The organism is Terriglobia bacterium (genome assembly GCA_020072565.1).
Taxonomy (GTDB): Bacteria; Acidobacteriota; UBA6911; order UBA6911; family UBA6911; genus JAFNAG01.
Window position 1 is genome coordinate 1 of sequence record JAIQGI010000027.1, and the last position, 57,671, is coordinate 57,671.

The 57,671-nt window shown below is 60.2% G+C and carries 41 protein-coding genes (1 of these 41 running past the window's edge); 17 read left to right on the forward strand and 24 right to left on the reverse strand.

The genetic code is table 11. The features are described from left to right. The first annotated feature begins 516 nt into the window (after positions 1 to 516). From LAP85_17200 to LAP85_17215, 4 genes are all read left to right on the forward strand, one after another. Positions 517 to 1,611, forward strand: a complete 1,095-nt coding sequence (locus LAP85_17200) for a cytochrome b/b6 domain-containing protein (protein ID MBZ5498139.1) — start codon at positions 517 to 519, stop codon at positions 1,609 to 1,611. Positions 1,612 to 1,789: 178 nt separating this feature from the next. Further along, complete coding sequence (locus LAP85_17205) at positions 1,790 to 5,203, forward strand: PDZ domain-containing protein (protein MBZ5498140.1); 3,414 nt, start codon at positions 1,790 to 1,792, stop codon at positions 5,201 to 5,203. 117 nt (positions 5,204 to 5,320) lie between these two features. Continuing rightward, positions 5,321 to 5,827, forward strand: coding sequence for a PaaI family thioesterase (locus LAP85_17210; GenBank protein ID MBZ5498141.1), 507 nt, complete (start codon positions 5,321 to 5,323; stop codon positions 5,825 to 5,827). A gap of 3 nt (positions 5,828 to 5,830) precedes the next feature. After that, positions 5,831 to 6,538: an NADP-dependent phosphogluconate dehydrogenase gene (locus LAP85_17215; GenBank protein MBZ5498142.1), complete on the forward strand. Its 708-nt coding sequence runs from the start codon at positions 5,831 to 5,833 to the stop codon at positions 6,536 to 6,538. Positions 6,539 to 6,712: 174 nt separating this feature from the next. On the opposite strand, the gene LAP85_17220 is transcribed toward LAP85_17215, so the two are convergent. The 3 genes from LAP85_17220 to LAP85_17230 all read right to left on the reverse strand — a co-directional run bounded on the left by LAP85_17220 (position 6,713) and on the right by LAP85_17230 (position 11,232). Next, complete coding sequence (locus LAP85_17220) at positions 6,713 to 9,013, reverse strand: carbohydrate binding family 9 domain-containing protein (GenBank protein ID MBZ5498143.1); 2,301 nt, start codon at positions 9,011 to 9,013, stop codon at positions 6,713 to 6,715. 100 nt (positions 9,014 to 9,113) lie between these two features. Next, positions 9,114 to 9,686, reverse strand: coding sequence for a hypothetical protein (locus tag LAP85_17225; protein MBZ5498144.1), 573 nt, complete (start codon positions 9,684 to 9,686; stop codon positions 9,114 to 9,116). 283 nt (positions 9,687 to 9,969) lie between these two features. After that, positions 9,970 to 11,232 carry an aminotransferase class V-fold PLP-dependent enzyme gene (locus LAP85_17230; protein MBZ5498145.1) on the reverse strand — a complete coding sequence of 421 codons (1,263 nt, stop codon included), beginning with the start codon at positions 11,230 to 11,232 and terminating at the stop codon, positions 9,970 to 9,972. A gap of 219 nt (positions 11,233 to 11,451) precedes the next feature. On the opposite strand from LAP85_17230, the gene LAP85_17235 reads away from it, so the two are divergent. Together LAP85_17235 and LAP85_17240 are read left to right on the forward strand one after the other, a co-directional pair. Then, entirely contained in the window at positions 11,452 to 13,896 is a 2,445-nt protein-coding gene (locus LAP85_17235) for a DUF4982 domain-containing protein (GenBank protein ID MBZ5498146.1), read from the forward strand. Continuing rightward, positions 13,856 to 14,341, forward strand: a complete 486-nt coding sequence (locus LAP85_17240; GenBank protein ID MBZ5498147.1) for a metallophosphoesterase — start codon at positions 13,856 to 13,858, stop codon at positions 14,339 to 14,341. The genes LAP85_17235 and LAP85_17240 overlap by 41 nt, the downstream gene beginning before the upstream one ends. Here LAP85_17240 and LAP85_17245 read toward each other — a convergent pair. The 6 genes from LAP85_17245 to LAP85_17270 form a co-directional block, all read right to left on the reverse strand. After that, complete coding sequence (locus LAP85_17245) at positions 14,285 to 15,841, reverse strand: L-serine ammonia-lyase, iron-sulfur-dependent, subunit alpha (protein ID MBZ5498148.1); 1,557 nt, start codon at positions 15,839 to 15,841, stop codon at positions 14,285 to 14,287. The two genes, LAP85_17240 and LAP85_17245, sit on opposite strands and share 57 nt — an antisense overlap. A gap of 157 nt (positions 15,842 to 15,998) precedes the next feature. Continuing rightward, a complete protein-coding gene (locus LAP85_17250; protein MBZ5498149.1) occupies positions 15,999 to 17,090 on the reverse strand; it encodes a 6-phosphofructokinase in 1,092 nt (363 codons plus the stop codon). Between the two features lie 90 nt (positions 17,091 to 17,180). Further along, the gene (locus LAP85_17255; GenBank protein ID MBZ5498150.1) at positions 17,181 to 17,336 is read right to left on the reverse strand and encodes a hypothetical protein; all 156 of its coding nucleotides are present in this window, start codon (positions 17,334 to 17,336) and stop codon (positions 17,181 to 17,183) included. A 25-nt stretch (positions 17,337 to 17,361) separates the two neighbouring features. Next, positions 17,362 to 18,660, reverse strand: a complete 1,299-nt coding sequence (locus LAP85_17260; protein MBZ5498151.1) for a hypothetical protein — start codon at positions 18,658 to 18,660, stop codon at positions 17,362 to 17,364. 36 nt (positions 18,661 to 18,696) lie between these two features. Continuing rightward, positions 18,697 to 19,710: an NADH:flavin oxidoreductase gene (locus LAP85_17265; protein MBZ5498152.1), complete on the reverse strand. Its 1,014-nt coding sequence runs from the start codon at positions 19,708 to 19,710 to the stop codon at positions 18,697 to 18,699. 185 nt (positions 19,711 to 19,895) lie between these two features. After that, a complete protein-coding gene (locus tag LAP85_17270; protein MBZ5498153.1) occupies positions 19,896 to 20,309 on the reverse strand; it encodes a hypothetical protein in 414 nt (137 codons plus the stop codon). Between the two features lie 187 nt (positions 20,310 to 20,496). Between LAP85_17270 and LAP85_17275 the strand changes: the two genes are divergently transcribed. The 4 genes from LAP85_17275 to LAP85_17290 all read left to right on the forward strand — a co-directional run bounded on the left by LAP85_17275 (position 20,497) and on the right by LAP85_17290 (position 33,284). Continuing rightward, the gene (locus tag LAP85_17275) at positions 20,497 to 21,405 is read left to right on the forward strand and encodes a nuclear transport factor 2 family protein (protein MBZ5498154.1); all 909 of its coding nucleotides are present in this window, start codon (positions 20,497 to 20,499) and stop codon (positions 21,403 to 21,405) included. Between the two features lie 491 nt (positions 21,406 to 21,896). Continuing rightward, complete coding sequence (locus LAP85_17280; GenBank protein ID MBZ5498155.1) at positions 21,897 to 23,558, forward strand: acyl-CoA dehydrogenase family protein; 1,662 nt, start codon at positions 21,897 to 21,899, stop codon at positions 23,556 to 23,558. A gap of 199 nt (positions 23,559 to 23,757) precedes the next feature. After that, positions 23,758 to 32,505, forward strand: a complete 8,748-nt coding sequence (locus tag LAP85_17285; GenBank protein MBZ5498156.1) for an SDR family oxidoreductase — start codon at positions 23,758 to 23,760, stop codon at positions 32,503 to 32,505. 80 nt (positions 32,506 to 32,585) lie between these two features. Next, positions 32,586 to 33,284 (forward strand): 4'-phosphopantetheinyl transferase superfamily protein, encoded by a 699-nt coding sequence (locus tag LAP85_17290; protein MBZ5498157.1) that lies wholly within the window; start codon positions 32,586 to 32,588, stop codon positions 33,282 to 33,284. Positions 33,285 to 33,506: 222 nt separating this feature from the next. On the opposite strand, the gene LAP85_17295 is transcribed toward LAP85_17290, so the two are convergent. The 6 genes from LAP85_17295 to LAP85_17320 all read right to left on the reverse strand — a co-directional run bounded on the left by LAP85_17295 (position 33,507) and on the right by LAP85_17320 (position 41,325). Further along, entirely contained in the window at positions 33,507 to 34,799 is a 1,293-nt protein-coding gene (locus tag LAP85_17295) for a CBS domain-containing protein (protein MBZ5498158.1), read from the reverse strand. A gap of 9 nt (positions 34,800 to 34,808) precedes the next feature. Then, positions 34,809 to 36,128 (reverse strand): divalent metal cation transporter, encoded by a 1,320-nt coding sequence (locus tag LAP85_17300; protein MBZ5498159.1) that lies wholly within the window; start codon positions 36,126 to 36,128, stop codon positions 34,809 to 34,811. 565 nt (positions 36,129 to 36,693) lie between these two features. Then, on the reverse strand, positions 36,694 to 36,879 hold the full coding sequence (locus LAP85_17305; protein MBZ5498160.1) for a hypothetical protein: 186 nt from the start codon (positions 36,877 to 36,879) through the stop codon (positions 36,694 to 36,696). A gap of 153 nt (positions 36,880 to 37,032) precedes the next feature. Beyond that, positions 37,033 to 39,321 (reverse strand): cbb3-type cytochrome c oxidase subunit I, encoded by a 2,289-nt coding sequence (locus LAP85_17310; protein MBZ5498161.1) that lies wholly within the window; start codon positions 39,319 to 39,321, stop codon positions 37,033 to 37,035. Positions 39,322 to 39,412: 91 nt separating this feature from the next. Further along, positions 39,413 to 40,606: an acyl-CoA dehydrogenase family protein gene (locus LAP85_17315; GenBank protein ID MBZ5498162.1), complete on the reverse strand. Its 1,194-nt coding sequence runs from the start codon at positions 40,604 to 40,606 to the stop codon at positions 39,413 to 39,415. A gap of 8 nt (positions 40,607 to 40,614) precedes the next feature. Continuing rightward, positions 40,615 to 41,325, reverse strand: a complete 711-nt coding sequence (locus tag LAP85_17320) for a hypothetical protein (protein MBZ5498163.1) — start codon at positions 41,323 to 41,325, stop codon at positions 40,615 to 40,617. 245 nt (positions 41,326 to 41,570) lie between these two features. Here LAP85_17320 and tadA point away from each other — a divergent pair, with 245 nt between their 5' ends. After that, entirely contained in the window at positions 41,571 to 42,041 is a 471-nt protein-coding gene (tadA, locus tag LAP85_17325) for a tRNA adenosine(34) deaminase TadA (protein ID MBZ5498164.1), read from the forward strand. A 38-nt stretch (positions 42,042 to 42,079) separates the two neighbouring features. On the opposite strand, the gene LAP85_17330 is transcribed toward tadA, so the two are convergent. From LAP85_17330 to lepB, 4 genes are all read right to left on the reverse strand, one after another. Continuing rightward, positions 42,080 to 42,883 (reverse strand): MinD/ParA family protein, encoded by an 804-nt coding sequence (locus tag LAP85_17330; protein MBZ5498165.1) that lies wholly within the window; start codon positions 42,881 to 42,883, stop codon positions 42,080 to 42,082. After that, positions 42,873 to 43,643, reverse strand: a complete 771-nt coding sequence (locus tag LAP85_17335) for a GGDEF domain-containing protein (protein MBZ5498166.1) — start codon at positions 43,641 to 43,643, stop codon at positions 42,873 to 42,875. The genes LAP85_17330 and LAP85_17335 overlap by 11 nt, the downstream gene beginning before the upstream one ends. A gap of 103 nt (positions 43,644 to 43,746) precedes the next feature. Then, positions 43,747 to 44,016, reverse strand: coding sequence for a Smr/MutS family protein (locus LAP85_17340; protein ID MBZ5498167.1), 270 nt, complete (start codon positions 44,014 to 44,016; stop codon positions 43,747 to 43,749). 22 nt (positions 44,017 to 44,038) lie between these two features. Then, a complete protein-coding gene (gene lepB, locus LAP85_17345) occupies positions 44,039 to 44,938 on the reverse strand; it encodes a signal peptidase I (protein MBZ5498168.1) in 900 nt (299 codons plus the stop codon). Positions 44,939 to 45,523: 585 nt separating this feature from the next. On the opposite strand from lepB, the gene LAP85_17350 reads away from it, so the two are divergent. Continuing rightward, positions 45,524 to 46,150 carry a polysaccharide export protein gene (locus LAP85_17350; GenBank protein ID MBZ5498169.1) on the forward strand — a complete coding sequence of 209 codons (627 nt, stop codon included), beginning with the start codon at positions 45,524 to 45,526 and terminating at the stop codon, positions 46,148 to 46,150. A gap of 177 nt (positions 46,151 to 46,327) precedes the next feature. Here the strand turns inward: LAP85_17350 and nadC are convergent, their stop codons facing one another. The 3 genes from nadC to LAP85_17365 all read right to left on the reverse strand — a co-directional run bounded on the left by nadC (position 46,328) and on the right by LAP85_17365 (position 49,533). Then, positions 46,328 to 47,200 carry a carboxylating nicotinate-nucleotide diphosphorylase gene (gene nadC / locus LAP85_17355; GenBank protein ID MBZ5498170.1) on the reverse strand — a complete coding sequence of 291 codons (873 nt, stop codon included), beginning with the start codon at positions 47,198 to 47,200 and terminating at the stop codon, positions 46,328 to 46,330. 1 nt (position 47,201) lies between these two features. After that, positions 47,202 to 48,275 (reverse strand): quinolinate synthase NadA, encoded by a 1,074-nt coding sequence (nadA, locus tag LAP85_17360; protein MBZ5498171.1) that lies wholly within the window; start codon positions 48,273 to 48,275, stop codon positions 47,202 to 47,204. 268 nt (positions 48,276 to 48,543) lie between these two features. Continuing rightward, on the reverse strand, positions 48,544 to 49,533 hold the full coding sequence (locus LAP85_17365; GenBank protein ID MBZ5498172.1) for a hypothetical protein: 990 nt from the start codon (positions 49,531 to 49,533) through the stop codon (positions 48,544 to 48,546). A gap of 182 nt (positions 49,534 to 49,715) precedes the next feature. Between LAP85_17365 and aroF the strand changes: the two genes are divergently transcribed. Together aroF and LAP85_17375 are read left to right on the forward strand one after the other, a co-directional pair. Continuing rightward, positions 49,716 to 50,768, forward strand: coding sequence for a 3-deoxy-7-phosphoheptulonate synthase (aroF, locus tag LAP85_17370; protein MBZ5498173.1), 1,053 nt, complete (start codon positions 49,716 to 49,718; stop codon positions 50,766 to 50,768). A 79-nt stretch (positions 50,769 to 50,847) separates the two neighbouring features. Beyond that, positions 50,848 to 51,810, forward strand: a complete 963-nt coding sequence (locus LAP85_17375) for a pyridoxal-phosphate dependent enzyme (protein MBZ5498174.1) — start codon at positions 50,848 to 50,850, stop codon at positions 51,808 to 51,810. Positions 51,811 to 51,848: 38 nt separating this feature from the next. Here LAP85_17375 and LAP85_17380 read toward each other — a convergent pair whose 3' ends face one another. Further along, on the reverse strand, positions 51,849 to 52,709 hold the full coding sequence (locus tag LAP85_17380) for a dienelactone hydrolase family protein (GenBank protein ID MBZ5498175.1): 861 nt from the start codon (positions 52,707 to 52,709) through the stop codon (positions 51,849 to 51,851). 241 nt (positions 52,710 to 52,950) lie between these two features. Between LAP85_17380 and pncA the strand changes: the two genes are divergently transcribed. The 3 genes from pncA to LAP85_17395 all read left to right on the forward strand — a co-directional run bounded on the left by pncA (position 52,951) and on the right by LAP85_17395 (position 57,133). Continuing rightward, a complete protein-coding gene (gene pncA, locus LAP85_17385; protein ID MBZ5498176.1) occupies positions 52,951 to 53,592 on the forward strand; it encodes a bifunctional nicotinamidase/pyrazinamidase in 642 nt (213 codons plus the stop codon). A gap of 66 nt (positions 53,593 to 53,658) precedes the next feature. After that, positions 53,659 to 55,488, forward strand: coding sequence for a hypothetical protein (locus LAP85_17390; protein MBZ5498177.1), 1,830 nt, complete (start codon positions 53,659 to 53,661; stop codon positions 55,486 to 55,488). A gap of 52 nt (positions 55,489 to 55,540) precedes the next feature. Next, the gene (locus LAP85_17395; GenBank protein MBZ5498178.1) at positions 55,541 to 57,133 is read left to right on the forward strand and encodes an amidohydrolase family protein; all 1,593 of its coding nucleotides are present in this window, start codon (positions 55,541 to 55,543) and stop codon (positions 57,131 to 57,133) included. Positions 57,134 to 57,221: 88 nt separating this feature from the next. On the opposite strand, the gene LAP85_17400 is transcribed toward LAP85_17395, so the two are convergent. Further along, positions 57,222 to 57,671: the end of a dehydrogenase E1 component subunit alpha/beta gene (locus LAP85_17400; GenBank protein ID MBZ5498179.1), read on the reverse strand. Its footprint extends 1,905 nt past the window's final position; only the last 450 of its 2,355 coding nucleotides appear in the window; the start codon falls outside the window, past its right edge; the stop codon is at positions 57,222 to 57,224.

Below are 57,671 nucleotides of genomic sequence, written 5' to 3' on the forward strand. Positions count from 1 at the left end.
TAATGAGCCCCCTTGGCACGAGCTGAGGGGCTTGGCAACCCATAGAAATGCCCGGAATTTCGCGCACCGGCGTGGCGGCAACGCGGGAGCGGAAGTTTCAGGGCTTAGGCGAACGGTTGTCCGTGGAAATCCAGGCTAGTTAAAAAGCAAAGTCTCGCCTGAGAATAACAGACGTTTGTGAAATCCCGAAAGCACCGTCGAACCGCAGCACTCGAAAAAGCACCTCGTCAGTTGCTCATAAAGTGATGTTAGCCACGAGTTGAATCTGGTGACAATGGGCTTGAGCGCGTCATTTCACCCCATTCCTTGTTCAGTGACCGGGGTCACAGAAATTGCATCGAAATGTGCGAATATTCAGACAATACTCGGGTGTTGTAGCTCCGCATTTCGCAGGGCATGGGTCCGCAGACTGCTGCCTCTATCGGGGAAGCTCGGCATTGGCCGGAATGGTCATCACTCCGGGAGTTGCTCTGTGCCGCTCCGATCGAGCCGGATCCAGGGTGGAGGGAGGAATAAATGAAGGTTGAATCTCTGAGGTTAGAAACCGATTCCGCAATTCGGCCCCTGGCGATCGGGCCCCTGTCGGCCGCACCGCCGCCGGCCCGCACAAAGGCTGCGGCCTCCAGATCCCTGGCGGAAGTCGCTACTCCCCCCAGACAGATCCTGCGCTTCCGAAAATCGGAGCGAGTGCTCCACTGGTCGATTGCCGTTCCGTTCATGGTCTGCTACACGACCGCTCTAATTCTGATGTTCGGCTACAACCTGCATTCCGAGAGCGTTTCCCGGGATGTCTTTTCATGGATCCACCGGATCTCCGGCGCCTGCCTGATTTTCTTTCCCATCCAGTCCGTCCTGAGAAATCTAAGGGACCACCGGATCCACCTGTACAACATCAGGCAAGGATGGACCTGGGCGATCGACGATCTGAAGTGGCTCCTCCTTATGGGGCCGGCTGCCGTCATTCGGAAAATCACTCTTCCGGAACAAGGAAAATTCAACGCCGCAGAAAAGCTGAACTTCATGATGGTGATGTGTACCTGTCCGCTATTCATCATGACCGGTTTGTTGCTCTGTATGCCTGGGCCCGCCTTCCTTTCCTGGATTGTCCACGTGGGGCTGGCTCTGGTGGCGACTCCCCTGATGCTTGGGCACATCTATATGGCACTCGTCAATCCAGGCACTCGCGTCGGGCTTGGAGGTATGTTTTCTGGCTACGTGGATCGCCAATGGGCCAAGCATCACTATCGCCGCTGGTACCGGGAGCATTTTGAAGACCAGGAAGAGAACCCCAGGGAGCACGAAAAGGTCCGGCAAGCGCTGCAGCGTCCGGCCCTGATTCGCTGTTCCCACTGCAACAACGAGCATGTTGTAGCCACCCGGATAAACCTGCTCGAAATCACCTGCGAGTGTCAGTCCCACAGGTGTCCGAATTGTGGTGAGACCGCGGACATGGCCGCGGTGATCGTGGACCCCGGGGAGGGTGACTCGATCCTGTTCAGCCTGGAGCGGGCAGGCATCAGCTACTTTACTGTTGAGAAATATCTGGAGAGGATCGGGATCCGCGGACATGATACCTGCCTTGAAGGTTCCGTTGCCGGGAGAGAGGCGTGATTTCTCAGCAGGACCGTCACATCCAGTACGTTCTGACCCCATGTCTGCCGGTGCGGCATTGAACGCGGCATCGGGAGACGCCCCGCCCTCCGACCCGGTTTTCCCCTGCTGGGATTGCCTTGCCGCCGCACATGCTTCGTGATACAAGTTGCGGCAAACTCATCCGGAGGGCAAACAAATGTCGATGTGCACCTTTTCGGCGAAGATTCGCTTTCTTCCCCTGCTTGCACTTACTTTGTTCGCGTCACTCGCTGCCACAGCGGACGGTGGGGCGACACGCCTGTTGCGCACGCCGACCGTAAGCGCGACGCAAATCGCCTTCGCATACGCCAATAACATCTGGATTGTCGAACGTGCCGGCGGCGTGGCCCGACGCCTCACCAGTTTCCAGGGCCAGACGGTGAATCCTCATTTCTCTCCCGATGGAAAGTGGATCGCGTTCAGCGCCGAGTACGCAGGCAACACAGACGTCTACGTTGTGCCGGCCCTGGGCGGGGAGCCACGTCGTCTGACCTGGCACCCCGGCGCCGATCTCGTCCAAGGGTGGACGCCCGACGGCAAAGCGGTCCTCTTCTCCTCCACGCGCGCCACGTGGGCTCCAAGCGGCGCTCCGCGCTTCTGGACGGTGCCCGCAGAGGGGGGCGTCGAGGAACCCATGGCTCCGCCCCGCGCTTATCAAGGAAAAATTTCCGCTGACGGCACGCGCATCGCCTACCGGATGAACAACTCGTGGGATGAGGAGCGCCGCAACTACCGTGGCGGGCAGAATCGCCCGATCTGGATTGTCGACCTCAAGAGCTTCGACCTGGTGTCGCCACCCTGGACCGACTCGAAGGACGTGGACCCCGTCTGGATAGGTGACGCGGTGTACTTTATTTCGGACCGCGACGGCGTGGCCAACGTCTGGGCTTACGACACGAAGGCGAAGAGGCTGATGCAGGTCACAAAGTTCACCGACTTCGATGTCAAGGCGATCAACTCGGGTGCCGGCGCTGTGGTGTTCGAGCAGGCGGGCTACGTCCACGAACTGGATCCGAAGACGGGCAAAGAGCACATCGTGAATATTACCGCGACGGGCGATTTCCCGTGGATGATGCCGAAGTGGGAGGATGTGACCAGCCGCATGTCGAACATCGCGCTCTCTCCTACCGGAAAGCGCGTGGTGGTGGAGGCGCGCGGCGAGATCTTCACGATTCCTGCCGAGAAAGGGGACGTCAGGAACCTCAGCAACTCGAGCGGGTCGGCCGAACGCGATCCCGCCTGGTCTCCTGACGGGAAATACGTCTCGTACTTCAGCGACAAGTCGGGGGAGTACAAGCTCGTGATCGAAGCGCAGGACGGGCTCACGCCTCCCCGCGAGATCGCGCTGGCGAATCCGACGCACTACTACACGCCCTCATGGTCTCCCGACTCCAAGAAAATCGTTTACACCGATACGAATCTGAAAGTATGGGTCCTCGACGTCGCGAACGGCCAGGCCAAAGTCGTGGGCAATGATCCCTGGATGGTGCCGCAGCGCACTCTGAACCCCGTCTGGAGTCCCGACTCGAAGTGGGTCGCCTACTCGAGCCGGTTGCAGTCCCTGTATCACGCGATTTTCGCGAGCAATGTCGAGACCGGTGAGACGAAGCAGGTCACCGACGGTCTGGCCGACGCGGTCTGGCCTGCCTGGGACGCGAGCGGCAAGTATCTCTGGTTTCTGGCTTCAACGGATTTCGGGCTGGCGTCGCAATGGCTCGACATGACCTCTTACGACCATAGCGAGACCTTCGGGCTGTACTTTGCGATTCTGAAGAAAGGCGAATCGAGCCCACTGCTGCCGGAGAGTGACGAAGACATCGGCGTATCGAGTGCGCCCGGCAGTGGCGGTTCAGGCCGTGGCGGACGCGGCGGCGGTGCAGCGGCGGCAGAAACCGGTGATCAGCCCGCCCAGGCAGACCGTAGTGCTCGGGCCCCCGTCACCGTGCAGATCGATGCCGATGGACTGCAGCAACGCATCATTTCCGTGCCCGGCGTGCCGGAGCGTCAGTACTCGCAGCTGCGAGCCGGCCTCGCGGGCACGGTTTACTATCTGGAGGCTGCCGGAGGAGGCGGACGCGGCGGCGGTGCAGGCGGCGGTGGCGGCAGCGTCTTGAACCGCTATCGATTGAGCGACCGTCGCGCGGCCTCGTTTGTCACGGGTGTCGCGGAATACGACATCAGCGCTGACGGCCGCAGATTGTTGTACCGCGCCGGCGGTGGCGGTGGGGGCGGCCGTGGGGGCGCGGGCGGCGGCACGAGTCCCAGCCTGTTCCTGGTGGACGCCGATCGCACGCCGCCGCAGGCCGGGCAGGGGCGTCTCAACGTGACCCTGCGCATGTATCTTGATCCGAAGGAGGAATTCAAGCAGATCTTCAACGAGGGCTGGCGCAACCAGCGCGATTATCTCTATGTGCCGAATCTGCATGGCACCGACTGGGCAAAGGACAAGGAGATGTATGGACAGCTCCTGCCCTACGTGATGCACCGGGCAGATCTCAACTACCTGCTCGACAACATGGGTGCGGAGATCGCCATCGGGCACTCATATGTGCGCGGCGGCGACATGCCGGCCGTGCCGCAGTCGCCCGGCGGGCTGCTCGGCGCCGATTTCACGATCGACAGCGGGCGCTACAAGATCACGAGGATCTACGACAATGAGAGCTGGAATCCGGATCTGCGCGCACCGCTCGCATCGCCCGGCGTGGACGTTGCGGTCGGAGACTACATCCTCGCGATCAACGGCATGGAGTTGAGGGCGCCGGACAACATCTACCGCCTGCTCGACGGCACGGCCAACCGGCAGACCGTGCTCACGATCAGCAGCCGCCCGGTTATGGAGGGCGCCCGGCAGATTACCGTTATTCCGGTGACGAGCGAGCAAGGGCTGCGCACGCGGGCGTGGGTGGAGTACAACCGCCGTCTCGTGGACAAGCTCTCCAATGGCCAGCTAGCCTATGTCTACCTGCCGAACACGGGACAGCCGGGGTACACGAGCTTCAATCGGTACTACTTCGCCCAGCAGGAAAAGAAGGGCGCGATCATCGACGAGCGCTACAATGGCGGCGGCCAGGCCGCCGACTACATTATCGACGTGTTGCAGCGCGACTTCGATGGCTACTTCAACAACGTTGCGGGCAATCGCTATCCATTCACCAGTCCGGCAGCGGGCATCTGGGGCCCGAAAGTGATGATCATTAACGAGATGGCCGGCTCGGGCGGTGACCTGATGCCGTACATGTTCAAGCTTCGGAAGATCGGCCTCCTCGTCGGCAAGCGTACCTGGGGCGGACTCGTGCACACGGCCGACACTCCGGCATTCATTGACGGAGGATCGATGATCGCACCCCGAGGCGGCTTCTTCTCGCGCGAGGGCAGGTGGGCTGTGGAAAACGAAGGCGTGGCTCCCGACGTCGACGTGGAGAACTTGCCGAAGGACGTGATCGCGGGACGCGATCCGCAGCTCGAGCGCGCGGTCCAGGAAACGCTGAGGATGCTCAAGGAGCACCCCGTGAATCGGCTCGCGAACGAACCGCCGCCGCCGACGACGGGGAAGCGCCGCGCTCCTTACTGATTGCAAATGCCGGATCCGCAGGTGGACACGGATAGATACAGAAAATCACCTCCCGTCATCCGTGTGCATCTGCGGTTTCATCTTGATCACTTACGATCAGGAACGGAGGATTCTTCGTTGCGACATCGAGTAGCGCGGAAGCAGCAAAACAGCAAGATGTGCCTGGTCTGCGGGCTGGGCAATCCCTATGGACTCAAAGCCTCATTCTATGAACTGGAGAACAACGAACTCGTGAGCATCTTCAAACCGGCGGAGGTCCACCAGAGCTATCCCGGCCGCCTACACGGCGGCATTGCAGCCGCCATCCTCGATGAAACGATCGGACGGGCGATCATGATGCAATATGATGAGATGGTCTGGGGTGTGACCCTCGAGTTCTCGGTCAGGTTCAAAAAGCCGATCCCGCTGAGTCAGGAACTGAAGGTCGTGGGGCGAATCACGAATGAAACGAGTCGTCTTTTTGAGGGAACCGGAGAGATTATCCTGTCCGATGGTGAGATTGCCGCGACCGGCAGCGGCAAATACATGAAGCTTCCCATCGACAAAATCGCGGATTTTGATGCGACGGAGCAGGAATGGAAGGTCACTGCTTTCGATCACGATCCGGCCACGATTGAGATTTAAAATCTGCAACTCGGAATGATCGGCCTCGGCCGAATGGGGGCAAACATGGTGCGTCGTCTGCTGCGCGGCGGGCAGCAGTGCATGGTCTTCGATACCAACCAGGACACAGTGCGACAGCTGGTGAAGGAAGGCGCAGTTGGTGCCGTATCGCTGGACGATCTCATCATGAAGCTCAATCCTCCGCGTGCGGTCTGGCTGATGGTCCCTGCAGCTGCAGTAGACAGAATGTTGCAGGACCTGACGGCGCGCATGGGGGAAGGCGACATCATCATTGACGGCGGAAACTCATACTACATCGACGATGTGCGGCGCGCCCGGGAACTCCAGGTGCGTGGTCTTCATTACGTGGACGTTGGGACCAGCGGCGGCATCTGGGGACTCGAGCGCGGGTATTGTCAAATGATCGGCGGCGCGCGCGCAGTTGTAGAGCATCTCGATCCCATCTTTAAGACACTGGCGCCGGGACGCGGAAATCTGGCGCGCACCACGGGACGCGAAGCGACAAGCGGCAGTGCCGAAGAAGGTTACCTTCACTGTGGACCGCCGGGTGCGGGTCATTTCGTAAAGATGGTCCACAACGGAATCGAGTACGGCCTCATGGCAGCCTATGCCGAGGGCATGAACATCCTGAGACACGCCAATGCCGGCAGGCAGAATCGGAATGTGGATGCCGAGACCACACCGCTGCGGCACCCCGAATACTATCAGTAACGCAGAGCAGCCACGAAACGTACGAATGACGGAAAGTCGGCCATCTTTGTGCCTTTTGTGGGTCTCGTGGCTGCTGCTTGGATTGTAGCTCCGGCCTGCGCTCTGCTGCGGTTGTTTTTTGGCTGCGCCTCTGCCGCGCTATGTTCTACGTGCCCGCCGTTCATCCCCCCTCTATCAGCGGCGGAATTGATACGCGAGTTTGAGAAAGAAACCGTCGCTGGTTCTCCGCAGATCGGTAATTCCGAATGTGCGATCGGTATCCAGCGAGCTGCCGTAACCGAAAAAGGCGACCGTTCCCGGGGTCGGTTCATATGAGACCAGCAGATCGAGGCGGAGGCCGTTGAATCTTTCCGGCGTGCTGGGCACGCCTTTCACGATCAGCGGGTCACCGGTCCGTGGGTCTTCCAGCGCCGCCTGACGCTGCGAGCGATACTCTCCGATCACACGGAAGAACAAGGATCTCCTGGGCTGATACTCGATCTTCACGCGCGGAATGATGGTGCGGGCGAACTCGCTCCCATCCCGGGCGCGTTTCAGGTAGGAGATTGTCCCTTGGGTTTCCACACGCACGGTATCCGTTGGCCTCAGATTGGCAATCAGGGAGGCGACCGTCTCGCGCCCATTGGCGGCTTCGTCGAAGATGGGGCTCTTGCCATGGCCGATCTCGAAACGGCCGCCGAACGTGCGAAACGTGGGCGTGCTCACTGAGAAATTCGCACCATAGGCGCCGCTCAGGATTTCAGGTGCCGCAAACGCTTCGACCGTCCCGCCGGAGCGCTGAACTTGATAGTCTGTGTACTTCGACGGGTCAAATCGCACGAACTGCCGCTGGAACTCGGCGTTCACGTCCCAGCCGCCCCGCAACTGGGCCTGGGAGCTGACAGATTCGTTGCCCTCGATCGAGGCCGTGCTCAGGAAGTCGCGATAATTCCAGATCCGCTGCGCGCCGAAGTGGGTGCTGAAGCTCTCCAGGACCGCACCGCGCTCGCCGTACCAGGTAAAACGGTTGAAAGCGTGCCCCTCAACTATGTTGTTACGTGGCACGTAGCCGGAGCGTGCCTCAAACGACTCGCCGATGCCATTGAGCTTGTAGTTGAAACCCCAGGCTCTCCCGGTGCGATCGAACTCCGCGCTCCAAAGCGGGGAACTGGTGTTCCCGCCGGCGAGGTCGCTCCAGGAACGGCCCAACTGGCCCTGCACGTAGTACAGCTTTTTGAAGGTAATGCGCGCGTCGGCTGCCACCACACGGTTGGAGTCGCCTGTGGCGATCCTGTCGGTGTAGGTCACGCCTGCAAGGGAATTGGCGCCCAGGTCGGCTCGCAAACGGGTGATGTTGAAAACCGCGTGGCCGCCTTCGGGGATGTCGTCCACCGCGTTAAGGTAGGCAATGCCAAAACGGCCGAACTTGCCTGTGAACTTGGCACCGGTGATCGGGTCCTCAACTTGCCTTGTGTAGACGAGCTGGTTCGGAGTGGAGAACAACTCGATCCCTTCGAGGAAGAAGGGACGTTTTTCCGGATAGAAGAGAGCAAAGCGCTGGTTGACGGTCACCTGTCCGGCATCGGACTCAACCTGGCTGAAGTCCGGATTTACCGTGGCGTCAATTGACATGTTCGTGAATCCAAGCCGCAGGTTGACGCCGGGATTCAGCTTGATCTTCTCCCGCTGGAAGTTCCCATCCGGTGTTCTGGCCCCGTCTTTCGTTGCGGTGATGAATGGCTGTGCCTCGGTCACAACGCCGCGTTTCAGATCATGCAGTCCTTCCATCGCACCCGATTGGCCCAGGAAACTGTTGCTGGCGCGACGCACGTCGGTCCAGGTGTCCACGTAGCCGGTGCGCTGCACCTTGCGCTGTATGTTGATTCCCCAGCGTTGCGGACCATTGCCCGGGTAGCGCAGGCTTTTGAAAGGGATGCGGATCTCGACAATGTAGCCCTGCTCGGTGATCATCCCGGCCGAGTCCCACTTGTAATCGGGGCTCTTGTCCAGGGTGCCGCCCTGGAAATTTCCGCCGCCCCAGGCACTGCCTGCATTGAAAGCGCCCTCAGTCTGCACGCCGTCTTCCTGTGCCCCCAAGGGATTGACACCGAAGAAAAACGCCCTGCGGCGATCGTTGAAGGTGTCGAGGAAGATAGTGACAGTATCCTCGTTCCCCAGGTTGTCGCGATCCGCCACCGTAGCGCGGATCGAGCCGGGATCGGAATCATGTGCGATGATGGCGAAATAGAGTGCCGAGGGGGTGTAGAAGACGAGCACCTCGGTCTGCTCTTCGGCAGGCCGGCCGTCCACGGGCTGGTACTGCGAAAAGCCGGCCAGCCTGGCCGCCTGAGTCCAGGCCGGCTCATCCAGACGACCGTCTATGGAAGGATCCGCCTCGATGCGCGGGATCGTAAACGTCGGGGCGCCACGCCCCTCCAAGGCCGCGGCGCTGGGGAGTTGTGGCAGCTGCAAGAGGCACAATAATAACGTAATCACGTCACTCTCCGATTAAGAAGGCCGTAATATAACCCAATCGGATCTGCAATGCGCGAGGAGATTTTAGTCGTATCTTAACTCCCCGTTTTCGCGTCGCGACTTAAAGTGGAAGCCGGGATATCAGGTTCTGTTCCCTGTCTTCAACGAGATCGGAGAGTTCGCGGAACATGTCCGCATTGATCTGCTCTGCGTAAGGTAGGATGAAGTCCCTGGTCTCCTTAAGGTACTTTTTCACGAACGCCTGCTCGTGGACGAATCCCAGCGAGATGATGTTGCTGATCCGGTCCGCGAGCTTCAGAATCTTGGCTTTGGGGCTGCCCGCCGTCATGAGTCGAGTCAAGTACTCCGCTTTGGGCTCCTTGACGCCATTAACAAGACGTATGGTTACTTCCATAACCAGTTGATACACCGCCGGTCCGTCCTCATCGATGCGAACAATGTCTTCCCGGCTGACTCCGGGCATGCCCAGGGCATCCTCGAATAGGTCGTGAATGAGGGACGCCTTGAGAAGCACAGGATCAATGAACTTGTAGTCCAGCAGGATTCCCATCGTGCTGATCTGGTGCCTGAACATGTTGCTGCCGGCCCGGCCGGGAACGCCGATCAGGGCCATGGCTCTGAAAATGTAGGGTGCCAGCGTCATGCTGCGCAGGCATTTCTCGAGGTCTTCCATCGTCGTCTTCATCCTGCGATAAAGGGATAGTGTAAGGGGAATCGCTCAATCATGGCGCAATGCTTGAATCCGGTCCAGCCTGCCTGCGCGCGTTGCCGGAACGCGATAGTGGTTTTTCAGATCCCGGGTCTCGAGAGCAATTGTCATGAAGCCACTATTCAATCACAGTAGGATTCGGCTACCAACAAAAAACCGGCCACGGAACAGGCTGATTCCACGAAGGGTTTTTTCGGGAAACCCGTGTGGTCCGCGGCTGAGTCCTTTGCCGGCAATGACTTCAGGCCTATGCTCCGGCCAGTTGGCGGATGGTGGTCAGCGTTGCGTCGAGTTCCACCTCGCTATTGTAGATGTGCGTCGACTGGCGGTTGCCGCGAATGCGGATTCCCTTAATCCACAAGGCGTCCTGCATGGTTGTTCCTGTCAGCCCATCGACCTGGTAGTTGGTGATTCCGGCACACATCGCCGGATGGAGGGGCGTGTTGATCTGCACCCTGGGAATCTTCTGCAGGCCGGCCCGCAGATAATCGCCCAACTCTTTGATTCGGCGCATAACCCGCTCGTGACCGATCCTGTTGTGGAAATCGATAGCGGCGTTCAGGCCCATCAGGAGCGAAAGGTTCCCGGTGCCGCGCTGCTGCAGCCGGTATCCTTCATCCTGGTGGTTGTCCCACTGGGAGCTGGCGAGCGTTGTCCAGATGTCCTTCGCCCGCTCCCCGCGGATGTAAAGGACACCGTTGCCGGCCGGGGCGCACAGCCATTTGTGCATGCTCGAATAATAGGCGTCGCAGCCGATGTCCTTGACGTCGACGGCGACGTGGCCCAGTGCCTGAGCGCCGTCGATGATCGTGAACATGCCTCGACCACGCGCTGCCGCGCACAGCTCTTTGACGGGGAGGACAGTGCCGAAAGAGGAAACGATGTGCGGCACGGCCAGGACCTTGGTCCTGCCGGTAAACGCGTTCAGGAATGAAATGACGATCTCCTCTGGATCACGGGGCGGCCTCGGCATAGGCACCTGGCGATACACCGCGCCGCAGCGCTTCGCCTTCACGTCCCAGCCATGCCGGCCGCCCGGGTGTTCCTGGTCCGTCCCGAGAATCTCGTCCCCCGGGTTCAGGTCCAGGCCATTGGCAACAATATCCATACCGGTGGTGGCATTTTCGATCAGGGAAATCTCTTCGGTTGAAGCGTTCATCAGCGCAGCCAGTTTGCCCCGAATGACCGGGAGCGGGCCGTAGCCGGAGATCCAATCGTCGCCTTTGTAGTCCCATTCGGCAATGTCAGCGGCCACTTTGCGCATGTGCTGGACAACCGTATCATAGACGACGGCGGGTTGAGCGCCCAGCGTGCCGGTGTTGAAGAACGCTTTGTTCGCGGGCACGAGGAACATCTTGCGGATCTTTTTCCAGAAGGCGGGGTCGCCATCCCTGGGAAAGTCGATAGTGAATGCCTTCGTTTTTTCATAGTCCCATTGTGCCAGCGCAGGGACGGCCGGCAAGGCCGTTGCCAGTGACAAAGACCTCAGAAAACCTCGCCGCGATACCATCGTAGCTTCTCCTTGTGAGATTGGGAATAAACGGGATCCGGGATGCTTTTATTTCACAAAACCGGGCGCCGTTCAATGTTTCTGAGCAGGTATGGGCTGAAAAGGGCCAAAACCTCTTCCCCCCATGCGGTGATGAGGCGGCGGCCTCGCTTCGAAGCACCTTCGGCGTGCCGGAAAACTGTGATATGTTCGCCGACAAGAGAATGTGCGGAGGACAATATGAAAAGGGCCGCGGGTTTTCTACTCGTCATCATTCTGCCGGCCGCTTTTTCTGTCACCGCCTGGGCGCTGGCAGCTGATTCGACCACCCCCCGGCTGAGCATTCCTTTCGACCAAGGGTGGAAGTTTCATCTCGGGGATGCTCCCGGAGCAGCGGAGCCCACCTTCGACGATCACAACTGGCGCGTGCTTGATCTCCCGCACGATTGGAGTATTGAACTCCCGTTCGACGCCAAGCTTGCGAGTGGGACGGGATTCCTCCCCGGGGGGATCGGGTGGTACCGGAAAGCTTTTCGTTTGCCCCCGTCCGCTGTTCCCAGACGCGTAGGCATTCTATTTGACGGCGTCTATGCGAACAGTGAGGTGTGGATCAACGGCCATTATCTCGGCAAGCGGCCCTATGGGTACGTCAGCTTTCAATACGACCTCACGCCCTACCTCTCTTCGGGCTCGAAACAGGATGTTCTCGCGGTCAGAGTCGACCATTCCAGGTATGCCGATTCACGGTGGTATACCGGTTCCGGGATCTATCGCCATGTCTGGATGACCGCGACAGGCGCTGTTCATGTCGCTCCCCGGGGAACCTTCATTACCGCTCCGGAGATTTCACGGCAATCGGCCGTTGTTGCCATCAAAACACGTGTCAGCAACGACGGTATTCAAGCCCGTGAGGTTGTGCTCCGGTCAACGATCAAAGACAGCGCGGGCAAGACGGTTGCAGCAACCGAGACTGCCCGGACGATCAAGGCCGGTGAAGAATTCTGTTTTGAGCAAGGCGCCAGGTTTGCCAATCCAATGCTATGGTCCCCCGAAACCCCGCACCTTTACTACCTCGTGAGCGGTCTCAAAGTGGACCGCACCGTCGTCGACGAGTACGAAACACCGTTCGGTGTCCGAACCATTTTCTTTGACCCGTCCCGGGGTTTCTTGCTCAATGGGGTGAAAACCGTGATCAAGGGGGTGTGTCTCCACCACGATGCCGGGTCTCTGGGCGCGGCGGTTCCGGACCGGGTTCTCGAAAGAAGGTTGCAGCTGCTCAAGGAACTGGGATGCAACGCCATCCGGACCAGCCACAATCCGCCGGCGCCGGAATTGCTCGACATGTGCGACCGCATGGGTTTTCTTGTTATGGACGAGGCGTTCGACGAATGGGCCAGGCCCAAGAAAAAATGGATCGAGGGCTGGAATGCGGGAACCCCCGGTTTTCAAGGATATGCCGAGTATTTCAACGAGTGGGCCGTCAAAGACATCCAGAGCATGGTGGATCGCGACAAAAACCATCCGTGTGTCATACTCTGGAGCATCGGCAACGAAATCGACTACGACAAAGATCCTTACTTCGACCCGCAGTCCAAGGGTTACACGCCCGACAAACCTTCCGCCGCTGATCTGCCGGCGATAGCCGCGAAGCTGATCGAAGCCGTCAAAGCGATCGATCCGTCCCGTCCCACCACCGCGGCGCTCGCCAACATCATGGTCTCAAATCGTCTCGGCCTGCCGGACCTCCTTGATGTCGTCGGCTACAACTATCTGGAGAAGTTTTACAGTCAGGATCACACACGATATCCGGCAAGGAAGATGGTTGGGAGCGAAAACTCGCATGCGTACAGCGCCTGGAAAGTGGTTGAAGATCTGGGCTTCGTCAGCGGCCAATTTTTGTGGACCGGCTTCGACTACCTCGGTGAGGCGCGGCAGTGGCCTGCGCGCAGCTCCGGTTCCGGAGTCCTGGATGAATGCGGTTTCAAAAAGCCTGCGTTTTATTTCAGGCAAAGCCTCTGGGCGGAAAAACCCATGGTTTACATTGCGGTGAGGACCCCTGCGGCCGGCCCTGCTGATGCGCGCACGACGAGGTCGGAGGTTGTTGGCGGCTGGAACTGGCCGGTGAAAGATGGCGATCCTGTGGCGGTAGTTGCCTATACCAACTGTGAGCAGGTCGAGTTGTTGCTGAATGGAAAATCTCAGGGAGAAAAATCCCTCTCCTCGGCCCAAGATCATGTATTGTCGTGGGAAGTACTCTATGCGGCTGGGACACTCAAGGCCATTGGCAAAAACCGGGGAGCAGCGGTCTGTTCATGGGAACTAAGAGCAGCCGGCAAGACGGAACGCATAAAGATGAACCCCGATGCGTCTACGATCATCGCCGACGGGCGCGATGTGTCGCATGTGGAAGTGGTGCTGGTCGACGGTGCAGGAAACCCTGTGTTTTCTGCCGACGACGCGATCAGTTTCAAAATCGCCGGCAAGGGCCGCATCATCGGCGTGGACAGTGGGGATATTCGCAGCCATGAAAGCTTCAAGGCGCCGTCGCGGAAAGCCTATCAAGGGAGGTGTCTCGTCATCATCCAGTCCACTGCGGAACCGGGGACGATTCAATTGAAGGCCACCGCACCCGGACTGGCCGAAGATAGGATCACGATCTCCGCCACAGCACCCAAGCGGCGCTGACGTATACCGAAAGGAAGACTCGCATCAGTATTACAACGGTCTCGTTGACTTTCATGATTACCGGAAGCAACAAGCCGAGTGGCTGAAAGCGGATCTGGCCGGGGATCCCTCCCGCAACGCGAAGTTCAGGATCGTGATCTCCCATATTCCGCCGCGAGGTGCGAAAGGATTCGCCATACAGGACGTGTGCGAGAACTTCGAACCCTTGATCAACCAGGCAGGTGTCGATCTCTGGCTCTCCGGCCACACCCACAGGTTTCAGCGCGTGGATGGCGCCCCAGGACAAAACACATATCCGCTGATCATCGGATCGACCGATACCATCACCCGTGTGGATGTTTCCGTGGCCGGCTTAAGCGTCACAATCGTGAGGCTCAGCGGGGAAGTGTTACTTCCGCCGCTGCAGCTTGAGCGCAGACGGAGCCAGCGCCAGCCCGCCGAGTGAGGTCACGCGCAGTTCGGGCGGCAACATTTTGCCCACTGCCAACACGGCGTCGATGGTCTCATCAAGCGGGATGGGGTTTGCATAGCCGCCCATGACAAGGTCCGCACAGACGAAAGCACTGGATGCGGCCACCGCGTTGCGCGTGTGGCAGGGGATTTCGACCGTGCCTTGCACGAGATCACACACCGACCCCATCGTGTTCTGAAATGAAACAGCCGCTGCATCCACGGCCTGCCTGGGCGTGCCTCCTCCGGCTTCGACCACGGCTGCGGCGGCCATGGCTCCGGCTGCACCAATCTCGACCTGGCAACCGGCGATCTCCGCGGCGAAGGTAGCCCGCGTGCCCACGATCACCCCGACCGCACCCGCAGCCAGTGCGGCAAGTGTCGCCTGCTCCCGATCGAGACCGCGTTCCTCGATGAGCGTCGTCAGGACGCCGGGCAATACTCCCGCCGATCCACCGGTGGGCGCGGCGCAGACCACCCCCATGCCGCTGTTGATATGCATGGCGGCCAGAGCGCGAATTGCAGCCCGCGTATGCAGTCCCCCGATGGCCAGCTTCCCTTCGGCATCGGCACGGAAGATGCGGCTGGCTGTGGGCATCAGGAGCTGCATGTCCGGGATGCGCTCGCAGAGGCCCTGGCTGACGGCTGCGCGCATCACGTCGACGCGACGCGCCATTTCTGCGCATACGTCTGGATCGCCGATGCCGAGCAGTGCCGCTTCATGCGCAAGCGCAAGATGTCCGAGGGAGCAGCCGCGTTCCTCTGCGCGCGCCACCATCTCGTCGGCACTCTGAAACAGCGGCAGCCCCTGCTTGATATATGCCAGCGGTGGCGCTTCCCGCATCCACACGACGCCATCCGCGGTGGCGAGGGTCGCCCTCAGCTCGCGGCCTAAAGGCTGCCGTCGTCTTGCATGCAGGAGGATCCGGCCGGATCGTAACTGGCAAGACGGCTCGGCGAGCAGATTTCCATCTCCGGCGAGGAGTGCACGCACGCGCGCCTCCGCCGCGCCGCTCAGCTCGAAGAGCACCTCGTGAGTCTGCCCTGTCACCAGCACTGGCCATCCGTCGATTCGTGTGATCTCGACTGCGCCCCCACCGACGGAACGGGCCCGCACATCGAGAGTCTGTCCATCGGATGCGCGCAACTGGATATCGGCTGTGTTCGGGTGATCGGGATCCGGGAGGGGGCAGACTTCGAAGATCAGTTTGATGCCGCGAGAGGCGACCGCGTCGAGCGCCTGGTAGAAGCGCGGATCCGTCAGCGGCAGATCCAGGAGGCCCATCGCAAAACCGCGGTCGACTCCCTGCTGGCTGTAGACTTTCCCGTAGGACCCGCCGGGATCAAACGCGACCCTCGCCCGGATCGGCGGCGCCCCGAGCAGCGCGGCCACCAGCCGCCCGATGTGATAGGAGGCGGCCGTGTGCGAGCTCGACGGCCCCCGCATCACCGGGCCGAGCACATCGTTGAGAATGCTGATGCCGCCTGCCTGCATGGCCTGAGGCTAGTATGGACACCCATTGATTGCAAGGCGGAATTGGCGCCGATCTAGGAAGTCGTTTTTGCAGCCACGAAATACACCAAACCGGTTTCGTGCGTGTCGAGGTTGCAGCGTTGGCAGCGGCCTTATCTTTGGCGGATCGTGACGGGCGTCAGTCACCGAAACAGGTGCCGACGGCGCGGGCTGCGCGCAACAGGGGAAGGTCGAGGGGCACGAGGCGCTGCTTGCCTGCCGCTTCTTCCAGCTGGATATGAGTGACCGTCCCGCCTTTCATCACCACAAGGCGGCCGCGTTCCCCCGCCATCAACAGGTCCACAGCCGTCCCGCCGAACTCCGTGGCCAGCACGCGATCGGCCGCCACCGGCGTGCCGCCGCGCTGCACGTGACCGAGAATCACCGTGCGGGTTTCGATGCCGGTTGCGGCCTCAATGTCGAAGGCCAACTTCTGACCTATGCCCCCGAGCCGGATCGGATCGGGACTGGTCGGGTCGATGCGATGGATTACCTGCTGGCCGTTTCGAGGGCGAGCGCCCTCCGAAATACAGATGATACTGAAGCGCTTGCCGCGCTTCGAGCGGCCGACCACGAATTCGCACACCTTATCGATGTCGAAGGGAATCTCGGGGAGGAGAATGACGTCGGTGCCGCTCGCGATCCCTGCGTGCAGGGCGATCCAGCCGGCGTTCCGCCCCATGACCTCGACGACCATGACACGATGATGGCTGGCCGCAGTCGTGTGAACGCGGTCGAGGGCTTCCGTGGCAATGGCTACTGCAGTAGCGAACCCGAAGGTAACATCCGTGCCGAACAGGTCATTGTCAATCGTCTTCGGAACACCGATGCAGTTGATCCCCAGACGGACGAAATGAGATGTCACGGTCATCGAGCCGTCGCCTCCGATGACAATGATTGCGTCCAGCTGGTTATGGGCAATGTGCTCGAGACAACGGTCCGTGACATCGCGGATCTCGGACGAGCCGTTGGCTTTGACGGGGTATCTGCGCGGGTCAACCCGGTTGTTGGTGCCTAAAATGGTGCCCCCCAGCGTCAGGATGTTGCTGACCGATTCGTTGCTGAGCGGGTGCATCCGGTTCTGGACCAGCCCTAAAAAGCCATCCTCGATGCCCAAGACCTCCAGGTGATACCGGCTTAGGGCTGTCTTGGCCACTGCCCGGATGACCGCGTTCAGGCCGGGACAGTCACCTCCTGCCGTCAGCACGCCGATGCGCTGGATTTTGCTCATGAAGGTTTCTCCGCCTCAGGAGACAGATCTACTTCCGACACAGGCCACCTGTTTCTAATCGGCAGACCCATCTGTGCCGGATAGGATTTCTCATCCCATGGTGAATGACAGGTGACGGCTTCGGACCACGGGAGATGCAGCCGGTATCGGAAGCGGCGGCGCAATCACAATCGAATCCGCCGGCGACAGCAGTGTGAGCGGTTTTGTCAGCGATGGCGGCTGAACTCCCGGTTCCGATTCCGGCATAGAACTTCCGATCCCCACCGTGAGATCAAAATGGGGAATCCGGCAATGTGATCCAGGTTTTCTTGCCTCGCTCAAAGTTGTCGAAGCGAAGAAGCCACATGCCGATTCCGGCCGCACCCTGCATGAGCCCGGTCTGGGCCACGAGGAGTTCGGGTCGGACGCGGTGCTCCGCCTGAATCCACCTCGCTCCCCTGTCGTCACGGGTTGCCCGCGACAGCAAATCGTCGGTCATGCGTCTGGCGAACGCCAGATATTTCGGATCATGTGTCACACGGTAGACATCGAGAGAAAAGCCGGCTACACCCGCCGATCCGCAGCATTGGCTTACATTGTTCCAGAAACCGGGCGTTTGCCTGTCGGGAATGCCGCTTTGCAGGAGGCTGCGCGCGGCCTTCTTGAGCCAGTCCAACCATGTGGCGTCCCCGGTTGCCTGGTAGAGGCGGTAGAACAATCGGCCCGTCCCGGTGGGGCCGTGACACCAGCCGAGATAATAGAGACCCCTGCCCCCCGGCTCGTCGTGAAAAATGAGGCAGGCATCACCCTCGGTGTCGGCGATCGACAGCAGGTACTTCGCTCCTGCCAGCGCGGCCTGGAGAAATTCCCGGTCTTTTGTCTCCTGAAATAGCGTTGCCAGGAAGTAGGCAATGCCGGCGGTGCCGTGGGAGAAATTGGGCATAAGGCTCGGATAGTCCGGGCTCATCGCCCATTTCAAGCCGCCGTTCTCCGGTCGGCCGAGGTCGATGAGCCGGCGTCCCGCGCGGATGGCAAGGTCGCGCGCCTGAGGATCCTTGAGTTCCCGGGCGGCGTAAAGGAGAAAAAGACCGGTGCCCGCACTTCCACTGATAATGTCGGTGGTGTCGCTCCACTCGATGCCTCGGCCCCGGTTCGCGGCATGATTACGAATCCAATCCACGCAGCGCCGGGCTGCCTCCTGAAACTTTCCATCTGAAGTGGCTCGGTAGGTTTCTGACAGCGCAAACCCGATTCCGGCGATCCCTTCGTACAAGCCGGCTCCATCTTCCTGGGGCAGCGCGGAAATGAGGTACTCCGCCCCCGCGCGTGCGCTTTCGAGATAGGAGCGATTTCCGGTCGAGCGGTAGGCTTCGAGGAAGAACAGCACCACACCTGGCATTCCGCTGTAAAGATCGGTCCGGACGGTCCCGGCATCGCGCGGATCGGACGGCCATGCGGTTCCTTTGTCCGTGCGGATTGCTGAAGAATCGAGCCAACGGGCGGCCTGGAGCGCGGCGTCAAAGTATGGTCTGCCGGCGCCCTGAGCCGCGACTGAGGCAAAAAGCACAACCGCCACAATCGCCTTTTTCATAAAGGGCTCCGGTGTGACCTGGTGGCCGGGAGGACCTCAAAACTCCTCGACCTGCCGCGGAAGGGTCGTGAGTGCTTTTCGCGCCCAGTCCGGATCGTCAAGCATGCCGCGGCCGATGCCAACCAGATCCGCGTGCCCGTCCCGGACGATTCGATCTGCGTGAGCCGGTTCCCGCACTCCGCCCGTGACGATAACGGGAACCTTGACTCCGGCTTTTATGGCTGCGGCGTATGGAACAAAATAGCCGGGATCTTTGCCGACTCCGCGCGAGCCCTGCAAACCACCCGATACATCGATGAGAGCAGCGCCGTTTTCTGCCAGCCGCACCGCCGCCCGGCAGGAATCCTCGAGCTCGAGCCCACCCGGCGTCTCATCATGCGCGCCCAGGCGGACAAACGCGGGAAACCCGCGTCCGGTGCGCCTTTGTACTTCACCGAGAACTTCGAGGTGCATCCTCAACCGGTTATCCACGTTCCCGCCGTATTCATCGGTGCGCCGGTTGGTCAGGGGTGAAAGGAACTCCGAGAGCAGGAAACCGTGAGCGGCGTGAATCTCCACTGCATCAAAACCTGCTTCTCGCGCGCGCAGCGCCGCCGAGCCGAATGCGGCCGCAATCTCCTGGATCTGGGATTTCGAAAGCCCCTCGGGGATCTCACCGTCGGGATCGTAAGGGTGGCGCATTGCCGAAGGGGCGACCGGCTTGAGGCCGCCCAGGGCACCGGGAGCCACGCGAGAGCCTGCGTGAGAGATCTGGAGTGCTGCGACAGCGCCTTCGCCCTTGATGGCGGCTGCCAGTCGATGCAGGCCCTCCATCATGTCGTCGGAGTATACCCCGATCTGGGTCGAAGAGTTCCTTCCTCTCGGGTGCACGAAAGAGTGCTCCACGATTATGAGCGCGCATCCGGCAGCGGCACGCACCCTGTGGTATTCGATGATTTTGTCGGTGACCCGCCCTTCGGGCGTAGCCTGCCCCGACCACATGGGCGGCATCACAATTCGGTTTCGCAGGGTCAGTCCGGAGAACGAGAGTGGCGTCAGAAGACTTGTCATGGCAATCATCGTGTACGGGCGTTTACATCCGATAACTTCGATTTCGACAAACCCGGCCCTTCCCTGCGGAAGGGAGGACTTCATCCTATACCAAAGTGGTGACGCCCGAACAGCCAAAACTCCTCGGTGGGATATATGGGAAGGCGGGTATTCGTGACACAGACCAATGATTCGAAACCGGGCCTCTATTTCTTGCGTGTCAGATCGAGGCTGCCGTACTCGCCGCTTTCCAAGGACCATGCCCCCATCAGCTTGTTGCCATCGACTTTGTCGTTAATAATATCGAGCTTGGCTTTGACTTGGACCTTGGTGCCGCCAATGATCATGGTGAATCCGAAGCTGAAGGTGTCTTCATCCTCGATCTTGAAATTCTCCAGAGCGACCTCTTTGGCCGTGGCTACCGTAATTGTGCCGGAATAGGAGTCGCCTGCTTTTTTCAAGACCAATGTTACGGGATCCACATCGGGCGTGTTCGGAAAATCCGTTTCACCCACCCAGGTTCCGCTGATGTCCGGAAACTGCTGGAAAATGGTCGCCGCTCCGAAGGCCGTGCACAACACTGTAAGCACGGTAAGCACCAAAACAGCCGCTCTCTTCATAGGACCCTCCGTAATGAACCGACGCTCTTGTTACTCCTAATAGGATACGCTATACCCTGAAAAATGCTTCAAAAAGAGCTTCGGATGAGAGATTCTTAATTGCGGCCATTCTCGTGCGGTGACGCGGGCAGTGCACGAACGCCTGCCCGTCTGATGTAAAGCGCAGGTATCACACAAAGGGGTGCTCTTGAAAAAGACTGCAGCTTGTTTCCTGCTCCTGATCGCGTCTCAGGTAATGGTTGCAGCCGGCATGAGCCAACGGTCGGCGCCAGTGACCCGCGCGGAGTGGATGTCTGCTTTGGAGGCGGTCGTTAAATCGGAGCAGGCCTTCGCGCAGGCGGCCGCGGAAAAAGGAACTCGGGATGCGTTTCTGGCCTTCCTGGCCGAAGATTCCGTGCTCTTTCGACCTCAGCCGGTGCCGGGAAGGAAGTGGCTGCTGGAGCACCCCCCTGCGCCCGGCAAGTTGAGCTGGCGGCCGGTCTTCGCCGATGTTTCCGCCGCAGGCGATCTGGGCTATACCACCGGACCTTACGAATTCCGGAAACAGGCTTCCGATACGGTTCCTGCCTCATACGGCAATTATTTTACGATCTGGCAAAAGCAGCCCGGCGGCGCCTGGAAGGTCTTGATCGACTACGGAACTCCTAATCCTCCCCCTTCCACGGCCGTGCCGGATTTCGACCCGAGGCAGGCAAGCCCTCCTTTAGCACAAAAGCCGGGTGTGAGCTCTGAAGGAGTGACCGACACATTGACCGCTCTGGATCGCAAGTTATCGATCATCAGCATGACTCGGGGCGCCGCGGCGTTGAACTCCTATATCGCCGAGGAAGCCAGGTTCCTGCGCGCGGAAAGGCAACCCGCGGTCGGCAGGAAGGAGGTTCGCGCCCTGATGCCGGCGGAGCCGGGGAGTTGGACATGGGAACCGATGAAATCCGGAGTCTCCAATTCCTGGGATCTCGGATATACCTATGGAACCTTCAAGCTTCACACCAAAAGAGCGGTGGATCAGACCGCCAAGTCCGGCTTTTACCTGCGAGTCTGGAAGAAGCAGCCGGTCGGCGACTGGAAGATAACAATCGATATCGTGAGCTTTTAGGAAAACCACGAGACTCTCCACGGGGTCACCTGTTTCTTCTGAGGCAACCGCCCGATCTCCTACGAAGGTGAGGCACGATCCCGCAACTCAGGAGACCTTCGGGAGGCTACATGTCACACTTCCTGAAGTCGCCCCAACATCCGACAAACAAATGAGATACCTGATGAAATCCTCGTTTTGGGAGTTCGTGTATTTCCCGGCGATGTCATTTTTCTCAACAAAATCGCTTTATTGCCGCCCGATTTATGCGAAAATCATCTATTTTGTGAGGAAGGTCCGCTCTTTCGTTCCCCGGAACGAGGCGAGGGAGTGTTTCCTCATGAGTTGTTGCTGACAAACAGCAAGGCGCGCATTCCAAGCGAAACGATCCGGATGCCCCTGGCGCTCGATCTTGATTTGTTTCTTGCACGCCGCAGGAGAAATGCGTATCCATTTGACTTGGCCTCTGCCCGGACGCAGAGGCTGATGTGACTGAAGGCTCCCGGAAAAATATGCACAAAGGACTTGATAAGGAAACTCTCGATTTGACCTTGCAGGCCATCGGCGACTTCACAGCCGCCCGCCTGCCGGAGAGCAAACTGCTCCAACTTGATGCCACGCATGAATTTCCCGCGGATGTTGTCCGGGACATGTGCGGTTCCGAGCTCGGAATACAGCTTCTCTTCATCCCTGAGGAGTTCGAGGGAATGGGAGGCGGCGCATTCGATGTTTACCGGATTTGCGAAGAGATGGCGCGCATCGACCTCGGTCTGGCCACCGGCGTGCTGGCTACGTTCCTGGGGAGCGATCCGATCATTTTCGGAGGAACGCACGAGCAGAAGAAAAAATGGCTGACCCGCATTGCCCGTGAGGGATTGCTCATGGCCTACGGCGCTACCGAGCCGGAGGCGGGGAGCGACCTTGGCGCCTTGCGCACGACCGCTACTCCGGTGCTGGCCGACAGCACGGTTGTCGGCTACAGGATCAACGGCAACAAACAATGGATCAGCAACGGCGGCGTTGCCGACCTTTACAGCGTGCTTGCCCTCACGCCGGGCGGGCCCAGTTGGTTTGTTGTCGAGAAGGGGACGCAAGGCTTGGGGCACGGCAAGCCCGAGGACAAACACGGCATCCGTTCCAGCAACACAGCCACGGTCTCTCTCGAGGATGTTTATGTGGATGCCGAACGTCTGTTGGGCAATCAGGAGGGAATGGGGCTCATCCAGGCTCAGCTGGTGTTCGGGTACACCCGCCTGATGGTGGCTGCTTTCGGTCTGGGTGCGGGCTGGTCGGCACTCGATCGCGCCATACCGTATTCCATGGGCCGCATTCAGGGAGGCACGCCGCTATCCGAAAAACAAGGGTACACCCATAAGCTCATCGTCCCCCACGTGGCGCGTCTGGAAGCCGCCCGTTCCTACATCGAGGAGACCGCGGAGCGCATTGACGGCGGCGGCAACCTGAACACGGAGGGGGCCATTTCCAAGTATCTGGCTACGGAAGCGGGCAATCTTGCCGCCGATGCCAGTATCCAGGCGCTTGGCGGTTATGGTTATACCAGGGAGTACGTCGTCGAAAAAATCAAGCGCGACGCGCGCATCACCACGATCTATGAGGGGACTTCCGAGATCATGGAGATGACCGTCTGCCGGGACCGCTGGCAGTCGCACCTGAAGACCCACGGCCAGTATTATCATGATGTGGCCCGTGGAGTCGAGGACCTGCAGGCGCAGCATCCGACGGTCGGAGCCGGAATTGCCGGACGCTGTCTCCACGCGCTTGCCGAGCTCCTGGAAACGGCGCGGATCCACAGACTGACGCGGCACCAACACGTCCTCTTCCGCCTGGGCGAGTTGATCTCCTATGCGGAGTGCGCCGGCAGCCTGGCCAGACGCGCGGCCCGTGCCTCGGCAGGCGGCTTGAATGAAAAGGGCAACACCCGCTTCAGCCCGGGGGCCCTCGCAGCAATGAGCCGGATCTTTGCCCGGGAGGCGTCGATCAAGCTGGCTTCCGAGGGGATGCGCTGGATCGTGGGTGCTGCGGGCCTGCAGGACAGGGAGGTTTCCGACCTCGAAAACAAAATGGACCTGCCTGCGCTCTACCGTGCGCAAGCCGGCCTCATTCAGGATATGGACCATGTTGCCGACGTTCTGTACGGGCGAACCTCTGCCTGAGACAACACTGGTTTTTTCCCAGGTGATCGGGGCGCTGGGGATTTGCACCGGAATTGGCTGATTTGTTCTGCAAGGATGTGGTCGGGACAATCCGGCAGGCTGACACTCCAGAAGATCACCCATCCCGACTGCAGCCGCCGATCCGGAAGAGGCCGAACTGCAGCAGCAATACATTAATGTCCGGAGGGAGTGGAACGTAATGAAGGTATCGGCACACAGAGCAGTCGCAATTGTCGGCGTGGGAGCGGTTCTGCCCGATGCGCCCAACGCGCGCAAATTCTGGCAGAACATCAAGGAAGGACGCTACAGCATCGCCGAGGTGCGACCAGACCGATGGAATCCGGAGCTCTATTATGACGCCGACCCCAAAGCCCCTGATAAGACCTATTCCAAGATCGGCGGCTGGGTGCGCGAATGGGAATGGGATCCCCTGAAGTGGCGCATGCCGATACCCCCTCGGGTCAGCGACGCCATGGATCTCACCCAGAAGTGGGCCATCGTGACGGTCCGTGAAGCGCTGGCTGATTACGGGTACCCCAACCGCCCCCTCGATGCGGAGCGGACCGCCGTCATTCTCGGCAACGCCATGGCCGGCGATGCCCACCTCTATTCGGCTGCACGCGTCCTGTTCTCGGACTATGCCCACGAACTGGCCCGCACGCCCGGATTTACGGTTTTGCCCGCCGATGCGCGCAAGGCGATCCTGGAACAACTGCGTGCGGCAATCGGCAGGCGGCTCCCCGAGATCACCGAGGACACGATGCCTGGAGAGCTTGCCAATATCATCGCCGGGCGCATCGCGGCACTCTACGATTTCAAGGGACCCAACTTTGTCGTGGACGCCGCCTGCGCTTCCGCGATGGCGGCTCTCAGCGCCGCCGTGGGTGGACTGGTGGAACGCGACTATGATGCGGTGCTGACAGGGGGCGTCGACGCCAACATGAGCCCCTCCACGTTCGTGAAGTTTTGCAAGATCGGCGCACTTTCTGCGACCGGGTCACGCCCGTATGCCTTCGGCGCCGATGGCTTCGTAATGGGTGAGGGAGCTGTGACTTTTCTGCTGAAAAGACTGGGCGATGCGGAGCGCGACGGAGACCGGATTTATGCTGTGATCCGTGGCCTGGGAGGGTCGAGCGACGGCAGAGGCAAAGGCATTACTGCACCCAACCCTATCGGCCAGAAACTCAGCGTCCGGCGCGCCTGGTACAACGCCGGTGTCAAGCCCTGTGCCGGAGGCCTGATGGAAGGTCATGGCACCTCAACTGTCGTGGGGGATGTTGTTGAAGTTCAGAGCCTGACTGATGCATTTGCAGAATTCGGTCTGCCTGCCGGCTCCGTTGCCCTTGGTTCGGTGAAGTCAAACATCGGTCACCTCAAAGGTGCCGCGGGCTCTGCCGGCATCCTGAAAGCGATGTTCGCGTTGCACGAGAAGATGCTGCCGCCGAGCGTCAATTTTCAGAGACCGAATCCGGATATCGACTTTTCCCGATCGCCCTTTTATGTCAACACACGCCTGAAGCCATGGGATGTCGACAAAGACGCCGTGCGCCAGGCCGGCGTGAGCGCCTTCGGTTTCGGCGGGACCAACTTCCACACGGTTTTGGAGGAGTACATCCCGGGCCGGATCGAGGTCGACGGGAAACTGAAGGTTTCGGTCCCCGCCATGAACTGGCGACCGGACAAACCGGAAGCGAAGACTCCCTTGCGCGGCGCGCTCCTGATCGGTGCCGACTCGGAAGCCGCGGTTATCGCCCGGCTGCGGGCGACGCGGCGCGAGGCCGAAGCGGGAAGAGCCCCTGCGCCGGCGCCTCCTGGAGAATCCGATCTGCGGGCGGCGGTGCGCCTGGCGATCGATTATGCGGACGCGGCCGATCTTGCCGACAAGTGCGCCAAGGCGCTCAAGGCGTTTGAGGAGAATCAGGCCGGCCGCTGGAAAGCGTTGCGTGCCAAGGGCATATTCCTGGGGAACGGCCCGGCGCCCAAAGTGGCGTTTCTATTTGCAGGACAAGGTTCTCAGTACGTCAACATGCTCAAGTCGCTGCGGGCCGGAGAGCCCATCGTTGCGGAGACATTCGTCTCCGCCGATCGCGTCATGCAGCCGTTGCTCGACAAGAAGCTGAGCGACTGCATCTATCTCGATGAAGCCGACGGGGAAGCGCTCGCGCGCGCGGAACAAGATCTGAAACAGACGGCCATCACCCAACCTGCCGTGCTGGCAACGGAGACTGCGCTGGCCCGCATGCTCGGGGCCTACGGCATCTTTCCTGACATGGTGATGGGGCACAGCCTGGGCGAATACGGCGCTCTGGTAGCATCCGGCGCGATATCTTTCGAGGAAGCCCTGCGGGCGGTCAGTGCCCGCGGCAACGAGATGACTAAATGCGCGCTCGAGGATAACGGCGTCATGGCGGCGGTTTTCGGCCCGACCGATGAGATCGAGAAGATCCTCTCCACCATCGAGGGGTACGTGGTGATCGCCAACATCAACAGTACGAAGGAGGCCGTAATCGGCGGTGCCACCACGTCGGTGGTGAAGGCTATGGAAGCGGTGCGCGCGGCCGGCTACCGGGCACAGCAGCTCCAGGTCAGCCATGCGTTCCACACCAGAATTGTCGCTCCGGCCAGTGAATCTCTGGCCGAGGTTTTGCGCGGCATGAATCTGCAGCCGCCGACGATCCCCATCATCGCCAACGTTACCGGCACCTTCTATCCGATGGAGCCGGGTGCAGTTCCGGAGATGATCGATCTGCTTGGAAAGCAGGTCGCTTCGCCGGTTCAGTTCGTCAAGGGACTGAACACCCTGTACCAGGCGGGTGCCCGGGTGTTTGTTGAAGTCGGTCCCAAGCGCGTGCTCTACGGTTTTGTTGAGGATGTGCTCGGCGACCGCGAAGGCGTGGTCTCACTTTTCACCAACCACCCGAGAATCGGAGAGGCGGCCTCGCTCAATCTGGCCCTGTGCGGTTTGTATGCGGCCGGCCTGGGCCTTGCCGGGTCGCGCGCCGCGGTCCTGCCGCAGGCAGCGCCTGAGGTCCGGCTGGGCACTCCCGCACCGGCTGTGAGCAGTGAATCGGCTCCGGCTCCCGACCCCCAGCCACAGCTAAGAGCGGTTCAATCCTCTGCACCTGCCCCCGCCCCTGCGGCTGCGCAGCCCGCTGCGGATCGCTACCTCCAGCTTGGGCACCTTTTCGCCGACTTTCTCGACCGTGGTTTCCAGATCTATTCGGGCTCCGCGCCGTCACGGAGTCCGGCGCGGATCTGCATCACCGGTGCTTCTCTGGGACTGCCGGGAGTGGATCGGGTGTTTGATGACTCCAACATCGACCGCATCCTGCGGGGCGGGCAGTTCATCGATCCGGTTCCCATGCGGTTACGCCATGCCATGGTCGAGAAGAACATCATCCGGCTGGTGAAAAGCGAAGCGGGCGAGGGAAGATTCGAGTCCATCGAAAGCCTCGACGACGTCATCAAGCTCGCCGCGCGCGCCAGAGATCTTGACCTGGTCCGCGATTTCGGCTTCCCCGAGGACCGGCTGGCTGCTCTCGACAACGTCACCCGGCTCGCCATTGCGGCGGGGATCGACGCGCTGCGCGACGCAGGTATCCCGCTGGTGATGCGTTACAGGACCACTACCAAGGGGACCATGCTTCCAGACCGCTGGGGGCTCCCCGACGAGATGCGCGATGACACCGGCGTGCTCTTCACGTCCGCGTTCCCGGGTTACGATTCCTACGAAGAGATCATTTCCGGCTTCTATCAGGACCGCATCCGCCAAGCGCGCCTGAAGGATCTGGTCAGCCTGCGAGCCAGGGCGCTTGATCTCGCCGCCCCGGGCAACGGCCTCGTCAAAGAGCTCGACCAACGCATTGCTGAACTCCGGACCGAAATCGAAGAAAAGCCGTATGTGTTTGACCGGCGATTCCTGTTCCGCGTCCTCTCGATGGGACACTCCCAGTTTGCCGAGTATATCGGCGCGCGCGGACCCAACACGTCCACAAACGCTGCCTGTGCCAGCGGCACCCAGGCTGTCGCCCTCGCGTCGGATTGGATCCAGACGGGGCGATGCCGCCGCGTTATCGTCATCTCAGCCGATGACATTACTTCCGACAACCTGATGGGGTGGTTCGGCTCGGGCTTTCTGGCGTCGGGCGCGGCTGCTACGGACGAGATCGTCGAGGAGGCTGCGACCCCCTTCGATCGCCGGCGGCACGGATTGATTATCGGAATGGGTGCGTCGGCCATGGTTGTCGAAAGTCTGGAGTCGGCGCACGAGCGTGGATTGCAGCCCATCTGCGAGGTGCTCGGCTCCGTGGCGGCCAACAGCGCCTATCACGGCACCCGTCTCGATGTCGCGCACATCTGCCAGGTCATGGAAAAACTGATCTCCGAGGTCGAAGCCCAGTGGGGCATCAGCCGCTTTGAGATCGCGCCGCAGACCGTGTTCGTGTCGCATGAAACGTACACTCCGGCCCGCGGCGGCAGCGCCTCGGCTGAAGTTTTCGCTCTGCGCCATGTGTTCAAGGGAGCTGCGGACAAGATCATCGTGGCCAACACCAAGGGCGCCACGGGCCATCCGATGGCCGTCGGTGTCGAGGACGTTGTCGGCGTCAAGATCCTGGAAACCGGGATCGTTCCCCCGGTGCCGAACTTCAAGGAGGTGGATCCTGAGCTGGGCATGTTGAACCTCTCCAAGGGCGGGTATTACCCGGTGCAGTACGCGCTGCGGCTGGGAGCCGGCTTCGGCTCCCAGATCTGCATGACCCTTTCGCGCTGGACGCCGACCGCGGACGGGCGTCGCCGGAGCCCCGATGCTCTGGGCTTCGGCTATCGTGTCACAGATGAAGATGCCTGGCGCAACTGGATGAAGCGTGTCAGCGGTATGGAATCGCCCGAGCTCGAGGTGGCGCAGCGCACCCTGAGAATCAGGGATCAGGGCCCGGCGGCCCTTGCTGCAAGCGCCCCTGTGGAGGCACCCACCAAGGCCGCCGCCAATGGCCTGATGCCCGTTGTGGTGGCTCCCCAACCGGCAGCGGTGATGTCCACTCCTCAGCCTGCAGTCGCGCCCGCACCGGCACAACCATCGTCGATGCCGCAGCCGACCCCGGTCGCTTCCGGCACGGCGCTGGATCCTGTCCATGTGGAGGTGATGCGCATCATTTCCGAGAAGACCGGCTATCCGCCGGATATGCTCGACCTGGATCTCGACCTGGAGGCTGACCTCGGTATCGACACCGTCAAGCAAGCGGAAATGTTCTCAGCCATCCGCGCGGCATATGGCATCCCACGCGATGACGCCCTGAAACTGCGCGACTTTCCGACGCTCGCCCACGCGGTCAAGTTCGTTTACGATCGCCGTCCGGATCTGAAGGCTGCTGTCAGGACAGCCGGTTCTGCGGCTCCGGCAGCGCCGGTCGCGGCCCCCATGGGAACGGCCTCGGAGCCGGTTCAGGATCCTGTCAGGGATAAGGTCATGGCGATCATCGCCGAGAAGACCGGCTATCCGCCGGACATGCTCGACCCGGATCTCGATTTGGAAGCCGATCTCGGCATCGACACGGTCAAGCAGGCCGAGATGTTCACGGCCATTCGCGCCGCCTACGACATCCCGCGCGACGATGCGCTGAAGCTCCGCGACTTTCCCACATTGGGGCATGCAGTCCAGTTCGTTTACGACCGCAGGCCGGACCTGAAGGCGCCTGCGGCGGTCCCGACCCCGCCTTCAACTACTGCAGCACATGTGACCGCCGCCGTGGCTCCCGTTTCTCCCCCTGCACCGGAGGAGGATGGGGTACGAGCCAGAGTTCTTCAGATCATCGCCGAAAAGACCGGCTACCCCCCCGACATGCTCGACCTCGATCTGGATCTCGAAGCCGATCTCGGGATCGACACGGTCAAGCAAGCGGAGATGTTTGCGGCTATCCGCGCCGCGTATGACATTCCACGCGACGATACGCTCAAGCTGCGTGACTTCCCGACACTGAAGCACACGATCCAGTTTGTCTACGACCGCAGGCCTGATCTCAGGCCGGCGGTGGCACCGGCCCCCGCTGCGGCTTCCCCAGCGGCGGCCGTGATCGCTCCGACCCCTGCACCAGGGGGGCCTGCCGATGATCCGGTCAAGGACAGGGTTCTGGAGATCATTGCTCAAAAAACAGGTTATCCGCCCGACATGCTCGACCCCGATCTTGATCTCGAAGCCGATCTGGGCATTGACACGGTCAAGCAAGCCGAGATGTTCGCGGCCATCCGCGCCGCTTACGACATCCCGCGCGACGATACGCTGAAGCTGCGGGATTTCCCCACCTTGATGCACACCATTCAGTTTGTCTATGACCGCCGTCCCGATCTCAAGCAGGGACCGGTTCGCTCGCCGGGCGCGCCGACTCCGTCCGCTCCCGCATCGACTCGAGTGGGTGCCGGTGCGCAGGCGATTGTCGGGAACATGGGAGCGGCCGTTGCGCTCCCGCGGCGGATTCCGATTCCCCGTCTTCGACCTGCGTTCGACCTGTGCAAGGCAACCGGCGTAGAGCTGACGCCGGATAGTCGAGTGGTGGTCATGTCCGATCAAGGCGGCGTCGCCAAAGCACTCACCGCCAAGCTCGAGAAGCTCGGCGCGCAGGTGCTCCTGGTAAGCGATGCTCCGGATGCGGACACTTTGACCCGCCGCCTGGAAGAATGGAAAGCAAAAGGTCCGATTCAAGGTGTCTACTGGCTGCCGGCACTGGATTACGAAGGAGATGTCGCCACGATGGAGCTTGCCGCCTGGCGCGAGGCCACGCGCGTGAGGGTCAAGCTTCTCTATGCGGCCATGCGTGCCCTGTATGATCAGGTGGGGCCGTGCGGGACGTTTTTGGTCTCCGCAACGCGGCTCGGGGGGCTCCACGGCTATGATGAAGCCGGCGCCGTTGCCCCGCTCGGCGGATGTGTCACCGGGTTCACCAAGGCGTTCAAGCGCGAGAAGGGGGATGCGCTTGTCAAAGCAGTCGACTTCGAACCGAGCCGGAAAACAACCGCCTTGGCCGAGGTGTTGATAGAGGAAACACTCCGGGATTCAGGAGCCGTGGAAGTCGGTTGCCGGAACGGATATCGCTGGACGATCGGGCTGGAGGAAAAATCTCTGGGCAATGAGGTATCCGGGATGGCCCTCGGCAAAGACACCGTCTTCCTGGTCACCGGAGCCGCCGGGAGCATTGTCTCCGCGATCACGGCCGATTTAGCTGCGGCATCGGGTGGGACTTTCCACCTGCTCGACCTCGCGCCGGCGCCTGATCCTGCGAACTCCGACCTGCAACGGTTCGCCACGGACAAGGAAGGCTTGAAACGAGATATTTTCGCGCGGCTCAAAGCACGCGGGGAACGTGCCACCCCGGCGCGGGTCGAAAAGGAAATGGCGGTTCTGGAGCGCTCGCACGCGGCGCTCGTCGCTCTCGAAGCCGTGAAGAAGGCCGGGGGCGTCGCTCATTATTACAGCGTCAACCTGCTCGATGCTGCGGGTGTCGCAGCGGTGATGAAGGAAGTCGCGGGCACCAGCGGCCGTGTCGACGTGATGCTGCACGCGGCAGGCGTCGAAGTGAGCCATCTGCTGCCAGACAAGAAGCCTGGGGAGTTCGACCTGGTCTTCGATGTCAAGAGCGACGGCTGGTTCAACCTCCTGTCCCATCTCGGCGGCCTGCCCCTGGGGGCGGCGGTGGTCTTCAGTTCCATCGCCGGGCGCTTCGGTAACGGCGGACAAACAGATTACAGCGCCGCCAACGACCTACTCTGCAAGAGCATCTCAAACTTCCGCACGACGCGGCCCAAGACCCGCGGCATCGCGATCGACTGGACCGCCTGGAGCGGCATCGGCATGGCAGCGCGCGGATCGATCCCGGCGGTGATGAAGCAGGCCGGCATCGACATGCTCGCGCCGGAGGCCGGTATTCCCTTTATTCGCCGCGAACTGACCGCCGGCGGGCTTGGGGAAGTCGTCGTCGCACAGAACCTGGGCATCATGTTGAAGGAGTTCGATGAAAGCGGCGGACTCGATACGGCCAGGGGCGGTTGGAGGGACGCCGGACCGGGCCTCATGACCGCCACGGTGATCGGCATGGGACTTTACACCGGCCTGACGGTCGAGACCACTCTGGATCCGGCCAGACAACCGTTTCTGTACGATCATCAGATCAACGGCACTCCCGTGCTCCCCGGTGTGATGGGCATCGAGGCGCTGGCGGAGGCGGCCAGGATCGTTTTTCCGGAGCGGCACATCGGCGCGATCGAGGATGTGAAATTCCTCTCTCCCTTCAAATTCTACCGGTCTCAACCGCGCACCGTGAGGCTGCGTGCGGACTTCACAACGGATGGTGGAGACATAGTGGCCGACTGCAAGCTCATCGGCTCCCGCGTGCTCCACGGGCAGACGGAACCGGAGATCACGACCCACTTCACGGCGCGAGTACGGCTGGTGACGACTCCCTCGCAGCCTGAGAAACAGAAAACCGCGGTGGGGCCGGACAATGGGAACAAGGTGAAGGCCGCCGATATCTATCGGCTCTATTTCCATGGCCCGGCGTACCAGGTGGTCGAGAGTTCCTGGCGGGCGGGCAAAGAAGTGGTGGGCCTGTATGCATCGAATCTGCCCGCGAACCATGAACCGGACGATCTGCCGATGCTGGTCTCGCCACGGCTGATCGAGCTGTGCTTCCAGACCGCCGGCATGTGGGAGTTGGCGACCAAAGCCCGGATGGGGCTGCCTTACCGCGTCGACCGTCTCCGTATCCACAAACCGTCGGAAACTGATCCGGCGAAACTTCATTCGGTCGTGACTCCTAATGAGGACGGCGGCTTCGACGCACGCGTGGTGGACCAAAAGGGGAATGTCTGGCTGGCGCTGAGCGGCTACCACACCATGGAGTTGCCGGACCCCGTCGAGGACTCCCTGCTGAAGCCGCTGCGGGCCGCCATGCGCTGAGACATTCAACCGCAGATGAACGCGAATGAACGCCTTTTCACGCGGCGTTGATGGTCATTCCTCTGCGGTTGGTTTTGCCCATGGAATACTGCACTGTATATTTCCTGACTCAGACGCTCGCAGACATGGCCGCGAACGAAGGTTGGCTGACCGCAGGCGAGCGTGCCCGCGCTGCCCGCCTGCGATTTCCCAAGCGCCACAGCGACTGGCTCCTCGGCCGATGGACCGCCAAACAGGCGCTGCGATCCCTAATGATCCAGACAGGGCGGGATGCTCCCGATTATCGGGCAATCGAGCTGCGCACCGCGCCCGATGGCGCCCCCGAGGCTTTCTGGGGAGACCTGCCTGCCCCCGTATCGCTCGCACTCAGCCACAGCAACGGGCGGGGACTGTGCGTGCTCGCACGGGCGGGCATCGCGCTCGGCTGCGACCTCGAGGAAGTGCAACTGCGTGAGGTCGCCTTTCTTGAAGATTATTTCTGCGATGAAGAAAAATTGCTGATGAAGAATGCCCCCTCCGGGGAGCAGCCGCTCCTGGCTACGTTGATATGGAGCGCCAAAGAGAGTGCGCTCAAATGCCTGCGCGAGGGCTTGCGCCGGGACACGCGAAGCGTTCTGGTCGACCTCGCCGGCGATGTGAGACCGGGCTGGAGCCCGCTTAGCGTACGTTGTCCCGAATTGTCGCAGCACTTCCATGGCTGGTGGCGGGGCACCGGCGGGTGCGTGCAAACGGTAGCGGCCGGAGTCCCCGTGAATGAGCCGGTGGAATTGCGCATCTGAAACTCTCCCTCCAATCATCACCCGGAACTGTGGGGCCTACCGGAAGATCTGCAGGAATCGAAACACCACCAGCGCAAACAGGACGATCAGGTAGATTCGCAGGAAATAAAGCGCAAAACGCACCATCGGAGTCATCTTTATTCTTGGCATGTAATCCCTCATGATCATCCTGGATTTTGGATGCCGGATTTTGGATTGGATGGACTCAAATCCAAAATCCGTCTAGACCTTCACAGCCCCTTTCATCAGATCGTTGTAACGGATAACGCCCAACAAATGGTCCTCTGTGTCTACCACGGGGATCATCCGCAGGTGGTATTTGGCGAAGATCTCCGCAAGGTCTTCCTGGATGTCGTCCGCCTCCGCTGTCACCACCGGCGAGGTCATGATTTCAGCGAGGCCTTGCTGGTCAGTCGCCAGCAGCAACTCGCGAACATCGACGACTCCCAGGAGCGATCGTGTGTCTTCGCCCACTACGTAGCAGTAGGAAATGGCCTGTCGGTCAAGCCCGGATTCTCGCATGGTACGCAAGACATCGCCCACCTTCGTCGTGGGAGAGAAGGCGAGATAGTTCGAGTCCATGAGGCTGCGGGCCTGGGCCTCCTGTTCGGACAAGATCGCCCGGATACGCGCGGCACTTTCGGGGGGCAGCAGCTCGAGCATGGTCATCATGTGGTCGTGAGGCAGCACGGCGAGCAATTTCGCAAGCTGCGCGACAGACATCTCCCCGAGGATCTGGCCGGCACGCTCCCGGCGCAGGGCGGAAATCAACTGGCGCTGGGCGCGCGGCTCCGCCTCGATCAGGGTTTCGGCGGCTTTTTCCGAATCGAGGGCCGAGAAGAGCGCCTGCTGCTCCTGTCCGCTCAGTTCTTCCAGCGCATCGGCGAGGTCCTCGCTCGGGAGTTCTTTGAGCTGACTGCGCGTGACCGAGAGGGATACTTTGTCGGTCTTGACTGCATCCTCCACGGAGAGCGGCTGAACGTACTTCCACGAAATCAGATCCTCCTTGACCCAGCGCCGGCCTCGAAGACCCAGGCGACGCAGGAATCCGTTGAACGAAGTGTCGACATGGATCAGCAACAACTGGCCCTTGGCCTCGAGCAGATGCACGTCGTTCACTACTTCCGTGCGCCGGCCGTCCATGTCCAGGATCGTGCGCCCAAGAAGATGGTTGCCCAGCATGATCCAGCCGGGTTGATCCACAAAGGGCGGGTAGGCCTCCCCTTGTTCCGGCGGCTGGACGAAGATGGCGTCATCCTCCACCTTGATCACCCGCGCCCATGGTATGAATTGGGTCGGCTTGCCCCAGCCGAACTCCAGGTAGATACCGACTGCCTCCGGATAAGGCTCTTTGATGACAAACACCAGATCCGTCAGCTTGCCCAGGCGATCGGTGATCTTTCCGACGCACACCGGACGCTTAATCAATTCGGCGTAGTAGAGAAACCGGAAGTTTGCGATGCCGGGCGGGAGATCCAGGATTCTCTGAACCGAGTTGTTTGACACTGCAGACATGGCAGCCTCCTATCCAGCAGTCCGGAACCAGTTGGGGAAAAGCGTGCTGATTGCGAAGAGAGTGGACATGATCGTGACGAATAACACAATGCTCCAGTTGACGATGTTCTGCGCCCGCGTGTTTACCCGGTCGCCCATGAAATCCCTGGAGTTCAGAATCAGGATCAGGAACACGAGTGCTGACGGGAGCAGAGTGACTGCGACCACTTGGACAAACATGGTAATGGTGATAAGCGGTGCGCCGGGAATCAAAACGACGGCTCCGGAGGTGAGGAGCATGAAGAGGTAAATCCCGTAAAACCATGGGGCCTCTTTTATCTTCTTGTTGAGCGAGTGGGCCCAGCCGAACACCTCACCCACCGCCCAGGAAGTGGAAAGCGAGATACACAGGGCTCCCAGAAAGCCTGCGTCGAACAGGCCGACCGCAAAGAGCGTGCGTGCGAGTTCCCCTTGTCCGTGAGGGAGCAGAGGCACAAGCGCCTGGGCCGTCTGTTGGGCGTCCTCGACGACAATAGGCGGCTGGTGGAAGTGGAATGCAGCACCGGTCGCTATGATGATGAAAGCCGCGACAATACAGGTTACCAGCGAGCCCGCGAAAGTGTCCACCTTGCCGAATCCGATGTCGTGCAGATCCAGTCCCTTGTCCACTACCGAACTCTGCTGGAAAAAGATCTGCCAAGGCGTGATCGTCGTGCCGATGTTGGCCAGGATAATGAACAGAAGCTCACCGGTGAGGCCGGTCGCCAGCGTGGGCACCAGCAGGCCATGGGCGACGGCGCTCCAAGCCGGTGCCGTCGGCGTTTTCATCGCCCAGAAGGCGGCAGGGATATAGACAAGGTTGAAGGCGCAAAAGAGGAGAGTCACTTTTTCAAAAGTCCAATAGCGCCCGGAGACGACCACCACAAACAAAAGCATGGTGATGGCGATGAAGGTCAGCCAAGGAGGAATACCGAACAGACTCATCGCCGCCGTCATCCCGATGAACTCGGTCACCAGCGTCAGCCAGTTCACGATCGCGAGGTCGATCAGCGAAAACCAGCCCCAAAAGCTGCCGAATCCCTCAAAGATGGCCTCAGCATGTCCGCGCTTGGTGACGGCCCCGAGACGGACAGTCATCTCCTGAACGCAATAAGCCATTGGGACCAGGATAAAAAAGATCCAAAGCAGGCTGAATCCGTACTTGGAGCCGGTTACTGCGTAGGTGGATATGCCACCGGCATCGTTATCGGCGACCATCGTGATGATGCCCGGACCGAGCACGGCCAGGAAGATAAGAGTGCGTCGCTGCAGGCGGGTCAGGAGATGAAAGGTCTTGCTGATCCAGTACATGGGCCGCTCCCTCTCTCGGTCATGGGACCACTTTCTTTTGGGCGCGTCTTGCGATCGCGCCTTCCCGCGGTTGGGACCGCAGGCTCAATCAATTCATAGGGGAGAGAGGGGCGAGAAAGGAGGAAAGCCGGGGGGCTTTGATCCGCTTCTGCCTCAGGCCAATGGGCCTGACGGAGGCGGGGACGGTCATCGTCCGCGAGTCAGGCCGGTTAGCATAACTCCCCGCTTTTTGGGTGACTGCCATCATCCGACATTTCTATCAACTCCTTGCGACGCAAAGGGCTTCGAATCAGGAAACACCTTCAGAAGTTGGGTATAACAGTTCAAGATCAGCCTGTCAACCGAAACGAACACATAGATCGACCATTTTTCGACAATCCTGGATGCGACTGTAACCTTGCGCTCCTCAATACCATCTTAGCCATTGAAACAGCCGGACGAGTGGTTTGCCGGCTCAGAGAGATTAAGTGACGCTCTCTTTAACGGAGCCGACCAGGCAACCCTGACAAGTCTCTCCCAGGGGGTTTCCAAGACTGAGTTGGATGCCGTTTTGTTGAGGAGCACGCTATGGGCGGGAATCAAGCCGATCCTGACTCAGGACCAGCTGACACAACTCCAGCAGAGGCACGACAAAATGGATCAGCGCCTTCAGAGTTTCCTGAATCGGCTTGACAAAAAAACCGCTGGCCAGTAGATCCTTGAGTCCAAGGCCGGGGGGAACGGCTCTCCCCGGCCCGTGGCTCATTTCCATGGTCGAATCCGAGGCAACCTCTGATGAAACTCTAGTCGGGCGCACCCTTGCCGGAGACGAGAGTGCCTATGCAGAACTGATGCATCGGTGCGCAAGCGCCGTGCGATCGCTCATTGCCCACTATTTTCAAAACCGGGCTCAAGTCTCCGGACTTCACCTGCGACTCTCCGGGTTCTGTGCAACCGCAAACAGCTGGGCGGGAGGATCGGTCCCGTCCTCGCTATGCTTCGGGTTGCGATAGCGCAGCGCCCGCATACATAGCCAGCAGATGGGAATGGCTCCGCCGGTGATGAACAGGAGATCGCCGGGCAGCCGCATCCACTCCAGCGCGTGCACCCATTGTCTCATGATGAAGTCAAGGCTCCGCGCGTGCCAATAGCCGTTGCTTACGGCGTCGTGAAGCTGGACAATCCCGACCGGGAAAAGATTGAAAAAAGCCATCCAGACCAGGCCGATGTTGAGCGACCAGAAGGAGAGCTGGGCAGCGCGGTCGCTCCATTTGTCTGTCCGCATCAGGTAACGCAGGCAGAAGAGAAGCAGGCCGATCGCGAGCATGCCATAGACGCCCATCATGGCAGTGTGGCCGTGGTTGGCGGTCAGGTTGGTTCCGATTTCGTAATAGCTCACCACCGGGAGGTTGATAAGGAAACCAAACACCCCTGCACCGAAGAAGTTCCAGACCCCTACCGACACCAGGAACCATATCGCCCAGCGATGCAGTTGCCGGCCAGCTACGGCCGACTGCGCTCCGGACCTCATGAAACCCCATGCTTCGAGGGTGAGCAGAACCAGAGGAATGACTTCAAGAGCGGAAAAGGTGGCGCCCAGAGCCATGTGGACCGGCGGCGTGCCGCTGAAGTAGAGATGGTGCATCGTGCCCACGACTCCGCCGATCGAATAGAGAATTACGTCGAGGTAGATGATGCGCAGCGCGGTTGTCTGGCGCACCGCTCCCAGCAGAACAAACATGTAGGCCACCACCACGGTGGTGAAGAGCTCCATGAAGTCCTCGACCCAGAGATGAACCACCCAGAAACGCCAAAAGTCGTTGACAACGAAGCTCGTCTTGGGACCGGTCAGCAGGCCGACAGCATAGAAGACAGGGATTGCCAGCGCTGCGTAGAACAGCAGCCAGGGCATGTTGCCATAGTGCTGATCCCGAAGCGTCCGCCTCAAGCCTCGGGCCAGGATCAAAACCCAGAAAAACAGACCTATGACCAGCAGCACCTGCCACACGCGGCCGAGATCGAGGTACTCCCAGCCCTGGTGTCCGAGCCAGAACCACTGGCCCGTTCCCAGCCAACCCTTGACGCCCGCGTACTCGCCTGCCAGGCTGCCGAAGACGACAGTCGCCAAGGCGGCGAGCAGAGCCAGCGCCAGCCGGGTTTGGCCGCGCGGCTCGTGGCCCGCGACCAGAGGCACCATGAAAATGCCGGTGGCGAGGTAGGACGTCGAGACCCAGAAGATGGCGAGCTGCAAATGCCAGGTGCGGGCGATGTTGTAGGGCAGGAGACGGGAGATGTCCAGGCCGAAGAAGTTGCCCGGCTCCGCCCGGTAGTGCGCGACCAGCCCGCCGCAGAATGTCTGGATCAGGAAAAGCAGGGAAGTTACCGCGAGAAACCAGACGACGGCTCGCTGGGCGGGTGCCAGGCTGACCTCTTCCACCGGACGAAAGTCCACCTGAAGGCGTTCACCGCCCCAACCGAGCCAGTCGTAGCGGCCGAAAAAAAAGAGCACCAGGCCCGTGCCGCCCAGCAGCCCGATGATGGAAATGGCGCTCCAGGTAACCGCGTCGGCAGTGATGAAATTGCCGGCGAGCGGTTCAGAGGGCCAATTGTTGGTGTAGGAATCGGCCCGGCCCGGCCGGTTGGCTGTTCCGGTCCAGGCAGTCCAGGCGAAAAATGCGGTCAATTGACGAATCTGCTCAGGATCCTTGATCCAGGCTGCCTGTGCCCCGCCCTTGCTCACACCCGCAGCGAATAGCGCTTGATAGTATTTCTCCATCATGCGATGCGCCTGGACGCGCGCATCGCTCCAGAGGACGCTGTCGATCATGGGGTCATATGCGTTCTCATGAAGCTCTGCCTGCACTCTTACCGTGGGCGACAGCCCGGCGAGCGGGTCCTCCTGATAGCGGCTGATCAGGAACTCCGCGCTCTTGTGCAGATACTCGGCCGTAAAGTCGGGGCCGAGGTAAGCGCCGTGGCCGTAGACCGTGCCGTACTCCATGAGGCCATAGCGCTGAAACACATTCATCCCCGCCATGACATCGGCGCGGGTGAAGAGGGTTTCGCCTCCGGTGCTTACGACGCGTCCTGGGATCGGGGGCTTTTGCGCATAGGTGAGGTAGGCGAGCAAACCCAGCACACAGAAGCCGACCAGGTAGGTCAATATCGCGGCTTGCAGCCACCGAGAGGATATCGGCATCACTCGATTCGGCATCGTTCGCCTCATGTGGGAACGAGTGTCTCATCAAACACGGGATGCATGAAAGGAATTTCACGAATTTTGTGCGATCCGCGCCAGAGGCATGTTACTGCAACGCCTGCATCGTGCGCAGCGGGCGCGCGGCATGAAACGAACTGATCAGGGCTTTACCGATTTCATCGCGCTGAATCTGATTTGTGCCCTCGTAGATCTGAGTGATCTTGGCGTCGCGCATATATTTTTCGATGGGGTAGTCCCGCATGTACCCGTAGCCCCCGAAGATCTGTACGGCATCGCTCGTGACCTGCACAGCCATGTCCGAAGCGAAACACTTGGACATCGCCGAATACATTGTCGGCCGTTGGTCAGGATCGGAGTCGATATGGCGGGCCACCGCGTATGTCAGCGCGCGTGCTGCTTCCACCCGCACCGCCATGTCGGCCAGCGTGAAACGCAGGCCCTGGAATGACGACACCGGCGAGCCGAACTGGCGGCGCGTACAGGCATACTCCAATGCGAGGTCGAGCGCCCCCTGTGCGATGCCCACCGCCTGTGCTGCAACCCCGGGGCGAGACAAATCAAACGTCCTCATCGCGGTGATGAAGCCGGTTCCCTCGCGGCCCAGGCGGTTTGCCACCGGAACCCGGCAATCCTGGAAGGTCAGCTCGCGCGTTGCCGATGCGCGAATTCCCATCTTGTCTTCCTTCTTGCCGAATTCGAAGCCCGAGGTTCCCTTTTCCACCACGATGCAGGACGCACCCCTGGGGCCCTTGCCGGGATTGGTCAGCGCAAAGACGGCATAGAGCTCCGCCTCGCCGCCGTTGGTGACCCACTGCTTGGTCCCATTGAGGATATAGCAATCGCCGTCCCGATGCGCGACGGTTGCGATGGCACCGGCGTCCGAGCCGGCTTGAGGCTCGGTGAGCGCAAACGCGGCCAACTTTCTGCCGGCAGCAATGTCGGGGAGGAAGCGCCTCTTCTGCCCCTCATCACCCGCAATAATGATGGGGAGCGCTCCCAGGGCGGTGCCGGCGAAACTCAGAGCGATCCCGCCGCAGGCTCTCGAGAGCTCTTCGGTGACCAGCACCATATTGAAGATGGCCGACTTTCCCGCCATCCCCTCATACGCCTCGTCGATAAACACCCGGAAGAGGTCGGTCGCGGCCATCAGCTTGACGATGGGCCAGGGGAATTCGCCGCTGCGGTCACAGTGCGGAGCGATGGGCCGGATCTCCTTCTCGGCGATCTCCCGGGCCAAACGTCGTATCTCTTTCTGCTCATCGGTCAGGAAATAATCCATGGCTTCTTCTATCTCCACAGCGACGGCCGCAATGCCTGAGCACGGCCTCGGCAGACGAGGATCCTGAAGTTTTCATCGCTGGCGCCGGGCACAAAGGAGCTCACTTCCAACTGGGCGTCCAGAGACTCGGCCGGATCGGCCAGTTCCAGCAGCTTGCTGAGCAGTTCAGAGGGACCGACGTTTACATCCTGGAACTCGACATGAAACCCATCCTGCCGAAGACTCGCCGGCATGCTCCCCTCCGGGTAGAGCCCCTCGAAGGCGTCAACAAAGGCCTGGAGGCGGCCGGCGCTGTCGGGCGCCCCAAGGAAGTTTGCCCAGCCCCTGACACGAGCGGTGCGTGGATTCAAATCATTCCTGATACTTTCGGTTGGGACGGCCACAGCTCTCGAATAGTCCAGGCACGGCCACTGGATGCGGATGTCACCGCGTTCGACGATCAGTCGCAGCATCTGTCCTTCGGAGTCCCTGAGGAAGAACTCACCGCCGGGCATTGCCTGCCTCTGTTCTGCGGGTATGGAGTCGATCATGGAAATCAGCTCGCAGGGGACACCCGAGATGGCAGGGCATCCACCCGGCTGCACATGCCGCACTATGATGGCACTCTCTTCAGGGATGAATTCAAGCCAGTTTCCCTGGAATCCCGCCAGGCGCTGGCAGACTTTCTCCGGAACAGATCCGAGCTTGATCTTTCCGTCACACTCTGATTCGCCTTGCATCCTCGCACCCCCTACAAAAGCCGGCAGGAATGGGCCTGCCCATGTCCTCTTTTTCTAGAATACAGATTTCAAGAGTTCCGGACTATCGAAAATTTCAACCAGGTTAAAAATTTCTCTATGTGTGTGATGGTTTTGGGTGGTAATGCGAGCACAGTCGCTTGACGCGCCGGATGACCAGAGCCGATTTGACGCATTCCAATTGCCTGTGGTAGCTTGAGATCAAGCCCCGGTCCAAGAGGAGGTGCATGGAACGAGCCACAGCGGAACAGTGGATGCTTGAGGCCCTCGCCGAGGCCCGCAAAGCCGAGAGTGCGGGTGAAATCCCGGTGGGCGCCATCGTGCTTATCAACGACAAGATTGTCGGGCGCGGCCACAACCATTCCGTACATCTGCACGATCCCTCGGCGCACGCCGAAATCCTGGCTCTGCGCCAGGCAGCCCGAAACATGAAGAACTACCGGCTGCCCGGCTCGATCCTGATTGTGACCGTGGAGCCCTGCGTCATGTGTGCCGGGGCCATGATCCAGGCCCGCGTTGAGGAAGTCATCTATGGGGCCACCGACCCGAAAGCGGGCTCTCTCGACTCACACTTCCACCTCGCGAGCGCGGTCGAGCTCAATCACAGGTTTGAAGTGATGTCCGGCATCCTGGAAGGCGAATGCAGTTTCCTGATGCGGACATTCTTCGCCTCCCGCCGGCAGCCGCCTTCTTACTAGGCAGCCGCCTCCTTCAGGTTCACGATGGTCGAGGTGATTCAATGCTCCTGCGTGCGCCCCGGCAGCCCGGTCTGGAGAGATTCGGCCAGGCGGGTGATGATCGCCGCAACCGGAGCTTGCGGGTCATTCTCAGCGAGCAGTCGCTGGCGGGTGACGGACCTGCTGACCGCGGGATCCAGAGGGAGGGAACCCGTGAAATGAAGACGGATCGGAAGGCCACCATCGACACACAGGAACCTCGACACGACCTGCTGCAGATGGTTGGCTATCACCGTGCCGGCTTGTTCGGGGTGATGAGGGTCGGCCTGATTGACCACGAGTCGGAAATCCCTGCAGCCGAACCGCAGTGCCAGAATCTTCACCATTGCGTATGCATCCATGAGAGAGGTTGGTTCCGGCGTTACTATGAGCACGATTTCGTCGGCCATCCGGGCGAAAAACAGCACGACCTCGCCAATGCCTGCTCCGGCATCGAAAAGAATGGAGTCATAACGAGTATCGAGCTTATCGAGCAACTGACTCAAGCCCGTCGCCAGGTCCGGAGTCAGCAGGTTCGTTTCCAGCGTGCCGGATCCGGCGGGCAGCAAATCGAAGCCGCCGCGAGTGCGCACCAGGACTTCCTCGAGCGTAAGATTGCCGGCCAGGACGTCCTGTATGGTGCCGGATGGATTGATCCCCAGAATGACATCGAGGTTGGCGAGGCCCAAATCGGCGTCCAGCACCAGAGTACGGTGTCCCGAGGAGGCGAAAGCGGCGGCGAGGTTGGCGGTGATTACGGTTTTTCCCACCCCGCCCTTACCGCTGACGATCGCATAACGGCGACCGCGCTGTTCATTGCTCATAAGATTCCTCCTCGAATCGGGGCAGGACGATGGAAGCCTGCTCTGCCGCCGACACGCGGGTTTGAATAAGCTCCGGATAAGCCAGGTATTGCCTTCCTGATCGCTTGGCCCGGTAGAGCTCGGCGTCGGCCTGCGCCAGAATTATTTTGGGGGAAACGTCAATGCTCGGCTCGGTCCAGACCAGGCCGGCACTCGTGGTTACGTTCAACGTCAGCTCTCCGGCAGTAACGACAAGCGGGTTAAGATGGCCGTGAATCCGTATCGCCGCGCGCACAGCATCTTCTGGCGTGCATTCCGGGAGCATGACGGCGAACTCTTCGCCTCCGATGCGGGCCGCCAAGTCCATGCTGCGCAGCGACTTTTTCAACCGGATAGCGACCGCTTTCAGGACGTAGTCCCCCACATGGTGGCCATAGGTGTCGTTGACGAGTTTGAACCGATCCAGGTCGAGCATCATTACCCCGCACGTGTGGCCGGTTCGCGAACCACGGTCGATTTCGCTTGCCAGGGCTGCGCGAAAGAAAGTGGGATTGACGAGCCCCGTGAGCCCGTCGTGCATGGACAGGTCGCAGAGCGCATCGATGAGGGCCTGAATCTGTGCCTGCGGCTCCAAGTCGAGCCGGGTCGGGTCGGATCGGCCGGCGTGCTCCAGGATTCGAATGGCGGTAGTGAGATCCAGTCCCTGCCAGTTGCCCACTTCAGTGACTCTTTCCCTTGAATAGCCTGAGATGATCGCGCCGCCATGGCTGTCATGGGGCATACCAACATCCCGTGCAACGATTCCGCCAACAAAGACAGAATTTCCGTTACTCTAATCTCTTTCGGCAGATGGCTCATGAAACAGCACGACAAATATGACCGCTTCAACGAGGGTGCAGGTTGAGATGAACCAGAGTGGCGCCGCGATCCGGAGTGTCTTCGAAACATATGACGGCAGGATGGCTGCTCAGAAACCGCTGCACGATCTGGCGCTGCACTCCGATGCCGCGGCCGTGAATGATGCGCACCTGGGTAAATCCTTTCGCCAATGCCTGGAAGAGGTATTCCTCGACCACGCTCTTGACTTCCTGAGGCTGGAAGGTGTGCAGGTCAATCCAGTCCTCGATCGGTACCTCGACCGGTTCCTCGGGCAATCCCCGCTCCTGCTTCCGTGGTTCAGTGGATGATCGTGCCGATGCGGCCCAGCTTGACGGAGGTCAGCTTATCGATCAGATGATAGATCGGAATCGCCGGATTCCATGACCAGTAGACAATCATGGGCGTTCCGATGACGTCCTCGTAGGGAACGAAACCCCAGAAACGGCTGTCCAGGCTGTTGTCCCGGTTGTCGCCCATGGCGAAAACATAGTCGCGCTGGACCGTGTATTCGCGTGCCACCCTGCCGTCGATCATGACCTGTTCATCCTCGAGCATAGCGTCATGCCCTTCGCGGCGGATGAAGACCTCCCAGGCCGGGAAGTTGGCGGCTGTAAGTGCCAGCTTCATTCCCTTGCGGGGAACGGCTATGGGGCCGTAATTGTCTGCGTTGAAATCGGACCCGCGTGGAAAAATGTAGCGATCTGCCTGGCCCGGCGAAAGCACGGCACCGCGGATGTGCTTGGCGTGGGCCGGGTCGGGAACGGCATTGCCATTCACAAACAACATCTGGTTTTTTATCAGGATGGTGTCACCGGGCAGGCCGATGCAGCGTTTCAAATACCACATCTGGATGGGCTTCTCGATCTCGTCGCGGCCGCCGGGCCAATCGAAAACAATGACGTCGCCGCGGGCGACACTGCGGAAGCCCGGTACCCGGAGGTGCGGTATGCGGATCGAGGTGAGCGGAATTGTATACGGGGTCGAGCCGCCGTAGATGAACTTGTTGACAAAGACACGGTCGCCGATAGCCACCGTATCTTCCATCGAACCAGTCGGGACTTCAAAAGAAGCCATGACAAAGCTGTTGATAATCAGCACAGCGCAAAGGATGAACGTCAGCTCTTTGACAAAGGTCAGGATCGGGGATCTGGATCCTTGGACCGCGGCAATCTTCTTCGGAACGGGTTTCCCTCTCATGGCTCCTCTCGTCAGCAACTCAGATAACGTCGCTGTCAGCTGGAAAGAATACCCCAAAGCACTGATGCTTGCACCAGGGGTTTTTTTCTGATCGCAGGGCTTACAAAAAAACGGCCACGAAGAAAATGAGTTTTTCTTGTCACGAGGCGGCGAATTTTGCCATTCGGACAGGAAAATCAACTTTGCACCGCAGCAGCCGCGCAGACCGCAGAGCGGTCTCTGCGATCTCCGCGAACTCTGCGTCGGCGTCTTTTTTGATGCGGCCGTGCCGCGCCATGTCCTTCATTGCCGTCTTTGCTTTTATGTTTATCGGGCCGTCCCGGTTTTTCCTGATCCTGGGACGGCAGATTGCCGATTGGAAAGCTGATGGGCCTCGGCCCGTAGGGCCGGCTCCCGGAGTCTTGTCGCGAACTTCTTCGTAGAAATCCGCGCACAAAACCATTATCGTGGGGGCGAACACGACATCCATCGTTTGGGCTTTTCCGTTGCCCGCAGCCAATACTTGCCGACGGGAGGGGCATCGGCCGGGCGTGCGGGCGGATCGCTAATCCGGATTTCACGACCTTCAGCTACGGAAGAGAGACAATGAAGAAGATCTTGCTTGGCACGAGTTTGTTTTTCGCAGTTGCAGTTTTGGGCTTCGCACAACAAAAACCGCCGGCTAAGGGCGGTACTCCAAAGCCCCCGGCAGCGGTGGCGCTGCAGCAAAAAGAGACCGTTCCTCAGGTCAGCGAGAATTTTGTGATCGGCCTGGAAGACGTCCTGCAAATCAACGTGTGGAAGGAACCCGATTTTTCCGTGCAATCCGTGGTTGTCCGGCCCGACGGGAAAATCACTCTGCCTGTGATTGGTGACATTCAGGCGAACGGATTGACCACAAAGCAACTGCAGGATAGCTATATCGATCGGCTCAGGACATATGTGAAGGACCCGACTGTCACCGTGATTGTGGTGAAGATCGAAAGTCAGAAGGTCTCCATAGTCGGTGCGGTCGGCAAACCCGGAGCTTATCCTATGGGCGCGCCCATGACCGTGCTGGAATTGATCGCCAAAGCGGGCGGATTGACCGACTATGCCAAGGCTACGCGCATCAAAATTCTGCGAAAAAAGGACGGTCGTTTACTTTTGTTCAACTACAAAGATGCCATCAACGGCAGGAACCTGAAGCAGAACGTGATCCTGGAAAACGGAGACATGGTCCTGGTGCCCTGAACAGAACGAGCGCCCGGAACAATTCTGCTGAAACAGGGAATCCCGGGCAGCGCGCGCCTTCGCGCCCAGTTCAAGCCGGCGCAGACGATATTTCCGAAGCGGGGACGTCTTACTTTATCCACCTTGGCAGCCAGGACGGCTGTAAGGACGGGAAAAGCGGAACGTCCCCCTTCCGTTTCAAAGCCTGATCGCGAGATCGAGGGACACGTCGAGCGCGGCTGAGCTGTGTGTCAACCAGCCTACCGACAGAAGATCGACCCCTGTAGCGGCAATGGCGGCGGCATTTGCTGGTGTAATGCCTCCGGAAGCTTCAGTGAGCGCCTTCCCTCGGGCCAGATGAACTCCCTGTGCCAGCATGTCGACGGGCATGTTATCCAGGAGAATCGCATCGACGCCCAGGCCGAGAGCTTCCTCCAATTCGACGAGCGTATCCACCTCGACTTCGATTTTTACCATGTGCCCTGCGTGCCTGCGCACGCGCCGGACCGCCTCGGTGATCCCGCCCGCGATCAGCCGGTGATTGTCCTTGATCAGAACCGCGTCATCGAGGCCGAAACGATGATTGGCGCCGCCTCCTGCTCTTACCGCGTATTTTTCAAGCGACCGCAGGCCCGGCGTGGTCTTGCGGGTACACACGACTTGGGCGCCGGTGTGCGCCACGGCAGCGACGATGCCGCGCGTGGCGGTGGCGATCCCGCACAAGCGCCCCAGAAAATTCAGAGCCGTCCGCTCGGCCGATAAAATGGCGCGGGCGGGACCGCTTACCACGGCGAGGTGCTCACCGGCAGGCGCATCGCTGCCATCGGCGACGAGAATTTCCGCGCGCACGCGCGCATCGAGGCACCGGAACGCACAGACCGCAACCTCCAGGCCGGCGATGCGCCCCGGGGCGCGCGCGATCATCGAGGCGACCGCTTCCTCGCCGGCGGCAACAATGGCATCGGTAGTAAGATCGCCGGCACGGCCCAGGTCCTCAAGCAGGGCGCGGCGTACGGTCTCTTCGTAAAGCAGAAGATAGGGTGGCGTGACGGATGCTGCTGCGGGCTTCATGTCAGCGGCTCGCCTTGGGGAGGTTGATCATCCTCTGGACGGCGCGGCGGGCACGCTCGGCGATGCCGGGTTCGACCTCGATCACGTGCTCCTCGTACAGAAGGGAATTCAGTATCTTGGGCAGAGTGATGCGCTTCATGTGGGGGCACAGGTTGCAGGGGCGCACGAACTGAATCTCCGGAAATTCCACAGCCACATTGTCGCTCATGGAACATTCGGTCACCATCACCACACGCCGCGGCCGGAAGGTGCCAACATGGCGGATCATGCCGGCTGTGGACCCGACGAAGTCCGCTTCGGCAAGCACATCCGGCGGACATTCCGGATGAGCGAGAACGACGAGATCGCCGTACTGCTGCCGGTAGTTGCGCAGATCCCGGGCCGAAAACCGTTCGTGAACCTCGCAATGCCCGCGCCAGAGAATCACCTGCACCTTGGTCTGTCCCGCCACATAGCGGCCGAGATATTCGTCCGGCAGCAGAATGACGCGATCGGCGCCAAGCGACTCCACGGCCGCGACGGCGTTGGCCGACGTGCAGCAGAGATCCGACTCGGCTTTCACGGCCGCCGAAGTGTTCACATAGGTCACGACCGGCACACCGGGGTAGCGCTCGCGCAGCAGGCGCACATCCTCGGCCGTGACGGCATCGGCCAGCGAACAACCGGCCTCGAGGTCGGGGATCAGCACAATCTTTTCAGGATTCAGCAGCTTAGCTGTTTCGGCCATGAAATGAACACCGCACAGCACGATCCGCTCGGCGTCTGTCTGGGCCGCTTCCCGAGCCAGAGCCAGCGAGTCGCCGGTCAGGTCGGCAACTCCGTGAAAGATCTCCGGGGTCTGGTAGTTGTGGGCGAGGATGACGGCCTTGCGCTCCACCTTCAGTCGCCGGATGGCGGCAATGTAGGGGGCATGGACCGGCCACTCGATCTCCGGGATGACGTCCCGCAGCCGCTCATAAACCGCAGCGGTGCCGCGCTTGACCTCGGGGGTGAAGGCCAGATCCTCCGGCGCGAGGATCGGATCCAGTGCTCTTAGACTCATAGCTTGTGCCTCACTTATGCTCATTATGAGCATATGGGATCGTCAAAAAAATCCGGTCCCTCCGGACCGATACTTATTATACTAAACTTGAGTATATCTCCTGTCAACAGAAACCACGATCCGGCCAATCGGCAGCCACGAGACTCACGAAACAGGCGAAAAACGTTTTCCTGTATTCCGCGGTCTCGCGAAGCGGCTCGCTGAAATGTGTCGGAGAAACACAAAACTACAGCTTTGCCTTACAGAGCGGGAATTGGAGACGCTTCTCGGTTTCAGTCTTCGCCTCCGAATGGCTGTTCGGTCAACCGTGAAGCAGGGCCGAGATGCCGACGCCGGGTGCAGGCCGCTCGCGGAGCACCTCGCGACGGAAGCGGAATAATTCGGCCGGCCTGCCCCCGGTCCGGGCATCCATGTGCCCCGTCCCTTCCACCAGCCCGCCGGATTCCACCAGGCGCCGCAGGTTTTGTTTGTGGAGCCCGATGCCCGCCAGGGCTTCCACGACCCGCTGGAGCTGCAGCAGAGTAAACGTCTCCGGGAGCAGTTCAAAGACGACCGGCCGGTATTTGAGCTTGCCGCGCAGTCGCCCCAGCGCGGTGGCGAGGATACGGCGGTGATCGAACGCCATGGGCTGCCCGAGAGTATGATTGTGCCCGGGGCCGGTGTGGCCGCAGACGTGCGCTTTCAGTCTCCGGCGGTCACGCTCGGCCTCGGCTGCGAGGCCGACCTCGTAGATGAGCTCGTAGCGGTCCAGAACGCGCTCCGCCACCCAGTGTGCGCCGCCCAGGCCGAAATAAATGTCGCCGCGCTCGCGCCTCTCGCGGCGCGTTTCTTTATCTCCGGCGGCCTGAATCCAGCGGTTAAGCGCCGGCGCAATCTGGCCGTCGATGACGGCAGGGCGTCCGGCGCGCCAGTCCTCCCATGGGAAATACCGGTACCAATCGCGCCAGACGGCTTTTCCTGCCCCCGAAGGCGGGACCTCGCGTACCAGTGCCAGGTAAGCGACTGAAATAACCCGGGGCCCCCCGCGGCTTTCTCCGGGATCGCGGTTGCGGTTCCCGAACGTGTAGAGCTGCTCAACGTAGCCGAAGTCGATCCCGGTCTTTTCGCGCACCCAGCTACGCAATCCCAGCTCCAGAGTGCGATGGCGTCCGGGATTGAATGGCCCGAAAGGCAGGGCATCGAGTGGTGCCGGCAGTGAATCCGTGAAGGTCTTCACAGCCAGGAATCTCGGCACCTCCCGGGTAACGGCCGTAATCACCGCATTGAGCCCTATGACGATCTGTCCGCCCAACGTCCCCCTCCTCAGGCAGTAGTGTAAGCCTTTCCGTTGCGGCTGCAAGAAAAACCATGAAACGGGTTGCTGCCGTCCAAGCCACGCAATGTCTTTCGTGGCTGCTTTGTCCTTGCCCAGCCCATTGATTCCAGGAAACGGCTCAACTACACTGATGCATCCCCTAGGGAGAAAAAGCAGCCATGCTGGTAATGATGAAGGCACATGCCACCGCCGCGGAGATCGAGGAGGTCTGTCGCAAGATCGAGGAAATGGGTTTCAGGGCACACGCGATTCCGGGGAGCATGAGGACCGCGATCGGAATTACCGGCAACCGCGGACCCGTGGAGGCGACAGCCCTGGAGGCCCTTCCCGGGGTTGCGGAATGCGTGCCTGTTTCCAAACCGTACAAGCTTGTTGCCCGCGAGCTCAGGGAAGACTCGACCACCATTGATCTCGGGGATGGCGTGCTGGTAGGAGGGCCCGAGCTTGCCATCATAGCCGGTCCCTGCGCCGTCGAGAGTCGCGAGCAGGCCTTTGCCATCGCCGGCGCCGTGCGTGCCGCGGGTGCGCGCCTGTTCCGCGGGGGAGCTTACAAGCCGCGCACGTCCCCATACAGCTTCCAGGGGCTGGGCGAAGAGGGACTGAAGATCCTCGCCGAGGTTCGCGCCGGGTTCGGACTGAAGATTGTGACGGAAGCCATCGATCACGAGAGCCTGGAACTGGTAGAGAAGTACGCCGATGTGATTCAGATCGGTGCACGCAACATGCAGAATTTCTCGCTTCTGAGGCTGGCGGGAAAATCCAGCCGCCCGGTGCTGCTCAAACGCGGCATCTCGGCAACCCTCGACGAATTGCTTATGGCCGCAGAATACATTCTCGCAGAAGGCAATTATCACGTGATATTGTGCGAGCGGGGCGTGCGCACCTTTGCCGACCATACCCGGAACACACTCGATCTGAGCGTTATTCCCGCGGCGCACCGGTTGAGCCACCTTCCCATCCTCGTCGACCCGAGCCATGGGACGGGAAGGCGTGAGAAGGTTCTGCCGTTGTCCCGTGCTGCCGTGGCAGTAGGGGCCGATGGCCTGATCATCGAGGTGCATCACAAACCCGAGGAAGCCCTTTCCGACGGGAACCAGTCCATTCTGCCGTCCCAGCTGGAGCAACTCATGGGAGAGATCCGTCAGATCGCGGCTGTGCTCGGGCGACGAGTGGCCGGCGGGGAGGGCCGCGACCAACTCAAGCACGGTTAAGCAGAGATGACGGAATCACGAAACCTGCGAAGGTGGTTTCCTGAGTTCCGCGCATCCTGACGTTTGCGTAGGAAAAGGCATGGATTTCAGGATTTCTCAGGATGATCTTGCTGAAGCGCGGGCTACGATCGCCGGGCTGGTGCATCGCACACCGGTTTTTTCTTCCCGCGCTCTGAGCCGGCGTACGGGCCTTTCGGTGTATCTCAAGGCGGAGAATCTTCAGAAAACCGGCTCTTTCAAGCCGCGGGGTGCGTTCAACAAAGTCCGCCACCTGCCGCGGGCTGAGGCGAGACGCGGCATTATTACCGCCTCGGCCGGAAATATGGGACAGGCCGTCGCCTATGTTGCGGCGCATGAGCAGATTCCCGGCGTTGTGGTGATGCCGGAGCGAGCCAACTCGAGCAAGGTGGCGGCGGTCAAAGAATACGGCGCCGAGGCCATCCAATACGGCAGGCTCTGGGACGATGCGTTCGCACGTTCGCAGGAATTGGCCATCGAAAGAGGGCTGGTTTACGTGCATCCCTTCAAAGACCGCCACGTGCTCGCCGGCCAGGGCACTCTGGCGCTCGAGGTTTTGGAAGATCTCCCGGATCTGGCGGCGATAGTCATCCCCATCGGCGGTGGTGGGCTGATGGCTGGAATGGCGATGGCTCTGAAGCTGCACAAGCCGGAGGTGCGCATCATCGGTGTGGAGCCGACCGGCTCGGCGAACATGTTTCTGAGCCGGCGCCAGGGCCGGTGTGCGGATCTGGATGAAGTCACCACCATTGCCGACGGTCTCGCTACCAGGAAAACGGATCCGGAAGTATTCGAGATCATCAATGATCTGGTCGACGAACTCGTGACCGTTGAAGATGCGGAAATGCTCCAGGCGATTCGCTTCCTGCTCGAACGGGCCAAGCTGCTGGCGGAACCTGCCGGTGCCGCCACCGTCGCAGCCCTGCTGGCCGGCAAAGTCGCTCTTCCTCCGGACACCGTGACCGTGGCCGTGGTGAGCGGTGGAAACCTCGATGTCGCCGGAAGGCTCGAGCTCACCTATTAAAGAAATGACGATTGATGAATGGAGAATCGTCAATCATGTTATGAAGCGGCGTGTTTTTTGAACCAATCCAGCATGCGCCGCCATCCGTCTTCCGCCGCCTCCTTCTGATAACTGGGTCGGTAATCAGCAAAGAACCCATGCTGGGCCTCGGGGTAGACTATGATTTCTGAAGGGTTGCCCGCCGCCTTGAGGGCCTTGCGCATGCGCTCCACCGTATCCGGCGGGATGCCTGTGTCCTTGCCGCCGTAAAGACCCAACACCGGCGCTTTCATTTCAGGCACCAGGTCGATTGGATTCCTGGGCGTCAGCTCCGTTGGCTGCCCAACCAGCCGGCCATACCAGGCTGCTCCGGCCTGCAGCTTGGGATTATGCGCTGCATAAAGCCACACGATCCGTCCGCCCCAGCAAAATCCTGTGATCGCCAGCCGGCTTGCATCTCCTCCGGACTTGCTGGCCCATGCTGCCGCGGCGTCGAGGTCCGACAGGACTTGAGCATCCGGCACTCTGGAGACGACCTTGGAGACAATCTCGTTGATGTCGGACATCTTGGCTACGTCGCCCTGGCGGGCGTAAAGCTCCGGGGCGACGGCCAGATAGCCGGCCTTGGCAAAGCGGCGGCAAATGTCCTTGATGTGTTCGTGAACCCCGAAAATCTCCTGGACGACCAGCACGGTCGGAAAAGGCCCGCCAGTAGCGGGCATCGCCCGGTATGCCGGGATCTGGCCATCTTTCACTTGGATTTTCACCTCCTCGGCGGTAAGGCCCACGGAACTGGTTGTAATCGTCTGTGCGGAGATCGGTTGAGCAGAAAGGGCAAAGCCCGCGGTCAAGGTTGTGACGATGAACTCGCGGCGTGAAAATTGGTTCTGTTGCGAGGAATTCCGCAGATCTTCATTCATCGTACCCCACCTCCTTTTGTGTTACCTTTTGGCTTCCGGCGTTCGAATCCGGTCGTCAGCACCGGTTGACGTGCTCAATGCATGGTAGCAGTTGGAGCGGATTCCTTCCAGGCCGGCAGCGGGATGATAGATGGTCAGAGAAAACACTTTTTCTCTGCGCCAGCCGTAGCTATGCTCATGCCAGGTATGTCCCGAGCGGGACATGCTTGTGCAGAGGTCAGTTCTTGCCTGGATTGATGGCATGATGCAGAGAACGAAGGTTTTTTCCAGCGACCTGCTGCTTGTGGTCGATGTTCAGAATGATTTTTGTCGAGGTGGCGCCCTGGAGGTGCCCGGGGGAGATGAAGTCGTGCCGGTCATCAATCGGCTGGCAGGCGGCTTTGTGCACGTCGGACTGACGCAGGACTGGCATCCAAGAGGGCACGTCTCCTTCGCATCATCACATGCAGGGAAGCAACCGCTGCAAACCTTGGTGCTTCCTTACGGTGATCAAATCCTCTGGCCCGATCACTGCATTTCCGGCACCAGAGGAGCAGAGTTTCACCCGGGTCTCCACACCGTACAGGCCGAGGTCATCATCAGGAAAGGATTCCATCCTGCCATCGATTCCTACTCTGCCTTCTACGAGAACGATCACGAGACCCCGACCGGCCTGGCCGGATATCTGCGCAACCGTGGCCTCAAACGACTTTTCATGGCAGGACTGGCCCTCGATTTCTGCGTTCTGTACTCGGCACTGGACGCACGCAAGGAATCCTTCGAGGTGTTCGTAATCGAGGAGGCGGTGCGCGGGATCAACGTCGACGGCTCGATGGAGAAGGCCTGGAAAGCCATGGGCGGGGCCGGCATTCACCGTATCAGCCGGCGGGATCTGTCTTTCTGAGCTGCTTCATAATGCCGACTATGTGAACGCCGGGTCCAGGCTGCCTGCGAGCGGAGTCTGATCAGAATGATGCATGTATCGAATCGGCGTTCCAGGGTTGCGTTTGCGGTCGTGGCTTCGGTTGCCTGGTTGTGGCGGATGCCGCCCGCGGAGGCTGTGGAGCCAAAGCTGGTGATTCTGGTGGAAACCGGACAGAGCCGGGATGGTCTGCCGGTTTTAGGGCTCGACCGCGACCCGGCCAAGGTGACGGGAGTGCTGTCACGCGGATTTGCAGGGCGGCTTCTGCGCCTGTATCAATACGAGCAGGAATATCTCCGCCGCGCCTCCGGATCGCAGCCCGAGCCCGCGTACCTGTTGCTTTCCAGCCAGCAAGGCGGTTTTCCGCGGTTCGGATTTTATCTTGACAAAGAAGAAAAACGGCACGCCGGATATGTTGATCTTTTTAGAGCGAGCCCCCTCCAGGGACGCTTTGGCAGCATGGACCAGATTTTCCCGCACGAACTGGCCCATATCGTCGTGCGACAACTGGCCGGCTTTTCCGAGCAGGGCGGCTCCAACCAGATGCATGCCATCGGCGTCCGCACCGATCCATACCAGGCTTTTCAGGAGGGATTTGCCGAGCACTTTCAGATCATGGCCATCGACGACCCGGACGCGGATCAGGCGACCAAGGCTCTGGCTTCCAATGTCCAGTTCAGAGAAATGGCGGAGGGGCAGATCCGGAGATATCGCCGCGAAATGCAAGCTCGATGGGCGCCAGCGGGACCCCTGCGCATGGGATTCCTCATCTGGTTCAGCGGGACCGAGCAGGTCTGGCGTTACTTCGCAGTAAAAGCGAACGCATTCGCCCACGCACCCGAGCTGCCTGAAGGATTGTTGGCGGCTAAAGACCTCTATCCTGCCTATCTGCTCCAGAATGTTGTGCCGGGGAATCTGCAGGCTGCGCCTAAACCAGTGCCCATTCTGCTTGCGACCGAAGGAGTTGTGAGTTCGTTGTTTTACCGTTGGGGCACAAGCGAGGCTGTCAGGCAGCACTACCGCGATGAGGAGTTTTACGCCCGCTTCGGCGCCTCGCGGACACAAGTTACACCGCTGGAAAACTGCTACCTCAAGTTGTTTCACGTCCTTTTCACCAAGAAGCCCCTCGATACCGCCGCGTTAATCAATGCTTACAAATCAGTTTTCCCTGACGAATCTGTCTCGATCGATGCCCTGGTCCAGGAAACGCTGATGGGGCAGCCGCTTGAGGCAACCCCTGCAATTTGGCTCGCAAATCGGGACTTCCAGACGGGCACCTCTCTTTTCGATCAGTTCCGTAGCATCCCGCGTACCCACACTTTCGACCTCAACGCGGCCACCCTCGTGGATCTCCTCGGCGTGCCGGGAATGACGCGACGGCTGGCAGAACTCATCCTGAAAAACGCGCCGTATTCCAGCCTGACCGACCTGGGTCGCTTGCCTGCGTATCCACAGGCCATGCTGGATCAGTTCATCAGGATGTCGCAGGAGATGGATCGCCTCAGAGCAAGTTCTGCCGAGGACGAAACCATGCTGAACTTGAGTACAATTTTGTGGTCTTACGGTCGGCGGGCTCTGATAATTCTGGCATTGGCGACGGCCGGGGGAGCCTTTCTCTACCGCCGCGCCCGCCCTGCCGGGTGGATGCGCGCGGTGAGCAATGGGTTTGCCGCATCGCTCTTCGTGCTGGCGCTTGCATGGCTGACCATGGGTACGGGCGCGCATGTCGCATTTCTGGGGCCGGTCGTTCTCCTGGGAATTCCGGCAGCGTTGTGGCATATGGCCCGGCATCGCAGACCGGCTCTGGCTGCGAAGGTATTGCTGGCATGGGCAGGCGCGGCGATCCCGGCTGTTCTTCTCGCCTATCCGTGGTTATGAAGTCGTCGGCTTGCTGTGATCTCAGAATGTCCAAGTAACAAGGGGGAACAATATGAAAGGGTTATGCGTGCCATTGGTCTTCGTAGCGTTTCTTGCCTCAATGTGGATGCCGGAAACGGTTTTTGCACAGGGAAAGCTCCTGCCCATCCCGGCTCGTGCAGAAGGCGAAGGGCCGTTTGATCGCCTCATATTGCATGGCGCCATTGTCATTGATGGGACCGGGGCCGTGCCTTCCGGGCCGGCGCAAATCGTGATCGAGAAGAATCGCATTACTCAGGTCCGAAATGTCGGCACACCCGGCTTGCCTTTGCCCAAGCCGCCTCAGGCCAAACCCGGTGAAAAAGTGATCGATGTGACCGGCATGTATATCATGCCCGGATTCATCGATTTGCACGAACATGTAGGCTCATCCGAAAGCAAGCCGGGCGAATACTTCTACAAACTGCTCATGGCCCATGGAGTGACCTCGGTGCGCGATGTCGGCTCCGGCGGGGATCTGAATTGGGCGATCGATCAAAAGACCAGGAGCGCCCAAAACACGATCACGGCACCGCGCATCTTCGAGTATTCCACTGTCAATGCAAGCACACCGGAAGCGGCCCGTGAGTATGTCCGAACCGTCAAGGCGAAGGGTGGGGACGGCATCAAAATGTTCGGGTTGACCCCCGGGATTTATGCGGCAGCCCTGGACGAGGCCAAGAAACAGGGACTGCGCACCGCCTGCCATCTCTCCCAGAATTCTGCCGGCAGAACCACCATTCTTGATCTTGCGCGCATGGGACTTACAACCATGGAACATTGGTACGGCCTGCCGGAGTCCTTCCTGGACCACGCCACGATCCAGGATTGGCCTGTCAATGCGGTCTACGGCAACGAGCAGGACCGTTTCGGCCAGGCCGGGCGACTGTGGAAACAGGCTGCTCCGCCATACAGTGAAAAATGGAACAAGGTCATGGACGAGTTGATCAAGCTGGACTTTACCCTTGTTCCGACGCTGACCATCTATGAAGCCAGCAGAGATCTGATGCGCGCCCGGTGCGCAGAATGGCACGAGCTTTATACTCTGCCGAAGCTTTGGGCGTCTTTCGCTCCGAGCCGGAATGCGCATGGGTCCTACTGGTACTATTGGACAACCAGTGACGAGATCGAATGGCAGAGGAATTACCATCTGTGGATGACATTCGTAAATGAGTATAAAAATCGTGGTGGCAGGATAGTCCTGGGTGCGGATTCGGGCTTTATTTACAACATATTCGGATTCGGCTTTATACGCGAGTTTGAATTATTGCAGGAAGCCGGTTTCCATCCCCTCGAAGTTGTGCGCGCGGCGACGCTGAAGGGTGCCGAAGTGCTGGGCGTGGGAAATGAGCTCGGCACCGTTGAAGCCGGAAAACTGGCCGACCTGGTGGTGAGTTCCGCCAACCCTCTGGAGAATTTCAAAGTCCTCTATGGGACCGGCGCCATTAAACTCAATGACAATAATGACGTCGTCCGTGTCGGGGGCATTTCCTACACCATCAAGGACGGGATCGTCTATGATGCCCGGAAGTTGCTGGCCGATGTGGGCCGGATGGTTCAAGAAGCGAGAACAAAAGAAAATTTCCAGTTTGCCCAGCCTGGCTTGGCAAAAGCCGGGATCAAGTAGCGGTTGCCGGACAGCAAAGTCCGGGTGGGATTTGAATTCCTGGCTTTTTCGAGCCGTAGCCACGGTGTCCGTCTTGAATCACGTGCTATCAAGATTCACGCATGAGGGTTCGTGCCGCCGCCACGACGTCATCGGGCTTGGGTAGATAGGCATATTCGAGTGGGGGCGAGTAGGGGGCCGGTGTGTCGGGAGCACACACGCGCAGCACGGGGGCGGCCAATTCCCAGAGCGCCCTTTCACCGATGATCGCGGCCAACTCGGCACCGACTCCGGCGCGGCGCGTATCCTCGTGCAAGAGAAGCGCGCGATGTGTCCTCGCAATCGAGCCCAGAATCATCCCCTCGTCGAGCGGACAAAGTGAACGGAGATCGATCACCTCCACGTCGATGCCTTCACGGGCCAACTGTGCGGCAGCAGTCAGTGCCGTATACACCATGGCGCCGTATGTGACGAGACTGACGTCCCGCCCCGAGCGCCTGAGAGCAGCCTTGCCGATTGGCACTTCATAATCTCCCAGCGGCACTTCCTCACGCAGGTC

What these genes read in the sequence shown, in the direction of transcription:
- LAP85_17200 (MBZ5498139.1), top strand. Translation starts at nt 517, where the DNA reads ATGAAGGTTGAATCTCTGAGGTTAGAAACCGATTCCGCAATTCGGCCC.
- LAP85_17205 (MBZ5498140.1), top strand. Translation starts at nt 1,790, where the DNA reads ATGTCGATGTGCACCTTTTCGGCGAAGATTCGCTTTCTTCCCCTGCTT.
- LAP85_17225 (MBZ5498144.1), bottom strand. Translation starts at nt 9,686, where the DNA reads ATGGAAGACCTCGAGAAATGCCTGCGCAGCATGACGCTGGCACCCTAC.
- LAP85_17230 (MBZ5498145.1), bottom strand. Translation starts at nt 11,232, where the DNA reads ATGGTATCGCGGCGAGGTTTTCTGAGGTCTTTGTCACTGGCAACGGCC.
- LAP85_17235 (MBZ5498146.1), top strand. Translation starts at nt 11,452, where the DNA reads ATGAAAAGGGCCGCGGGTTTTCTACTCGTCATCATTCTGCCGGCCGCT.
- LAP85_17245 (MBZ5498148.1), bottom strand. Translation starts at nt 15,841, where the DNA reads ATGCAGGCAGGCGGCATCAGCATTCTCAACGATGTGCTCGGCCCGGTG.
- LAP85_17250 (MBZ5498149.1), bottom strand. Translation starts at nt 17,090, where the DNA reads ATGAGCAAAATCCAGCGCATCGGCGTGCTGACGGCAGGAGGTGACTGT.
- LAP85_17255 (MBZ5498150.1), bottom strand. Translation starts at nt 17,336, where the DNA reads ATGCCGGAATCGGAACCGGGAGTTCAGCCGCCATCGCTGACAAAACCG.
- LAP85_17260 (MBZ5498151.1), bottom strand. Translation starts at nt 18,660, where the DNA reads ATGAAAAAGGCGATTGTGGCGGTTGTGCTTTTTGCCTCAGTCGCGGCT.
- LAP85_17265 (MBZ5498152.1), bottom strand. Translation starts at nt 19,710, where the DNA reads ATGACAAGTCTTCTGACGCCACTCTCGTTCTCCGGACTGACCCTGCGA.
- LAP85_17270 (MBZ5498153.1), bottom strand. Translation starts at nt 20,309, where the DNA reads ATGAAGAGAGCGGCTGTTTTGGTGCTTACCGTGCTTACAGTGTTGTGC.
- LAP85_17280 (MBZ5498155.1), top strand. Translation starts at nt 21,897, where the DNA reads ATGCACAAAGGACTTGATAAGGAAACTCTCGATTTGACCTTGCAGGCC.
- LAP85_17285 (MBZ5498156.1), top strand. Translation starts at nt 23,758, where the DNA reads ATGAAGGTATCGGCACACAGAGCAGTCGCAATTGTCGGCGTGGGAGCG.
- LAP85_17290 (MBZ5498157.1), top strand. Translation starts at nt 32,586, where the DNA reads ATGGAATACTGCACTGTATATTTCCTGACTCAGACGCTCGCAGACATG.
- LAP85_17295 (MBZ5498158.1), bottom strand. Translation starts at nt 34,799, where the DNA reads ATGTCTGCAGTGTCAAACAACTCGGTTCAGAGAATCCTGGATCTCCCG.
- LAP85_17300 (MBZ5498159.1), bottom strand. Translation starts at nt 36,128, where the DNA reads ATGTACTGGATCAGCAAGACCTTTCATCTCCTGACCCGCCTGCAGCGA.
- LAP85_17305 (MBZ5498160.1), bottom strand. Translation starts at nt 36,879, where the DNA reads ATGGAAATGAGCCACGGGCCGGGGAGAGCCGTTCCCCCCGGCCTTGGA.
- LAP85_17310 (MBZ5498161.1), bottom strand. Translation starts at nt 39,321, where the DNA reads ATGCCGAATCGAGTGATGCCGATATCCTCTCGGTGGCTGCAAGCCGCG.
- LAP85_17315 (MBZ5498162.1), bottom strand. Translation starts at nt 40,606, where the DNA reads ATGGATTATTTCCTGACCGATGAGCAGAAAGAGATACGACGTTTGGCC.
- LAP85_17320 (MBZ5498163.1), bottom strand. Translation starts at nt 41,325, where the DNA reads ATGCAAGGCGAATCAGAGTGTGACGGAAAGATCAAGCTCGGATCTGTT.
- tadA (MBZ5498164.1), top strand. Translation starts at nt 41,571, where the DNA reads ATGGAACGAGCCACAGCGGAACAGTGGATGCTTGAGGCCCTCGCCGAG.
- LAP85_17330 (MBZ5498165.1), bottom strand. Translation starts at nt 42,883, where the DNA reads ATGAGCAATGAACAGCGCGGTCGCCGTTATGCGATCGTCAGCGGTAAG.
- LAP85_17335 (MBZ5498166.1), bottom strand. Translation starts at nt 43,643, where the DNA reads ATGCCCCATGACAGCCATGGCGGCGCGATCATCTCAGGCTATTCAAGG.
- lepB (MBZ5498168.1), bottom strand. Translation starts at nt 44,938, where the DNA reads ATGAGAGGGAAACCCGTTCCGAAGAAGATTGCCGCGGTCCAAGGATCC.
- LAP85_17350 (MBZ5498169.1), top strand. Translation starts at nt 45,524, where the DNA reads ATGAAGAAGATCTTGCTTGGCACGAGTTTGTTTTTCGCAGTTGCAGTT.
- nadC (MBZ5498170.1), bottom strand. Translation starts at nt 47,200, where the DNA reads ATGAAGCCCGCAGCAGCATCCGTCACGCCACCCTATCTTCTGCTTTAC.
- nadA (MBZ5498171.1), bottom strand. Translation starts at nt 48,275, where the DNA reads ATGCTCATAATGAGCATAAGTGAGGCACAAGCTATGAGTCTAAGAGCA.
- aroF (MBZ5498173.1), top strand. Translation starts at nt 49,716, where the DNA reads ATGCTGGTAATGATGAAGGCACATGCCACCGCCGCGGAGATCGAGGAG.
- LAP85_17375 (MBZ5498174.1), top strand. Translation starts at nt 50,848, where the DNA reads ATGGATTTCAGGATTTCTCAGGATGATCTTGCTGAAGCGCGGGCTACG.
- LAP85_17380 (MBZ5498175.1), bottom strand. Translation starts at nt 52,709, where the DNA reads ATGAATGAAGATCTGCGGAATTCCTCGCAACAGAACCAATTTTCACGC.
- pncA (MBZ5498176.1), top strand. Translation starts at nt 52,951, where the DNA reads ATGATGCAGAGAACGAAGGTTTTTTCCAGCGACCTGCTGCTTGTGGTC.
- LAP85_17390 (MBZ5498177.1), top strand. Translation starts at nt 53,659, where the DNA reads ATGATGCATGTATCGAATCGGCGTTCCAGGGTTGCGTTTGCGGTCGTG.
- LAP85_17395 (MBZ5498178.1), top strand. Translation starts at nt 55,541, where the DNA reads ATGAAAGGGTTATGCGTGCCATTGGTCTTCGTAGCGTTTCTTGCCTCA.